Raw genomic sequence first — 57,671 nt, forward strand, 5'->3', positions numbered from 1 at the left:
GAACTACTACTATTGGAAAACAACCCACCAAATGAACTTATTCTAACAAACCGCCGTATGCGGAACCGCATGTACGGTGGTGTGAGAGGACAGTGAGGGAAATAATCCCTCACTTCCTACTCGATTTCTGCTTATTAGACATTGAGGTTAACCTATTAAATACACTACACGATTAATGATTTTCCACGACATCCTGCCAGGGCAGCATGCATGCATTTTCTAACGTGAATTATTTAATTGGCGAAAGGAGATCCGACTATGACCCCAGGTGGATATAAGAATTTAAACAGATAAAATAGTTCGTTGGGATAATTGGTCACCTTGTGTAACCAATGTTAATATTTTTCGCGATCAGAATAGTGGTTCTTATTGATTTATAACTGCAATATCCACCAACTAATCGAGTGTAACAATACCCCGGCGGGGTGATTTTAGCACCTTTACACCTGTACAAAAATGGAGTATTGCAATAGTTCCTGCACATTGCGGCAGCGTAGTTTCTGCATAATATTTTTGCGGTGAGTTTTTACGGTATCTATGGAGATGTAAAGGGCTTTTGCGATAGCGGGATTCGTGCATCCGCGTACTATCTGCTGAAAGACTTCCTTTTCCCGTGCCGAGAGGCGGATGAACTGCTCTGCATGACCCATTTTAAAGATAGAGCTTTTGAGGAGCCGGTTGAGCAGGAAGATGTATTCATTCAATGCCTCGCTGTTAATTTCCAGGCTGATTTCCGACTTGCCGTCCATCAGGCTTTTGACTTTGATGGTAGGCGGCAGCACCGGCTGCAACTGTGTTTTCTTCTCCAGCCATGGCAGCGCCTCTTCCCTGTGCCTGAAAAAACGGGGTGCGAGATTGGTGGTGCTTTCTTCAAACAAACTGGCCAGCGACAGCAGGTGCAACATGTTGTCGCCGATGACAATGGCCACTTTCCCGTCGAACCCGGCATTTACCGCTGTGGCGTTGAGGAAGGAGTCCGTCCAGGCTTGCAGGTCCGCAGGAATATCGAAACTACAATTCTCATTATACCAGAGGGTATGTTTGGGCTTAATTTTCCAGTAGAGTGCATGAAAATCTTTGATACCGGTGATATATTCTTCTGCGGTTTCACAGGTATTCCAGGAGGTACAAATGACCTTGCTTTTTTCGTATAGGTTGACCGAGATAATCCCAGTGGTAGCAATATGCTCCATAGACAGTTGCTGTAGGTTGAAAATAGATAGTTCGATAGTCAGTAAATAGAATAGTTCAGGGACAGTAACTCACTCAATTTAACTTTTTTATATCATATTTCATTTATCTTGTCAAAAAACCACGATAAGATGACATACACCCCTCATCCGGCGAGATACCAGGAGATGACCTACCAGCGCTGCGGGAATAGCGGACTACTTTTACCGGCGATATCCCTGGGGCTTTGGCACAACTTCGGCTCTGTTGACAATTTTGATAACGGGCGTGCAATCATCCGACATGCGTTTGACAGTGGCATTACGCATTTCGACCTGGCCAACAACTACGGACCTGTTCCCGGCAGTGCTGAGGAAAACTTCGGACGTATCCTCAAAAAGGATTTTGGGGGCCATTTAAGGGATGAAATTGTGATTTCCACCAAGGCAGGCTATACGATGTGGCCCGGGCCATATGGGGACCATGGCAGCCGTAAATACCTTATTTCTAGTCTGGACCAGAGCTTACAGCGTATGCAGCTGGACTATGTTGATATTTTTTACTCTCACCGGCCTGATCCGGAAACACCCATTGCCGAAACAATGGGGGCACTCCATAGCATGGTGCAGCAGGGTAAGGCGTTGTATGTAGGACTTTCCAACTACACTGCTGCCCAAACGGCTGTGGCTGTAAAAGTGCTCCGGGAGCTCGGTACACCGTGTTTAATTCACCAGCCTAAGTACAGCATGTTTGTTCGTTGGGTGGAAGAAGGCCTGCTGGATGTGCTGCAAGCTAATGGGGTGGGCTGTATTCCATTCTCTCCCCTCGCACAGGGGGTATTGACCAACAAGTACCTGCAGGGCATTCCTGACGGCAGCAGGGCCAGCAAAGGGGGCTTTTTGAAAGCGCAGGATATTACGCCGGAGAAGCTGGAGAAAATTACCCGGTTAAATGACCTCGCCGTGAAGCGTGGACAAACACTGGCGCAGATGGCGCTTGCCTGGGTGCTGAAAGATCCAAGGGTTACAACCGTGTTGATCGGCGCCAGTTCTACAGCGCAGCTGGATGATAATCTGGTGGCGTTGCGGAACAGGGAGTTTTCGCATGAAGAGTTGGAAGGTATTGAAGCTATTTTAAAATGACGCTTATAGGCGAACTATGCCCTCTTAGCTAACTTAACAGAAAAGGCTGAACCAAAGCACGGTACAGCCTTTTCTGTTGGGCGACCTTCGATCAGCCAATTGAAAAGAGATTAACGCGGTGTGCGTTTAGCCCGTACATACTGAATAGGCCATGGCATATCGTGGTAACCTAAAGCCGCAGCTGCGTGCATAGGAAAATATGGATCGCGGAGCAGTTCCCTCGCCATCAGCACCAGGTCCGCCTTCCCATCGGCGATAATGGCATTGGCTTCTTCCGGGGTGGTGATGAGTCCTACTGCCCCTGTAGCAATACCTGCTTCCTTGCGGATTTTATCCGCGAAAGGTACCTGGTAAAGTGGCCCAACCGGAATTTTCTGGTGGTGTGCGAGTCCGCCGGTGCTGGTGTCTATGAGATCTACTCCTTTGTCTTTCAGGATGCGTGCCAGTGCCACAGACTCCTCTTCATTCCAGCCACCTTCGGCCCAGTCAGTAGCAGAGATACGTACCAATAGCGGGAACTGTGCCGGCAACACTGCTCTGATAGCGTCAGTCACTTCCAGGAGCAGGCGTATCCTGTTTTCGAATGCGCCGCCATATTCATCTGTGCGGTCGTTGCTGAGTGGGGAGAGGAAATTATGCAGCAGGTAACCGTGGGCGCCATGAATTTCGATGACCTCAAAACCTGCGCGGATGGCTCTTTCCGTAGCAGTGGCAAAATCTGCGATTACTTTTTTAATCCCCTCTTTGGTGAGTGCTTCCGGTAACGGATATACGTCGTTGAAAGGAATGGCGCTTGGTGCTACCGGCGTCCATCCGCCTTTATCCAGCGGCACTTCCTTATGTCCTTCCCAGGGGCGGTAGGTGCTGGCTTTACGGCCGGCGTGGCCCAGCTGTATGCCGGCCACCGCTCCCTGCGATTTTATAAACTGCGTGATACGCAGCAGCATGGGCAGGTGCTCTTCCTTCCAGATGCCGAGGTCCTGTGGGGAAATGCGGCCTTCCGCTGATACGGCGACCGCCTCCGTGAGTACAAGTCCTGCCCCTCCTACGGCCCTGCTGCCGAGGTGTACTAAATGCCAGTCGTTTGCGAAGCCATCTTCAGCGGAGTACTCGCACATGGGAGAAACGGCAATGCGGTTTTTCAGTGTAACAGCGCGCAACTGAAGCGGTTGAAAAAGATGAATCATGGATGTAAGGATTTGTCTGATTGTGTTAAATAAAAGTACATGATGGTAAGTTAAGACCCAAAGCAACAAAACGTTAACACCCAACACCTTAAATTGGTTGGATGACCTTTGTAACGGCAAAACGTGTAATTTTTCTTACAGGCGACCCCAATACTGTGGAATTCTGTTATCAGTTGACCAGTAAGCGGCATTAATCAGTCCATGCTTATAAACGACCGGGATACAGCGGGGTTACAGGCGGAAGCGCTTGATTTATCAGGCTTTTTACTGCCGAAGCAGCGCTTCAGCCGGCACCATAAGTACCCGATAAACCGGCAGACGGCACAGAAAATGCATTATGGTTATCAGAACCAAACATATCACTATGAAAAGTATAGTTTATTCGGTAGCCGTGGCCTCCATTTTATTACTAAGCAGCTGTGAGCTGATAGGGGGTATTTTCAAAGCCGGGGTATGGACGGGCATCATTGCAGTGGCAGTAGTATTAGGCCTCATTATATGGCTGATTTCCAAAGGGATGAACCGGGATTAGCTGTATTTACAAAATAATGATAGAAGCCGGAGCTTTTTAAATGCTCCGGCTTCTGTTTTATACCACGGTAACACTGAAACTCCATTTCAGGTTAACGACGGCTGTATAATAAAACCAGGATTGGGTATAACTATCATCGCATGCGGTGGTTTGGGGGGCCTGGGTGGGGTTGGCGGTCGCCTGGGTGGTACACAAGCCGCTACGATAGACAAAACAGCCATGGTCATGATAAAGACTAACTTTTTCATATAAAGCCAATTTGATTCCCTAATGGTTATGCAAAAGTGATTCCACCTTATCTTCCAAAGCTGTTTTTAGCTTAAAAAAACGGAAAAAACATATACATTTCTCCTGCTGTAGTTGCCGAACTTTACGGCAAAGTGATGCCACACAAACATTCTCTATATGGACAGTTGCCGGACGCCGGCCCCAATATCTATGATCATGACAAGATTACTATTTCTATTGCTATTTTCCTTCGTGTATACGGTGGCGTTAGGCCAAAATACTTTTTATGTAAATGGGAATGTCCCTAAAAGCGGCGATGGAAAATCCTGGGCCGGCGCTTATAAAACCTTAAAGGAAGCGATGGTGCAGGCCAATAAGGGGACACAAACCAGTGTTTATCTGGCACAGGGCACCTACCGGTCCGACACAAACATTCAGGGCAATACTGATCCTCATTATTACATATTTACGTTTAATAAATCCGTGAGTTTATACGGAGGCTTTCCTCCTACGGGAAATCCGGGAATGGCCGATCGAAATCCATCCTTATACCCAACTATATTATCGGCGGATGTCAACAATACTCCTGCCGAGCTTACGGACAATGCATTGGGCCTGTTGGTTTTCCTTGGCAATAACAAGGATACCATCGATGGACTAACGATCTCAGATGTAATGCCATTTAATAATTCATTTTATTTACCGGTTTCTGTGAATGCTGGAGGGGATTTAACGATGAACAATGTGATAATTCGTAACAACCGGACAGGCGCACTTTCTGTTAATGAGGGTAAACTCAAAGCCACCAATCTGACTGTGATTGACAATACCGGATTTATTGGCCTGCTCGATTTCAACAGAAGTGAGATCACCGTTTCCAATTCATTAATAGCACGAAACAATACTAATGTACTGCTAAGTTGCAGCAACAATGGTTTTAACACTATCGGAACGTACAGCTATAGTAATATCACGATGGCAGATAATATTGCATCGGTAGGCGTTTATAGTTTAAACCTGATTAACAGAACGGTGAATTGTATTTTTTATAACAACACGACTTCCAACTCCCGCCCGATGAGCGAATGGATGGGCACAAACAGTAATTCTGTGTTCAGCAATTGTATTACTCAGTATACTGCGAGCGATCCCGCGAAAAAAATTCTTAAGGCAGATCCACATTTCAGGAATGCTGCCGCTGGCGATTATTCTTTATTGGGCGGGTCGCCTGCCATAGATCAGGGAAGCAGTGCCGAGTATGCTCCGGGACTGGTGTCGCCCTCCATCACTACTATTCGGAAGGACCTGGCAGGAAATGAACGGTTTATCGGTAATGCGGTGGACATAGGTGCCTATGAAGTTCAGGGTGCGCCTGTTACCGGCACCTGGGTATTAAAAGATCCGGTGCTTACCCGGAACCAGGTGGTTACCTATCAGCTCCTTTTCGACAATGATGTGCTGATGTTGGTGCCATCCAATTTTAAGGTGCAGAACGGAGGTATTGCAGGTATTACGAAAATTAACAGCCGGCAGTTTGAAGTAGCCATAACAGCGGCTACCGTGGATAGTGTGCGTATTACGATGGAAAATAACGACAGTACCTTCAGTAGTTTCGGCGGGCTGCCTAATGTCAGTATGGCTTGTTTGCCAGATTATATTGCACCCGTGGTTAACACCAACGACACTACGTTATTTGCCGACATTCATAATGCGCCGGTGGCTATTACTCCGGCATTTTACACCATAAGCGATAATCATACGGCAACGGCTGCACTGGAAATACAGATGACCCCTGCTACTGTTTCCTGGCCGGGGCAGGATATTACAGTGTCGGCGAAAGATGAGGCCGGGAACCTTACCGAAAAACAGTTCCGGGTTACTTTGAAAGCGCTCGAAGCGGACGCCGTTCAAACGGTACTGCCGACCCTGCATGTTGCATATGGGACAGGTATTCCTGCCGGTGCGCTGCCATCTTCCTTAACTATTCAGACAACAGACGGGCAGGTAGCTGATTTTCCGGTGACCTGGGATGTGAGTAGTTTTAATAGCAGTCAGGCAGGCGCCTATCAGTTGCCGGGCAAGTTTACGTTACCGGCCTGGGTGAATGTACCAGCAGGTTTGTTGCCGGTTATAACTTGTATTGTAGAGAAGAGAAGGGATAGCAGCATAACCGCGCCAGCGTCACTGCATGTTCCTTTCGGCACTAAGTTCGCAGGATTGGCATTGCCGCCGGTGGCTGTGTTGTATACAGACGGTGCTGTGATAAATGTACCCGTACAATGGAGTTCCGGCAGCTATGATGGCAATATGCCCGGAACCTATACCCTATCCGGTGTATTGCAACCGGATGTAAACAGTATCCTGAGCGATTCGTCAATACGTATAACCGTTACCGTTAATAAGGGACAGCAGGTATTGACCGTTACCCCGGTGGCGGATAAACTGATTGGCGACGCAGTATTTAGCTTACAAGGCAGTTCCTCGGCGGGGCTTCCTGTTAGCTGGGCTTCCGACAATCCACAAGTGATCGCACTTTCCGGCAATACGGCCACCGTTGGCCAGCCGGGCACGGCGGTGATCACCGTTACGCAAACGGGCAATCCCCAATATGAAGCAGCCATGCCGGTAACAATGCGTATAACGGTACTGGATATACCAACCCCGGTGATTACTGCCAGGGGCAATACGAGCTTTTGCGCAGGAGATAAAGCGACGCTGGCCACCACATCTCCCGGAAAATATCAATGGTACCTGGATGGCCAAACTATTAAAGAAGCCACCGGCAATACGCTGGAAGTTAGTAAGAGCGGGCAGTACAGCTTACAAACAACGCACCCGAACGGCTATACGAACAGCAGTAATACCATTAGTATTACCGTATATGCCTTACCGGTGATTGCGATACAGCCTGTTGAAGCGCCAGTCAGCAAAGGCTTTACGGTGCAACTACAAGCCAATGGCGGCGTAAGCTATCAATGGACGCCGGCGGACGGGTTAAACAGCACTACAGTTTCAGATCCGATAGCGCGTCCTGCTGTTACCACCACGTACACGGTAACCGGTTACAGTACTTATGGCTGTGCAGCACAAGCCCAGGTGACCATCACGGTGAAGGAAGACGACCTCGTACAACCTGCGAATATCCTCACCCCTAACGGCGACGGCATCAACGACCGCTGGGTGGTCCGCAACCTCGACATGTACCCGGATAATGAACTGAAAATCTTTGACCGCAGCGGGCGTATGGTGTACCAGCAGTCGCACTACGCCAACACCTGGACGGGGGCCTCACTGGCGGAAGGCACCTACTATTACGTGCTGACATTTGGTCCACGACATAAGGTGGTAAAGGGTTTCATTACGATTCTCCGATAGCGTATAAAAAATATGGTATATAATTTTGTAAGATTCAAAAAATTGCTACTTTTGCATCCCTTGACACCGGAGTTCGGGACGTAGCGCAGCCCGGTAGCGCACTAGCATGGGGTGCTAGGGGTCGCAAGTTCGAATCTTGTCGTCCCGACCATTTTCAACTTCATCTTTCAAGACTCGCTCCGGTAGCAGGTCTTGAAAGTTCGAAGATTTCTCTTCCTATGTGTACTTTCTTATCATTCAAAGTTCAGCAAAGTATATATAGTTCGAATTCTGTCGTTATCCAAAGCTTTTGCTACCTCTTAAGATACTCTCCTAAAATGAACCCTTCAGATCGTTGAATTTGAAGGGTTGCTTGAAGAATCAGTTTTTCCCGTCCAAATAGCTGCTACCTTGATTACTTGGGAATCAGTCATTGCGTTAACTTGAATCCTCGTCTTTACTCCATGAATCATTACCATAGAAGCTCTACCAGTCTCAATAAAATATTTAAACTCATTGCCGTCTGCCAAATGTATGATGCCAAAAGTGAAAGAATCTTTTTTGTAGCCTTTAAAATCCCCATACGCTTTAACTGAAGCACCATTTAAATTACTCGATAGTAATATTCCTTTTTCCTTCGTTATCAACTTTTGAGTAGTCAAAACACTGAAATTATTTTTATCTATCACAGTAGAGCAAATCACTAGTTCCGTGGACGAAAAGCCGATTTCTATTTCTGGGTATGCATTTTTGAAAGCAGTGTGTTCTTCATAAAACCTTGTGCAGTTGAAGTCGTATGGTTTTATTGTACTTCTTTTGATTGACGCAATACTAATGTTGTGGATAGATTTGTCCGATTTTTTCATATTAAAATGAGCTAAAATACTGTAATACTTGCAAATACTATCCTAGAGTAAGGAGATAAAATTTCGAAATTGTGGTTTTTCACATAAAAAGATTCGGGGCTTTGTGCGCTAAAACGAATAACTTCTATAGTGTTCGTTTTCAAAAAGTAAATTTCGCAAATCTCCTTAAATCATGGATGAATAAGTTCGAAAATTGTACAGGCAGGGCGACTAAAAAGCTATGTATTGATCTGTATTTCAAATTATTAAAAGGATATCATCTTATTTCAACTGATATCAACGGCTTTGCTTCTACTTATTTTTTGGCTTCTATTCCCGGAACTCCATACTCTTCATCCGTGACAGCATTGAGCCAGGTAGTCGGCCCATTCTGTCTACTAGTAATAGCAATCTGGGATTCTCAGTTAAGCACTATTCAGCAACGTTTAAAGCAGGCTACAGATGCCCGTGCGCAGGAAGCATTAAGATAGGTTACTGGTTTTAGTACCAATATTTCTGTTTAGAAGATGGGACCGCCAGCAGCAGTTGGTGATTCACTAAATTTGTACCGTGAATAATAAAAAGTGAGCCCAATAGATGATATAATAAATTTCAATACTATAAAAAATACAACACTTTTAATAATCAGGAAACGCTTCGTCGGTGAACGAGGGAGTTCAGCCGCGCATGATACCCGCAGTTTTCCTGGCAATGGGGGAATAGCTTACAAAATTAGCCAATAATGGACTGTACCTTTTTTTCTAAGTAAACACATCTACCTCAATTGCTTCGATAAATACTACCTGCTAAATCGGTGGATATTAGAATTTATAGGTTGATTCTTTTGATACAAAATCATATATTCACATAGGCTCATTATCATTTGAATTGTTAGCTACGCCCTCTGAACCTATAATCTAATCGCCAGCTGTTTATAAAATTCAAGATTATTCAAGTCAACACTTATCATTTCATACCCAACCCTCATTTTTCCATTCAACCATGATTTTTTATGAAACAAAACTACCCTAACAAGCTTGCTGCCGCAGTCATAGCGGCAGTCTTTGGCATGCTTCTGTTCGACGCATCACTTGCCAAAGCACAGACCTACGCCAATTCACAAAGTACTGCCGTCACTGGTATTTGCCTGTTATGTGGCGTCACCAACCCTGGTAATGCCGTCGATAGCAATCTGACCAATTACTCCGAGTTCCAGATTACTGCTGCCCTGTTGGGAGTGACTGTTTCTCAGGACCTTATTTTTTCCGATCTCAGCAACGCCGGGTGCGATTCACTTATCATTCGTATCGGCAGCGGTAATGCCACTCTTTCAGTAGCACTTTTCGGTGCCGTCACCGTTCAAACTTACAACGGCACTACAGGCAACAACGACGCTCAGACTGTAAGTTCTCCTATCCTAAGGCTTCTTCAAAACAATACCATCGCCGAAATCACGCTCAAACCTTCCCAGGCATTTGACAGGGTGCGATTAACCGTTAACAGCAGTCTGTTGGGATTGCTGAACAATTTCCGCATATATTACGCCCTGAAAAAATCCGTAGCACCAACAGCACCCACCGTTTCCCCTTCGGCAGCAACCATCTGTGCGGGCAGCAGCATCACTTATACGGCTTCTTCCAGCACAGGCAGTAACTTTAGCTGGTATGATGCATCCGTCGGCGGAAACCTGCTGTCGGCCAACAGCACCTATTCGATCAGCCCCTTAGCAACAGATACAGTTTTTGTACAGGTGCAATCTGGCGGCTGCGCCAGCCTTAGAACTCCAGTAGTTACCTCCGTGACTCCGCTTCCTGATAGCTTTACCCTAAGTTCTCCTGCAACTGTCTGCAAGGACAGCTCAGCCATAATTACGGTGAACAACCCACAGGCTGGTGTCAATTATAACTGGTACACAGTCCCTGCAGGTGGCAGCTCGATTTATACCGGGAACGCCTATACTCCCCCCCCGGTAGACAGTATCCAGACTTTCTATGTGGAAGCTGTCAATAGCTCCACCGGTTGCATCCAAGGTAGGGTTGCTGTAACGGTCAGGGATACACTCTGCAAAATTTCGCATTGCGGAACCTTCCCTTCTGACTATTTTAACTGGTATCCTTTCAATGGCAATGGTAATGATAGTTCAGCTAACCATATAAATGGTACACAACTAGGCAATGTTTCTTTTGCTCTTGATTCCATTTGTGATCAGGCTGCTACTTTCAACAATGGTGGATTCCTGATGCTTCAGGGAACTTCAGCCATTGCCGCCCTTCCAACGTCCAAAATGTCTGTTGCTTTCTGGATTCATATTGATCCCACTGCAGAACCCTTTACAATACTGAACGGGGGATATGTAACTCCAGTTGGGGTGCCATATGGCTGGCAAATAGAGTATGACGGCTATGGTATTACGCTAGGTGGAACAATTGACAGCACTAATGCTATAGCCGGAACACCGGTATCTACCGGTAGATGGCACCATCTCGTTCTAACTTACGATAGTACTAATATCTCCGCCTATTTAGATGGTAATCTCCAGCATAGTGTCGCTGCTTCTGGTACCTGGACTTATTTCGATTATCGCGCAGCACTATATGCTATTGGGCTTGAAGACAGTCTTGGTCGCGGTTCTTTTACAGCTAACGGTGTAAAACTGGAAGATCTGCTGGTCTATAAACGGGCGCTTTCAGCTTCGGAGGTCACCGGTATCTACGACTCTTACTCCTTTGAACATAATCCGGCGGCTCCATTTGCAGCTACTTCTATCATGAACAAGGGCACCGACCTTAGTCTCCCTACCACCAACCTCAAGCTATTCCCCAATCCTACCACCGGTCGGATATCCCTACCGGCTAACTTCGGATGGCAAAACGCCCGGGTACTTGTCAGGGATTTCCAGGGCAGGGTCGTTAAAAATGAAAAATTAGAACGTGATAATTTTACCATAAATGCCCCTAACGGCCTTTACCTGGTAACAATCTATACTGGTAAAAATCAGGTCTACCAGAGCAAGGTAATCCTGGCAAAATAGTTGGTAAACAACGTAACTATCAGAAGGGTGTCTCAATTTTTGAGCACCCTTCTTTTCTAATGGGATATTAGCAGTTTATTTTTGACGGAGGTAAAATAGAGCGGGTAGCTTCCTCCTAAGCGCTGGTTTCAAGCTTATACCCCTTGCCACGTACAACAACGATTTTGATCCCAGGCTCAGGTTCCAGTTTTTTTCTAAGCTTTGAGATGAACATATCCAGGCTACGACCTACAATAACACCTTCATCTTCCCATATCTCCTTCTGCAACCGGCTCCGTGCTATGGTCTCGTTTGGCGACAAGGCGAAAACATGCAGTACACGCGTTTCAGTAGCCGTTAAATCTATCGTCAGTTCATTTATCATCAGCTTTCGGCCCTCCACATCGAAGGATATCGCTCCTAAAGCGTACACCCCGGTTTGCTGACTGTCAGGTGGAACCTTTCGCGATCTAACAGACCTCAAAAAAATAAATCCAACGAATGCCAAAACGGACAGGCTACCCAGCAGAGATACCTTCTTAATTACATTAAAATCCGCCGGCTTGAACTTGATATCGACCATATAACATGCTGTAGGTTGCCTTCTCCCCCCACATGTCAGAATATCATCCTTTTTACTTGCAGAAATAGCAAATTCATAGGCCACAGTGGCGTTGCCACAGTTTAGCACGTTCACAACATAATCACCTGTGAGGGGATCTTTTGCTAGCAAACGCTGTGTAATGCTAACCAATGAGTCGGGTCGAAAGTGAAAAGCATTCTCAAAACTGATCCGGTATTCATTCTCTCCGATTAATTTTACAGGAAGCACTCTTGAGGTACTGTCACCCGACTGCAAAAGCAGTTCATGACCAATCTTGCGCAGTAAAACTTCTCTTCTCGCGATGTCAAAGTCATCGCTTCCTATCATATTGAACGCCAGACATATTATGGATATAAAGGACAATAATATCAATCCGAACTGGTACTTGTGTTTCCCGGAAAGGAGATTTCGGCTATCCATTTACAATTTATTTACAAAGGTTACATTATTATTTACAGTCCAGATTTCCGGGCTGAAAAACAGGATTTTAACTTCGTTGAAATCAATTTTCTAAGCTATGAAAGATAAAAAAAACGCCTTAAACGGATCTGAATTATCAGGAGATAAATCTAAGCTAATTAAACCGACCAGCAACAGGACAAAATTTATCTATGCCCTGATCTTACCGTTGGTGATCGCAAGCGGACTAGTATTTGCCAACCGCGATACATCCAAAAAACCAACTCCCAAACGCCCTACAGCTGCTGAAATGAAAGCCGAACGGGAAAAATGGGAGGCTACCCCTGCAGGAGTAAAGTACAAAAAATGGGAAGCTTCTCCCGAAGGTATAAAAGTGCTTGCCGGGGCCACTAAAATAATGAGATCCGTCAACACTTTTACTGACATGGAGGCTGTTGTCACCTCACTTTCTCTCCCACCAGGCTCACGACTAGGTTTCGGGATTATGGTCAGGATTAACGGTGACGACTATATTCTTAGTTTCGGCCAGGAAAAGGCTGACAAGAATTTTTTGAGCTTTAGGAGTGAATTTGACGCTTTGCACAGCCTGCAAGTTAATGACAGGATAACCATAAGAAGCCGTAGCGTATCACATGCGCCTAAATATGCCTATCCAATTGTTTCGGGCGACTATGTAAGCCGCGATGGTAAGATAATTTATGAACGTGCATTTAATAAAGATGGATGCTGAATGGAGGATCGAAACCTGAAGGAAAATCAGGCGCTTGCCATCATGGTATACCATAGCGTCGCCGCAGCTTTCAAGCAATGATTTGTTATAAAGCCCGCAGATAAATCTCTGCGGGCTTTATTAATTTTAACTAACATCGGTTTTGAAGAGAGATATAAATGGCAAAGTGGGAGCCCATCCGAAATTTTGGTAGTAAATTCAGTAATATATATACAAAACACCCTTAGAATAATATTAAGTTGTAGTCGCAAGTTCGCACTGTAGCTAATCATTTCTAAAATAAACTGCTGATAATGAACCAATCCAAATCAACCACAAGCAGACGTTCATTCTTAAAGTCCACCTTATTAGCCGGAGGTGGTCTGATGATCAGTTTCAGCTGGCTTTCCAAGGCAGGGTTGGCCGGAGCGCTTTCGGAGCATACACTGCCAGCCGAATGGCATGGGTTGACAGGCTATATAAAGATCACTCCTGATAACATAATAAAGATCCTGAATCCCAATCCGGAATTTGGCCAGAATGTGATGACATCCCTTCCCATGATCGTGGCGGAAGAGCTGGAAGCCGACTGGAAAAAGATCATAGTAGAAATGGGACCGCATGATAATATAAAGCTGGGGCCTCAGTTTACGGGGGGGAGTAATTCAGTACGAATGTACTGGAAGCCACTGCGTGAGGCTGGCGCCGCAGCCCGGCAGATGTTGTTACAGGCGGCAGCCCAAACCTGGGGAGTACCCATCACTGAACTCTCGGCTAAAGACGGCCTGATTACCCATACTACAAGCGGCCGAAGTGCTACATACGGCAGCCTCGCATCAAAAGCAGCCACATTGCCTGTACCCACGGAGGTAAAACTTAAAGAAGCGAAGGATTTTCAGATTGTCCGCCATTCTCAGAAAAATGTGGAAGGGGAAAAGGTAGTTTCCGGCAAACCACTCTTTGGCCTGGATTACAGGCAGGAAGGAATGTTGTATGCAATGATCCAACATCCGCCGGCATTTGGCATGAAGCTGCAATCCTTTGACGCTGCTGCTGCTTTACAAATGCCCGGGATCACTGATGTATTTAAACTGCAGCTATACGCTGAAGATTTTGAGCAGGGAGGCTTTGATACCCGCACGTTTAACGATTTGTTGGTAGTGGTGGGCAAAACCACCTGGGAAGTGATGAATGCCCGCAAGAAGCTGGTGGTGCAATGGGCGGCAGCCGGCGATAGTAAAGACTTCATCGCCGGAAGGAATGGTAAACGGGAAGTGATCGTTCCTGGTGCGCTGGAAAGTACAACCACGCAGTTAGCTGACATGAGGGAATATGCCAGGAAGCCTTCTCAGGAACTAAGAAAAGATGGTGATCCCGAAACTGCTTTCAAAAATGCGGCACAAGTCATTGAACGTACCTATACAGCACCATTCCTGGCTCATAACTGTATGGAGCCAATGAATTTCTTTGCACATGTAACCAGTGAAAAAGCCTTACTCGCTGGCCCTTTACAAGCACCGGGCTGGATTGAACCTACCCTCTCTAAATTATTGAATTTACCTCCGGAGAAGATTGAGATCCAGATGACACGCATGGGAGGAGGGTTTGGCCGGAGAGCTTACGGGCATTACCTTTCAGAAGCAGCGCTGATTTCAAAAAGAATAAATGCCCCTGTTCACCTGGTCTATTCCCGCGAAGATGATATGACCTATGGCATTTACCGGCCTATGTATACTGCTACCTACCGCGCTGCACTTGATGCTAACAAAAACCTGATAGGATTTCATGTTAAGGGAGGCGGAATTCCCGAACATGCGGTTCACGCCAACAGGTTCCCGGCAGGAGCTATAGATAACTACCTGGCAGAAGGCTGGTCCATCCCATCCAATATAACAATTGGGGCATTCCGGGCTCCAAGATCAAATTTCATTGCGGCAGCAGAACAGTCATTTTTAGATGAACTGGCAGCAGCTATGGGAAAAGATCCAATCGATCTGAGACTGGAATTACTGAAAAAGGCCAAAGACAACCCTGTAGGCAAAAACAACGAATATGACGCTGACAGATATGCCGGCATTCTTAAACTGGTGAAAGATAAATCAGGATGGGGTAAGCCGGAAAATAAGAAATACAGCAGGGGTGTTGCTGCTTACTTCTGTCATAATTCCTATGCAGCGCATGTGGTGGATATTGTAATGAAAAATGGTTTCCCTTATGTAGAGAGGGTATTCAGCGCCATAGATTGTGGGATTGTTATTAATCCTGATGCCGCTACCAACATGGTAGAAGGCGCTGTTATAGATGGAATTGGAAACGCATTTTTTGGCAGACTAAGTCATAAAGGAGGCGCACCAGTCCAAAATAATTTCAACAACTACCGGATCATCAGGCATAGCGAAGCCCCACAGAAGATCGAAGTGCATTTTATTCAAAATGACATCGACCCTACCGGATTAGGAGAACCTCCCTTCCCTCCTGTTTTTGGGGCGGTTGCCAATGCACTGTTCAAAGCTACCAACAAGAGGTATTATGACCAGCCATTTTATGAGCAAATACCTAAGCCTGGCAATACGCTGAATATCAAACAAAAATTAGGCTAACCCTTCATTAATTATCTTTCTGCCATGATCAAATTAAACATAAATAATAAAGACTATGAGCTGGACATTGATCCAAACATGCCACTGCTATGGGCATTGAGGGATGTCATCGGGCTGGTGGGAACAAAATACGGCTGTGGTGTAGCACAGTGCGGAGCCTGTGTAGTTCATCTTAATGGCGAGGCGGTAAGATCCTGTGTTACAAAAGTAAGCAGGGCTGCCGGACAGTCAGTTGTAACCATTGAAGGGCTATCACCCAACCACGATCATCCTTTACAGCAGGCATGGCTGGAACTGGATGTTTCACAATGCGGATATTGTCAGGCTGGTCAGATTATGTCAGCCGCAGTTTTGCTAAAGGAGAATAAAAATCCCACCGACAGGGATATAGAACTTGCTATGGAAGGAAATATTTGTCGCTGTGGCACCTACCTTCGCATACGTAAGGCCATACACCTGGCAGCTGCCATTCAAAATAAGGACTAACCGTGAAACCAAAACTGATGGGAAAAGCACCTGTAAGAAAGTTGGCCTTCCAACATCCAAAGTTCCTTATCATTGCCGCGCTGGCTGGCTTGGTGATAGGGTTGACAGCTAATGGTCTAAATTATGACAAACAAATAAGAAAGACAGCAACAAATCGCCCTGACAGCATCGCATCCGTAGCTGCATTTGGCAAGGTGTACAAGGTATTGAAGAGTCCAAGGTGTATGAATTGTCACCCTGCCGGAAACATCCCATTACAGGGCGATGATAGTCACCTCCATACGATGTCACCTATTCGGGGAAAAGACGGCAAAGGTGTATATGCTATGAAGTGTGCCAACTGTCACCAGGCTACTAATTCGCCAGGTGTAGGTACGCCACCAGGCAATCCTAATTGGGCGTTACCTCCTGAAGACATGAAAATGGTTTTCCAGGGAAAATCGGCCAGGGAACTTGCTTTACAAATAATGGACTATAAGAGGAACGGGCATAAAAACAAAGCACAATTGATCGCACATGCCCGCGACACCCTGGTTAAAGCTGGTTGGAATATGGGAGATGGCCGTAAACCACCCCCAATAGCATATAAGGAGTTTGTAGCTGCGTGGGATGAATGGATTAACAAAGGTGGATATGCTCCTGGCAAATAATAACAGACCGGGTAAAAAATAATTTAGGGAGAGCAATTAACTAAAAAGAGTACAATATGGGAAAGGAACATGTTTTCAGAACAATTGACGATTACAATTCGTTCAATAATCATGAAACAATGCATCCGCTGGTGAGTGTAATAGACTTTTCCAAAGCGAATGAAAGGACGGGATCAAAAATGTATTTCGAGCTGTATTGCATTTTCCTAAAAGAGGTAAAATGTGGAGATCTTAAATATGGCCGGGAATATTATGACTACCAGGCAGGCACCTTGGTGTTTATTTCACCAGGGCAGATTATCGATGTTGAAAATAAGGTTGATTATTATCAACCCGCTGGTCATGGCCTGGCATTCCATCCTGATATGTTATTAGGTACCAATCTTGGCAAACAAATAGCCGAACATAACTATTTTAGTTATCAAACCAATGAAGCCCTGCACCTATCTCCCAACGAGCGTGAAATGGTATTGGATCTTTTCTCAAAAATAGCAACAGAAATACGACAACCTGTAGATAAGCATAGCAAGAAAGTAATAGCCGCAAGCATCGAACTATTGCTGAATTATTGCGACAGGTTCTATGACCGCCAATTTATCACCAGGGAAGACGTCAATAAAGGTATCCTGGGAAAATTTGAAACATTGCTTAATGCTTATTTTTCTTCCGACAATCCTGCTTCCTTAGGCCTGCCAACTGTTGCCTACTTTGCCAGCGAGCTGCATTTATCCTCAAAATACTTTGGGGATCTTATTAAAAAAGAAACAGGTACAACTGCGCAGGAATATATTCAGAACAAAATTATTTCCATTGCCAAGCAGTCCATTTACCAAAGTGAAAAAACAATCAATGAAATAGCTTTTGAGCTTGGTTTTAAGTATCCCCAACACTTTATACGTTTATTCAAAAGCCGTGTAGGCGTGACACCTAACCAATATAAACAAATGAACTAAAATGATTTTTGGGTTATCAGGACTCATAAAATATCTATAAACTCCCTGAGTCTGGCAAGTATCTCGTCAAAATTAGGTTGCCCTTTATAATACAGTCGCATCGTTCCGATATACCGTTGCTCGAAACGATTACGTATATCGGCATCATCGAGTAAAAATGCCTGATTTACTTTTACCGGGATACTAAAATCTAAAGGCGGAAAACGGTCTTTCTTATGTGCCAGGTAGGCTTCTGTGGTAATAAATGCTGTGACTTCAGCATCCTCTAAAAGACAATACAGATCATAATACTGACGCATATAATTAGGCCGCTCCTTACCGCTAGTCATTTCCTGTCTAAATTTAGTAGCCACAGTCTGAAGTTTTTCTACGAAGGTATAACCCGGATGATAGCATTTAATTCCATATGCGCAATTATCAATCACTGCAACATTCGTGTTATCCCTGACGTAATCCAGTGCCCAGGAACTAATAGTCAGTTCACGGTTGGGAGTAACCACATCGAAACCTGCTTCCAGTAAAATCCCTTGTTTTAAACCAACCACCTGATCAAACAAACTATCATAGAAAAGGCGAATACCACCGCTTCTATATTTAGAATCATCAAAAAATTCATCTCGCTCAACTTTAACAATCCCATCGATCTTAATCTCATTTGCCAGCCAATCATAGAACATTTTCCGTGAACGGATATGCTCCTCCTTCACTTTACTGGGATCTTCCTGTACTCGCTGGTCGGCGGGAGGTTTGATATGTATATCGATATCTTCTGAAAACCTATGAATAATTTTATATCCTTTTGAAAGACTTGTCCCTCCTTTGAGTTCAAAATCAAAACCAAGTTGCTTTAAACCGTGAAGTACATGCATAATCCAGTAATCCTTTTCAACAAGAGCTGGTTCGACTTTCTCACTTTCAGAAACAATAAGGAGCAGGTCTTTAAAATCTTTGTGTTTATGCAGATAGTTTGGAGCCATGAGATAATCCAAGAACTGATTTAAGTAACTTTTGTGTTTTTACATTACCATAAAGAGAAAGTTCTCTTCTCATTTTTGCGGCATCTTTAGTTGCTACTTTTTCAAAAACATTTTCCAAAACGACTTCTTTATCCTCAGCTAAAGTATCAAGATTATTAACCAGATCAATGAGTAAAAACTCTTCGGTTAATTTCTTTGGAAAATGATGCTTTACTTTAAATATAAATAGCTTGCCACCGAGTTCAATGTCACCATGTTGCTTATGATTATATACAACTCGGGAATTATACATTTGGGTAGTGCCCACGCCCAGCATATTGTAGTTGTTTGGAGTCGTCAGCAAAAATCTTGTATCATCCAGAAATCTTTGCACCAAAAGTGCTTCATCTGGTGGGGTTTTTCCAAACGCAGAAATCTTAGGATAGTAATATAAACCTCTGTATAATTTTTCAAGAACCCCGTCATCCACAAGCTGTTTTAGTTCACGATCAATTGAGCTCGAGAACTTCTCAAGGTCTTGACGGCGGTAAACCTCACCACGTTTTAAATGCTTTGCAAGGGATCTCTTTGACATAAGAATTCAAAGATACGAAATTAAAGGATTCTGAAGGAAATTCAATTTCTATTTCATGCAGAATAAGTAAACAAACGATTGATTTTCAATAAATAATTACAATAAGAAATATAATAAAAAACTCCTCTCAACAAATCATCAACAACCTCTTCTCCCCACTTTTCTCCTTCGGCGCACGATGCACACACGGCAAAACCTGACTTCCAGGATGATCCACCCCAAGCCTCCACAAATTACCAAGCCCTAAATTTACAGTGCTTGCATCAGGGGCAGCCTGATAATGCAGGTCATAAAAATTGTCGCTCAAAAATAACTCAAAGCCATCCGCTGGCCCACCATACAGTTTAAACAACTCCTCGCGTATTTCAGGAATTAATATTTTTTGTTGGGCTTGTGAGTTGGGCAAGATATCACTGGCCTCACCATAGTAAGTGCACAAAAAAGTGGCTGTTGGTATCGGCGAACGATCTACGTGAAAAGAATAAACATCGGTAGGGAAAAACGGATGGGTATCATCCTGCTCATAGTATTTAATCACATTCAGACTGGGCAATGCACCGTAGGCTTCCAAGGCCTTCCAGTCACTCAGCAACGCTTCACGCGCCAGCTGCCCTTGCGCCGTCAACTGCAAGGCAAGCAATTCTTCCTCATCAATTTCTGTGATATTTCCATCAAGCGGTATCTTTTCTATAATCTCTGCAAAATCACCAGTCAGATTTCGTTTCCAGCAAATAGCATTTACCGCTCCATGGAATGGCGTAGCCACCAGGTCATGAAAATTATTAACGTATTGAATCTGGTGCTCAGCATGTGATAGCTCTTTCATCATAGCTGCAAGTTATGGCAGAAATTTAAAAAGCCATCATAAGTATACACCCACAACCCCCATAAATGAAATGAGGAAGCGCATATGCGCTTCCTTATCTTCGAAATATACTAAAATTCCCCCTTTTCAAAAAGGGTGTTTTCACTGATTGTTGAATATGCTGATCCGCTACCTTTGCATCTACAAATGGGCCCCTCTGATATATACCCTCAAACTATCCGAATGCCCTCACTACTCCTCAAATACTCGCACAATTTTAAATAACCATGTAAAACCAAATCCAAATGGAAAGCGTAGAAAAAGTAGCCTCAGACAAGAAAGCCGCTGCCACCAAGTCGGGATTTCAGTTCCGTACACCGGCAGACATTCAGGATTTCGCTGGCGATCCTGCAAAACAAACTATGATGAACAGTCGATGGAGTAACCACCTCAATGGATTCACCCAGCAAGGTATGTTGAACAATCCATGGAATACCATCAACACCCCGGCACCCACCAACTATTACAACCCTATCGACAACAACCCGGCCAGCAGTGCGGCCAACATTCAATGGTTTGCCTTTCCCGGCAGAATCCAGTACAATTTCCCCGCCACCACCCCTCAACAACTGCAACAGCAGTATCAAATGGCGGATACTGGTGTAATGCCCGGACAAATCAACAACGATCCATGCGGCACCGGTCAAAATGTGGCCTACTTCCCTTATGGCCCCAGAGGCTGGCAGGATGAGTACTGCGAATGGGCCGTTACCAGGAACGCCGCCGGAAAAATTACCCGCATCGACTTTACCTGCGAAAACCCGGAATACTGGAACACCCTGTGGTCCGTTGATCCCAACCAGGTGCTTGCATTGTATCAATCTATATTGGACAAACCACAGATTACCTTACAGGATTTGTCTATCCCCGGCATCGTTGATCCGATTACCAACCTGCCAGTATATAATCCATTGAATAAATGGAACAGCGGGCCGGTATCCAGTCCTACCACCGGTGGTGCTATTCACCTGACCAGCACGCCTAACACCATTCAAACAGAAATTGGCCTGGCCACTACCTCCACCGTGCAACGCTTCAATCCACCCCCTCCACCGGCTACCACCAATACCATGTGGCCATCGGCGGATTTCAATAACCTGATTTGTGTAGGTCAGTTCGGGCAACGTTATCGCAACAGCGACCCTAACATTGGCGGCACCGTGAATAATTTCGTTACCGCAGGCAACGTAGTTACGCTGGCAGATCCTCCGGGCCTCTATATTCAAATGCCCGATTTCACCAATTACAAAACCCCTGATGGTACCGATGCGTCTACGTTCTGGACCATCAAGCGCGGCAGCAAAACCCTGAAAGATCAGTCAGGAAAACAATTGCCAGGTAATTTCATTCTGCATGCAGTGTATGAAGTACCAGCCAGTAAAAATTACACCGTTAGCGATATTACGATTTCAGGCACACCTATCGACTGGGGATCTCAGATGGCCCTCACCTTCAAAATGCAGATTGTGGCCAGTGCCTACGCAGGTACCACTCCACAGGGATATGCACCGGTGGGCAATACCGCTCCTGGCAATACCTTCGCTCAACCAGTTCAATTATTCTACCAGGACTATTTTGATACATTATACGGTATCAAAGTTCCCAATCCGTCAAATAATCCGATTCCATTACTAAGTAACAGTACCTATATCCCTGCTATCGCTAACCTGGGTACTACCGGCGCTAAGATGGTAGTAGTGACCGATACCTGCACGGCTAAGGCCAATCAGCCGGCCACATATCCGGCGGTTACGTTTGACGATCCTAACATCACCGCCACGGTTACTGCGGTAAAAGAGAACATCGCCTATGCAGTACCCGGTAATAGCCAGCCAAGCACCTATACAGCCTTATACGTCACTGTTGCGGTCAACAACAAAGCCAAACCAGGCGAACATGGTGTGTATGTTACCAATACAGGCCAGGCTCAGTCAGTAGCCATGCCTGCACTGCTGACAGTAACACCGGTTACTTGTCAGGCCACTATTGCCTGGCAGAACACCGGCATTATTGTCAATTCCAACAGTAAAACTACCGTTAATTACACCGGTGGCTTATGGACCGCTAACCCGGCTGATAATGGCGGCCAGTTGTATAATGCGGCAGGTAACCCTACCTTCTTCCCGGCACCTCCGGGCTATCCAATGGCCGGACAAAATATCGGCGCACTCGTAGGCAGAGTAGGCAACAGCATTTTCATGATTGGACTGGGAGCTATCGTTCCTGCGAATCTCAACGGGGAGCTGCAACTCTGTATCAACGATGACCTGAACAAACAATACGGCGCCGGACTTTCAGATAACATAGGCGCTGTTACCGTTACAGTGGAGGTGAGCTAATCAACAGCATCATACCAACATCAGATCTATAAACCGGAGAGGCACATGTTTCCTATATGTGCCTCTCTATATATGAGCCCTGTTTCATTCAAATCTTGAAAAAATGAAAAGATCCTTATCTATCCTACTCATCACTTGTGCAGTCTTATTCAGCAGCCAGTTTATCATTACGGCATTCAAGCCGGATAACGGCAGCAGCAAGCAGCCACCTGCCACAAACAGCTGCAACTGCTACGCCAGCACCCCACTGTATAATGTGGTGATTAACTTCAATAACAAAGTACCCGGCGACCTGCCGGCATTCAATAATCAATCCCAGGCGGACTGCTTTGCCTGGCAGGAATTTATCACCCTGAACTGGCCCATTGATGAATCAAAATCTTTTGGTGCACCCGGTGATTTTTCGCCGGTAGGCTGGGAGAAGTACATGCCGCTGGAAGTACTGTTTCAGCCAGGAGGTGCACGTCCTTCTTCCTGGGGCACCCTGGTATCCCCTCAGTACGCCGCCAGGTTTAAAACACAAAACCTGGTGATGAATATGACTAACACCAAGTTGTTAACATTCACCACCAAATTTGCAGTGGACTCCAACTTCCGCTTAAACCCTGATCAGGCAGCCCCCTCCAATAAACCTAACTGGCTCGGCGCGCAGAATAATACCAACCTATGGTATGAAATCAAACTGAATAAGGACTATTATGATTTCGTCATCAAAAACGGCTATTACAGCGCGGTTACCCAGCATGATTCCGTGAAAAACGGCGTTCCTATTAACTTCCCGCAAGGGCAGTACAACGGTCCGGTAGGTGCCATAGAAATAAAAGCCGCCTGGATGGAAGTGGACAACCTCAGCTCCCCTAAATGGCAGCGTTATAAATTGTCCAAAGCCACAGTATATGACTCTGCCACCGGGCGTTTAAGAGAAACAAATGTGGCGCTGGTAGGCCTGCACATCCTGCACAAAACACAGAATCAACCTACCTGGGTATGGGCTACCTTTGAACAGATCGATAATGTGCCCGATAAAAGCAGACCCGCACCTCCATATGGATATAATTTTTACAACGCAAGCTGTACCAGCCGGCAGGTGAACTTAAATGGTGGCGGCACTGCTACGGTGGGTTGTACTCCTAACACCTCCCCTCCCTACTATCTATCGCAGGCAGCTCCTGTACCCATTCAGATCACCCGCACAAATGCCATTGACCAGGCGGATGCCTCTCCTATCAATGACAGTATGCAGAACAATATCAGGCGGTTCTATCCCCAGTCGGTATTCCAGTATTATGAACTGGTAGATGTGATCTGGTCACAGACATTACAACCAGATAAAACCACTCCTATCCAGGCGCCATTTCCACTTAATGTCTCCGCTATGCTGAGTGGTGCGCATATAGTGGCTAATACCACCATGGAGAGTTATGTGCAAAATACGCTGACCTGCTATAATTGCCACACGTACAGCACCATTGCCCCATTCCCGGCGGATTCTGTCAACGACAACGTTTTCGGGGATTTCAGTTTTGCCATATCTGCTGCGCAATATCCCACAGCAAAGGCCAAAATGAAGGTGAAGAAAAAGCCTTGATCATCCACTGAATATATTACAGCGCTTTACAGTTTGTAACTGTAAGGCGCTGCTGTTTCCCGCAGGACGTCACTCGTTTTTTGTCGTTGGTCAAAATTCTCCCCGTGGCCCCTGATTTCTTGCTACCTTTTTACCATGAAACCTATCCATCTCCTTTATATACTTGCACTGACAAAAGTGCTATTACCCTTTTTACTGCAGGACCCGCAGTGGGAACCCCATCGGGACGAATTGCTGTACCTGGCAGAAGCCAGGCACATAGCCTGGGGTTACATGGAAGCACCACCCCTGCTGTCCCTTTTCGCCTGGCTTACCAACGGGATGGGCGGCGCCATGTGGGCTATAAAAATATGGCCATCCCTGTTTGGCGGACTGACCTATCTCCTTGCAGGCCGGCTGGCACTCCACCTCGGTGGCCGCTGGTTCGCCATGATTCTGGTATGGCTGCCTTTTGTGGCAGGAGCCTGGCTGAGGATGCACTTTCTTTTCCAACCTAACTTCCTGGATATCTTCTGGTGGACCGCCATGGCCTATGGCCTCATCAGATTCCAGCAAACGGAAAAAACTTCCTACCTCTATATGTCAGGCCTCAGCTTTGGTTTGGGCATGCTTAGCAAATACAATATTATTTTTTATGCGGTTAGCCTGGTGGCAGGACTGCTGCTTACCTGGGACAAAAAAGTACTCACCAACCGGCATTTCTACTTCGCAGCAGGCCTGGGACTCCTGATTTTCCTGCCTAACCTGATCTGGCAGGTCACCAACGGCTTTCCCATAGTTTACCACATGAAAGAACTTCATGACAGCCAGTTGCAATACCTGAGTCAATGGAGTTTCCTGAAAGATCAGTTGCTAATGAATATCGCCACTGTATTTATCTGGATCACCGGTCTGGTATGGGCAACGCTTAATAAACAATACCGTTTCATCGCCTGGGCTTTTTTGATTACGATTGTTCTCCTGATGATAGGGCATGGTAAAAATTATTACGCCCAGGGAGCCTATCCGGTATTGTTTGCCTTAGGGGCTCCCCAGCTGGAGGCCTGGGCCAATAAATGGTGGAAGATAGGGATGGTAGCTTTCAGTTTGTTCATAGGTTTTAAGCTGCTGCCCCTGCTGCTACCAATTAAAGCGCCAGCAGCGCTGGCAGCCTACTATCAGCATCACCCCCTGGCCAGCAAGGTAGGAGTGCTGCAATGGGAGGACCAGCAAGATCACCCTTTACCACAGGACTTTGCAGACATGCTCTCCTGGGAACAAATGACGCAAAAGGTGGCCAAAGCTTATCATGCACTTGACAGTAACGAGAAAGCACATACGCTGCTGTTCTGCGATAACTACGGAGAGGCTGGCGCCGTGAATTATTACGGTGCCAGGTACCACCTGCCACCTGCCTACAGCGACAATGCCAGCTTCCTCTACTGGATGCCCCCACACTACGATCAATACACTACTATACTACTGGTGACGGATGACCACGAGGAAATGCAGCATGCTTTTATGAAAGAGTTTAAAGCAGTACACCTGGCAGACTCCGTCAACAGCCCTTATTCAAGGGAGCATGGCACACTGATTATTCTGATGAAAGGTCCCAGCGAAGCGTTTCGGGAAGCATTCAGGGATAAAATTAACCGGGGAAAACTGAAGACTACCGCAGCAGGAGCCACACAGGAATTAAAACCGAATGCATTAGAAGATGGTGGATCGATGCATTAATTAATCACTGGTTTTGCGTCTCTCAAATAAAACCTCCGGCAGGATGATTTTTATCTCCTGCTCAGCACCTTCCTTGAGCCAGTAAATAATGAAGTTCACCTTCACCTGTTTGAGTGAGTAGTTTTTGCTATTCATCTCCTCAATTTTTTCACGGAAGGGCCTGGAAAATTTTAAAATTGATTGTCCGCCGGCATCAAAACACTCTGCACCGCTGAATCTCAGGGTGTCGCCGCCGGACAGTTGACCGATAGCGGCTTGCTTATTAATGAAATAATCCAGCCAAACATCCTTATGCGTCAAATGCATGGCAATATCATTTGGCTGCTCGTAACTGGCCGTATCCAGCTTATGCTCCAGGTTTTCAGCGGTAACCCCATCGAATGCAATGCCATTGGAATGTATGACCAGCTGCTGTTTGGCTCTTGTCATGCCAACATATAACAGGCGTTTCCGCTCCTCTGTATCGGCTGGGAAACTATCCAGCATTAAAAACACATTATCAAATTCTTTGCCCTTGGACTTATGGATGGTGGATACAAAAACGACTGAGCCGTTTTCGCTGAAAAAATCTTCCAGCTTTGATTCACGAACAAAAACTTCTAAATCGGATTTATACTTTTTCCTGGAATTGGTGGCTTCAAAATCCTTGATCAGGTTCAGGCAAAGGTCCAGGTTAGTGCTGGTACGGAACCTTTTCACCAAGGCCCGTTTGGCATCTTCCCAAACCTCTTCATTTATAACAAACACCCCTTCCGTACTATCCAGCAGGTCCAGGAAATAACGTGTTTCCAGGAGGTTATAGAGACTAAAACCATCATTGGTTTGAATTAGTTTTGCCTGCATCTTGTTTTTCAACAACAGGCCGGTAATACGCAGTGCTTCTGTATTGGTATTGGTCAGCACACAGGTAGTGCCTGTGAGGTCCCTGGTGAGCATGTCGTTCACCAGCGGGGTAATCAGATTTTTACTTTGATAATGGATCAACCGGATGGCTCCCAGCGTTTTTTTATACGGAATAATCGGGGTTACTTTCAGCCGGTTCCTGATCTGCACTACAAATTGATTGGTGAAATGAACCAGGTTATTGCTGCTGCGGTAGTTCTCCGTTAACTCATATTTAGTAGCATTATTCTGCTGATAGAAAGCTTCCAGATATTTCGAGTTGGCCCCTCTGAACTCGTAGATATTCTGGTCATCATCCCCTACCGCAATCACTCTCATCTCCTCATTTTGCTCCATCAGGGCATTGATCAGGTTATATTCATCTTCATCCATATCCTGCGCTTCATCTATCACCAGCACCGTTTTCGTAATCCGGCTTGCCTCTACTTCTTTGTTCTTAATACGTGCTATGGTATCTTTCAATACCTGATCAGATTTTTGCAGATTGCCGATTTTTCCTAATAGATCAAAGCAAAAAGAGTGAAACGTTTTTATTTCAATATAATTTGCAGCATTGCCTATCAGCTGCAACAACCGTTTTTTGAATTCGGTGGCCGCAGCTCTTGAAAAGGTCACCATCAGCAGTTGCTCATGCTTTACGTCTTCCATGAGGAGCAACGAAGCCAGTTTATGCACCAACACTTTGGTTTTGCCACTGCCAGGGCCGGCTGCTACCAGGATATGCTTTGATTCACTATCCTTGATAATTTTCAGCTGCACGGGTGATAATTCTCCGAAAAGCTGCCTGAATTTGGCAGGCGTAAGGTTTTGTTTGATTTCATTTTGCCGGGCTCCCTTGAAATATTTATTGAGAAAAGCAGCGTAATTGAGCTGAAAGTAATCCTCCGCAAACTGCAGCGCTTCCTGGTAGTCGCTGATCATTTTTTTAGCATATTCCCCCACAATATGAATCTGCTGAATTTTATTCTCATAAAACTGGTTCAGCTTTTGGTAATCCTCCACTTTGTATCGTTTCTTGTTATCCTGCTCCAGCCGCTCAATCGTCAATCGGTTATAGGAAACCAGGAAGCCTCCTTCGATTTTTATGGCTTCTAAGCGTGACAGGTAAAACAGGGCATCTTCAATATCATCAATACTTATTTTTTTCTGAAACAGGTGCGGACGTTTTTCATATTCCTCCTTCAGTTCATGTACCGAAAACTCCACCAGTACTTCCTCTCTGGAAACATCCTGACCGGCAGCCATGGCATTGCTTTTCCCATAAAGCAGTTCCACAATAAACCTGGCCAGTTCGTGTCGTATTTCCAGCTTCTCCCTTAGCGTTTCCCTGGGATGCAGGCAAATTACCGCGAAGTGATTTTTTGAATGCTCCAGGTTCTTGCGCCTGATCCAGTTTTTGATCGCCCAGAAGTTGACCAGCGTTTTAATCTTTTTCACATCCACATCAGCACACCCTTTAGCTTCCGCACCTTCGTTCAGTTCCTTCATATGAAATGCCTGCTCCTGCTCTTCAAATACCCCCAGCAGGTAGTTTTCAATTTTACTGAAAACCTCCACCATCGCAAGCGAGCGGTTTTTATTTTCAGACCTTTTAATAAAGGCTGTCAGGTCTTTGGCATCTGCCAGTATCTTTTCTTCCCGGAGTAGGTTCACAATCTTTATCACTTCCTCCTTCCCCATTCCCAGATGGTCACTGATATAGTCAATTCTGGATTCAGCCGCATCATCATTTGTTTGCGACCTGCTCTTACTGGATATTAGCTTCTTAATAATCCTGATGGCCTTTTCCTTTTGTTGCTCCTCAAACCTGGACGAGGCATTGATTTTATCAATAGCTTCCTGTGCATTCCTGGCGAGAATACTATTGGCAAATACCCTTGGCATATTTTGCCCACGTTTCAAATATCCGGACTCCTCTAAAGCTGCAATGGCGGTGACCACCCGGGTTTCAATCTCCACCACGTTGTCATCCCAACCTGCCTTCCGGGCTATTTCCAGCGCTGAATTTGAAACAGTAGATCTAAACCTGGTAATCTCTTTTATGGCCTTCCATACCTGCTGGATTTCCTTGATCGACAGCTTGGTTTGGTTCAGTAAAATAAAATGTTTGCTGAGGTCTTCCTCATTAAATAATACAAAACAGTCGGCCTCCATTGCTTCATCCCTTCCGGCCCTGCCGGCCTCCTGGATATAATTCTCCAGGGAATCGGATATTTCATAGTGGATCACCATGGCAATATCCTTTTTATCGACTCCCATCCCAAAGGCGGAAGTAGCCACCATGATCGGCACCTCCCCTGCGATAAAGGCATTTTGATTGGCTGTTTTCTCTTTTACATCCATCTTTCCGTGGTATGGCTTTGCATTAAAACCGTCCCCGGAGAGCCTTTCAGCCAGTGCATACGCTTTTTTCGTTCTTGAAACGTAGATGATTGTCGGACAATTTTTTTCTTCAATCAAATCCCGTACTGCCTGGTACTTTTCTTCTTCATTATCTTTTTCATAAACTTTGTAGTGAAGGTTTGTTCTGGATGCCTTGGTGGCAAACAGCTCCAGGTCAAGCGATAATTTTTCCTTAAAATAATCCCTGATGTCTTCTATTACCTTTTGCTTTGCCGTGGCGGTAAAGCAGGACACCGGAATAGCTTCCGGCATATTTTTCTTCTCTTGTATAGCCTTGATAAAATCGCCGATGTAGAGGTAATCCACTCTAAAGTCCTGTCCCCAGGAGGAAAAGCAGTGTGCCTCATCAATTACAAACCTGGTAATTTTTCTGCCCAGCAGCAAACGTTCGATGGTTCTGGAACGCAGGGCTTCCGGGGATAGGTAGAGAATGGAGGCGGAGCCATCTTCCACCCTTTCGAAGGACTTGGCTCTTTCTATTGGATCAAGCAATCCGTTGATGGTTACCGCTTCTGTGATGCCGTTTTTCTCCAGGTTGTCTACCTGATCTTTCATCAGGGATTGTAGGGGGGAGATGACCACCGTCAAGCCTTTGGCGCTTTCGCCACTGATGAGTGCAGGCACCTGGAAGGTAATGGACTTACCGCCGCCGGTAGGAAATACTGCCAGTAGCGATTTATTATTAACAGCAGCTTTTACTGCCATTTCCTGTAAGGGTGCTGACCCATAAGTTCTGAAAGAAGTAAACCCAAAAAAGCGTTTCAAACCCTTGTATATATCCAGTGCAGCATGGCAGTAGTTGCAACCGCTGAGGCAGGGTTTATTTCTCAGCTGAAACATGATCCGTTCTACATCCGGATAATTTTTCAGCACCCAGGGGGGTATGATGGACTGTATTTTTTTATGTTGAATGAAAGCGTTTACGAGGGATAAACAATAGGCCAGTTCCACGGGTTGGTCTGCGATTAGTTTCCCCAGATCGGCCTCTTCACAAATCTCATCCTTGTACTTAGCACGAATCAGGCTTTCCACCGGCACTTGCGGAACCGCATAACCAATAAAGTGAAAGAAAGCTGCAAACTTTTTCCTGGGGTGCAACAGCAGGTAATAAATTTGTTTAAGGGTCTCTTCTTCCTTATTGAAAGCTGCTACTTCATCATAAAATAAATCTTTTGCCTTGATGGAATCGTTCAAAGGGTTGTTGGTATCCTCTGTTTGGAGTTTATCATCTTTCAATAAAGCATGATAAGGTTTAGTAGCAAATAGTAATGGGGAGAGAAATAAGGTATCGATGACATTGGCTTCGTGAATACCGGCATCCTGTAGTGCAGCACCGATATACCGGAGGTCGTGCTGGAAGATGTTATGGCCGCATACGAATACCGTTCCCTGTAGGAATTGAATGAAAGCCGCAACAGCAGTACCATGATAGGAGCTCCCGTCATCCTTCACCGCTCCGATATCAAGAATTTTCCGGCTCTTCGGCTCAATTTCGGCATCAACAAATGCAATAGAATTCATTCGTATAATTACTTGTGACCCAGATTACTAATATACACAATATCTTACAAGTCCGGAAAAATACACGACGCATGATAATTTGGTAAAAAACGAAGGGCCGACGTGCAAATGCACATCAGCCCCATTTTTTTGGGAGATGTCAAAACCTTTATTTCTTTATTTTCTGCATTTCCTTCTCATAATCTCTGATATGAGAATATGGTTCGTTAATGCGACTGTTAGGTTTTAAATAGATCAAATGCGCCTGGTTATCCAGGATCACATTAAAATGATTCAGGAGTACATTCCCAAATAAAGTGGTGGTTTTGCGGGGCGCCTGTTTGGTGGGATCGGCAGCATTGGTGAGAATATCTTTGAACACCACCCCTGCTATAGTAGCATCCAGCTGAATAATTTTACGGCCATTCAGGATCGTCAATTCTTTAAGGTTATTCCAGGTATCCCCTTGTCCGGTGAAGTCCTCGCCCAGCAGCATCGTTCCATCGCGGCCGGTATCAAAAAGAAACCATGAAGTATACGTTTTACCATCCTGGATAATAGTGACTTCGAATTTAGGCCGGTCCTGCTCAAAGACCACTGGTTGCTTTTGATAGGAGGCTGCGTAATCCGGCAGGGCATCGCGAATAAGCAGTATTTGCTTATCGTAGTCAATTTCAACAATCTTATTTCGGAAGAGGTAGTTGCCGATAATTAAATCTTCCCCAGGCTTCATATTGCCGCTTTCCACCAATGGCAGGTGACTGAATGTAAGGTTGCCAAAAGTCAGCTGGTTATTGGTACTTTTCCTTACCTCATTGATACCTTGCGTATTGCTAAGCATCGCCTTATCTTCAAAATTCAGGTTTAACCTTTCCGATGAAGCCTTGTTGACTGCGGAGCCACCTGCTCCCAGATCGAATTGCATGCTTACCTGCATTGCTCCGTTTAAGGTTCCCTGGATATAAATCCTTGACCCTTTCAGGGTAAAAGGAACGGTATCTGTCTGCTGCCTGGATGCTGGCGCTTGTGCTATGGATTGCGCCTGCATGAACACTAAAAACAATAAGCTAAAGAGCAGACTCAATTTATTGGGTGTGAAAATGGGCATATGTAACTGGGTTTATGACGGATAAATCGTAAATGAACACAAGTATAACCGTTGATAAAAGATCCGCCAAAGAGTTCGTAACATATTCGTCACATTTATATAACTAATTGATAATTAACATATTAAAAACAGCAATTTCAAACCGAATCATACATTACAAATATCGCCCATATCGTCTATCTATCAACAGCACAATGCGTTACTATCTTTTGCAATTAGTTTTATACCTTTGCAAGCCAATTGAAGATTATGCTTGAAAGTTTGAAAATAGGAATATTAGGCGGCGGTCAGCTGGGGGCAATGCTGATCAGGCATGCGATCGACCTCGGTGTCAACGTAAAAGTGATTGACAAAGACCCGCAAGCGCCCTGCGCCCGCTATACTTCCAATTTTATTTGTGCCGACCCAACCTCCTACGAAGCGGTACTGGAATTCGGTAAAGGCCTGGATATTATTACCATAGAAAGAGAGGCAGTGAACATCGCAGCCTTGCGTGAACTTGCCAAACAAGGTGTAAAGGTTTTCCCTTCACCTGACACGATTGAAACCATTCAGGACAAGTATACACAGAAGCAATTTCTCCAGTCACATCATATACCGGTAGTACCCGGCATTGCTATCCAGGGCAAAGAAGAACTCTTCGGCTACGAAAATAAACTGCCAGGCTGTTTGAAAAAACGCCGTGATGGTTACGATGGCTATGGTGTAATGGTACTGAAAACTAAGGAAGACATTAACGCCGCTTTTGATGCACCATGCGTACTGGAAGAGCTGGTGGATATCAAACATGAAATTGCGGTAATTGTAGCCAGAAACGAACAAGGTGAGGTTACCTGCTACGATGCAGTGATGATGGCGTTTTCAGAAGATAAATTCATCCTGGATTCTCAGATCGCCCCTGCTCAGCTGGATGCATCCCTACTGAAAGAAGCTACTGCCCTCGCAGAAAAAATTGCGGACGCCTTTAAGCTGGTGGGTATCATCGCCGTGGAAATGTTTGTCACCAAAGACAATAAATTAGTGGTGAATGAACTGGCGCCAAGGCCGCACAACAGTGGTCACCACACTATTGAAGCCAGCATCACCTCTCAATACGAGCAGTTGCTCCGCGCTATCATCGGCCTGCCTTTGGGTGCTACGGACCTGCGTTTCCCTTCCCTGATGATGAACATTCTGGATAGCACTTATCTGAATGCCAACAAAAAGGAAGTATTGACGCAACTGTTAGCCATTAAGGGCGCACACCTGCACTGGTACGGTAAAATCGACCACCGCCCGGGCAGAAAAATCGGTCATATCACCATTGGCGGCGATACCATGGAAAGCATTACCGCCAAGGCAGACACTATTCGCAAAGTTTTAAATTAATATATATGGCACAGGTAGAAGTAGGCATTATCATGGGCAGCAGTTCCGATGCACCTATTATGCGTCAGGCAATTGAAGTCCTGAAAAAATTCGACATACCCTACGAATTTACTGTTGTATCCGCACACCGCACACCACAGAAAATGTTTGAATATGCGACCGCTGCTGAAGAGCGCGGCCTGAAAATCATCATCGCCGGAGCTGGCGGTGCAGCACACCTTCCAGGTATGGTTGCCGCCATTACTACCTTACCTGTAATCGGTGTACCTATCAAATCCTCCAACTCCCTGGATGGCTGGGATTCCCTGTTATCCATCGTACAAATGCCAGGCGGCGTTCCTGTGGCTACTGTAGGTGTTAACGGCGCTCAAAATGCCGGCTTACTGGCCGTACAGATACTGGGCACCAGCAACCCTGAACTCCGTAAAAAAATGGCTGCATTCAAACAGGAGAATTTCGAAAAAGTCAACAAGCAAAATGAAACATTAGACCAGTTCTAATCGGCTCACTGCACTTAAATATAGAAAACCTGCGCGTGGCGCAGGTTTTTTTATGCCTGGCTGGTAATCTTGCGATGGACATCAGGCGGAGTAGGGCTGTATTATAGCGGGTTAAATGCGTATCAGGCGTAGTATAGCTCTGCTATAGCGGGCTTACTGCGTATCAGGTATAATATAGTTCTGTGATAGCGGGTTTACTGCGTATCAGGTAAATATAGCTCTGTGATAGCTGGTTTACCGCGTATCACTCGTAGTTTGCCTGCGCCCTACGGCCGGTAAATATGCGCTACAATGCCTCCCGGAAACGACTTCACCTCCGCCAGCTTCAGGTCCGTTGGCTGTGCCACTTCCTGGAAAATAGGCAGGCCTTTACCTAATACCACCGGATGGGTAATCAAATGATACTCATCAATCAGGCCCTTGGCTATCAGGTGGCTCATGAATCCTGCCCCGCCTGCAGCCATGATCGGCTTGCCCGGTTGGGATTTCAGCTTGTTTATTTCTTCGGTCAGGTCGCCGCTATGAATGCTTGCCTGCGCCCAGGTAGCCGCAGCAGGGTTACTTTCCGCCGCTTTTATCAGCTCGGATGGCATGGTGAACCCGTTCATTGTAAAGACCCCTTTGGGCAACTCATTCATGGGGCCGGTAAAAGGACCGGTAGCACCAGGCCAATATTTGGACATCGACTCAAATGATTTCCTGCCCATAATGATCAGTCCCGCATCCTTATACTGCTCCAGTGCCCAGGCACGGGATGTTTCATCGGAAGAGCGGAAGATCCAATCGGCCTCTCCATTAGGACCGCTTACAAACCCATCAATCGAGAGCGACATTTTCATCATTAACTTGCGCATAATTATAGCTTTTATAGGTTCAAAAGTACAGCGCCATTTTGGGAATACCGGAGGGGTAAACTGACAATCCAAGGGGGTAATTGCGACTATGTGTCCATATCCAATCATATGTTAATACGGTAACTCATTTTCCATTTACCACTTTATTAACATATAATAGATTACTTTTAAAATAATTAAACCCACTCTAAAACAGATAGCGCTTTATATTTTCATCTATTCTAACAGCATATTTGAGATTTATTCCTCGCTTCTACTAAATTTCAAATATGGTTATTTTCATTTTTTTTGCCGCCATCTGGTATTTGTCGTTGTTTTCACAGACTTTCTTCCAGCATAGATATGCAGCGCATGGCGCCTTCACTATGGGAAAGGGATGGGAAAAATTTTTCTTCATCTTCACCTATATTACCCAGGGATCATCCTATATGAGTCCAAGAGCTTATGCAGTCATGCACAGGTTGCACCACGCCCACACAGATACGGAACTGGACCCTCATTCACCTGCTAACTCTTCCAATATATTCTCCATGATGTGGGGTACCAGAACTGCCTATCAAAAAATTCTGCATAACAAAGTGGAGGTAGAAAGTAAATACACGAGAAATCTGCCGGAGTGGACCCGCTTCGATAAATTTGCCAACAGCACTTTTTCACGGTTGATGTGGGTGGCCGGTTATGTCCTGTTCTTTGTATTTTTTGCCACCAGTCCCTGGCAATTCCTGTTGCTGCCTATCGTAGTATCAATGGGTGCGTTTCACGGAGCCATCGTAAACTGGTTTGCACATAAATATGGCTATATCAATTTCAGACTCAGAAACACCGCTATGAACCTGCTTTTCGTAGATGTGTTAATGTTAGGAGAATCTTATCATAATAATCACCACAAACACCCATCTTCTATCAATTTTGGCAGGCGCTGGTTTGAAATCGATCCATCCTATTATATTATAAAGCTGCTGGCATTTATAAAAATCATTAAAATTGTAAATACGCCGAAACTAAAGCTGGCAGCGGTTTAGGAATATAAATAAATATGCCTTTTTGCTGCAGCATTTTTTGTAAAATTACTACAGCAAAAAGGCCTCTACTATTATGCTTAGGTGTATTACCTTACATCTTTCAGATTCACATCCACTTTATCTCCATCTTTCTTAATGGTCACTTTCATTTCAATTTGCGCAGTGGCTCCACTTGCTGCATTGGCAGTATTATACACGTTGTTGGACGACAACACCGTACCACTCGGATGCATCAGGTAATTGGTACCCGCATAATATGAATAGGAATACTGGTGCGTATACCCAAAGGAAGTCATGAGTATATATTCTCCGGGCATCAGGTTAGTGAATTCAAAATGTCCTTTATCGTCATACACTTTGGTAGTTTTAAAACAGGCAACCACGTTACGATCAATAGGTACCTCAGGCAGCTTTTTACCTTTCCTGATTTTTTTATTCACTGCCTTCCATTCCTCCAGGTAGGCGGAGTTAGGGAGTATAGATACTACTGTACCTTTAGGCGCGTACTGAGCTCTCTGGATGTTCACCAGCTGCACCTTGCTATTACCGTGATCCCTGGCGAAGGCGGTACCGGTAATTACACTGTTACCTTTTTCTGTCATCCGCAGATTCAGTTCCTTATCGAAATTGCTTTCAATTGGGCGGTAATCCAATTCCTCATTCACACAAATTTCTACAGTGCCGCCACCTACCGGCATCTCTCTTTGCCAGATGCGATGGTCTTTTTTGTCGACGATGTAGGTGTATATAGCGCCAGATTCTTCTTCCAGCAAACTCAACAGCCAGCTTTCATGCTTGCCGGTTTTAGGTGATTGATAGATAAAGCTTTTAACATCTTTGATGGTGTAATTAGACACTACGCTATCCGGACTGCTGCCCAGGTAAAACTGTGGCATAGTGGCCTTGTAACCGGTTGTCAGTGGCAGTGTGGTAAGCATGATCTCCGCCACATTGAAATCTACAAACTTTTCGGAGGTTTTAATGTTTACCGGTTTATCCTTATCTCCATTTACATATTGATACTTACCGGTGATAGGATTTCCAAATTTCAGTTCCAGGGAGTTTTTCAGGCTCTTCGTAGCGTAACTGACAGGGCTAAACGTTTTTGCATCTGCAATGGAAACTCTGCTTCTATACCACTTATCCTTATCATCAATATACTCTACTGTAAACTTGAGTTCATTACCGGAAATTGTAAGGTCGTTGGTATACGTACCCTTAACATCCCACTTATTATCTTTCAAATAATAAATGGTAAACTTCGACTTTCCGGTTTGTAAACGGGAGATATTAATGTCTGGGCTACCGGGTACAATCATTTTCTGGGCGAAGCTGGCTAAAGGCATTAACAGCAGCAACATAGGTTTCAATGAAATTCGCATTAGGTCCGTGTTTTCTTAACAAATAATAGGTATACCACTGTCCCAATTCTTACAAAGGTTTGAGATATGGCTGGTTAATAAATGTATTTTAAAGAGATATAATACCCGCTAAAGTGGGGCAAAAGTAAAAACTTTTACCCTACTTTAAAAATCGCCGGGCGTTAATAAACCCCATAGTTTTTCAGGGTTTCACCTCATTTGTTCTTTATGCATATCTTTTAAAACTGACCTGGCCACAAAGGCCAGCAGCAACACAATCCCGATAATGCCTGCCCATATCCATCCTTCACTGTTGAAAAAAGAGGATGGCGGTGCAACTGTATCCGTCGCCAGAGCATGGATGGCGCCATGGTCAATCACCTGTAAATGTGCCGGAACATCCTTGCTAAAATATTCCAGGTCAAATTTTCCTGCAGGCATATCCGCACCTCCGCCCTTAATAGCATAAGCCTGGTCTTTCTCCAGGTATGCCGTTAGCCAGATGCTGGGCTGCCAGGCATGTACGGCCGTAATTTCCAGCGGAGGATTATCTTCATTAATTACTTCCAGGTAAATGCCAGCGGCCTGTATTGGTTCATCCAGCACTACGGATGGCGGCTGATCGGAGGACAGGTAGAAAGACGCCAGCGTTCGCGTGGTGGCGGGTATCTTTTTTTTCCTCATCGCCGGAATTCTTTCCTGCAACAATACCTGCCGGTGGTATAACGCGGGCGACTTAATATCAAACGTCAGTTTACCTACCAGGTAGGGCTCCTTTAAACTGAGGGTAAGTCCGGTGATATGGGTATTATTGTCTGTATACTGCTCCAGCACAGGATCTGGCAAATCAGTAAAAGCCGCTGGCAGCGCAATGTTTTTATCATTTCCTCTGCTTTTTATCGTATCCATCCTCTCCACCAGGCAGGGTTGCGCCTGCCCTCCCTTCACCACCCTGAAATTAGCCAGCTCCGGATAGCTCAGTTTCGCCACCATGGCCGGCTGCAAGGCTATATTGTAAAACCCGGTGGTGGCCACTTTAGGTAGTGGCGCCTCCCAGGAAAAATGTAATGGTTGCTCCTGTGCATGGGCGGAACCAGCCACCAATACTAACAGGATGTTGCGCAGGTATTTAATCATGGGTAACTTCATTAACTGCGGCATTTTCATCTGCCAATAATAATTTTTTTAAACGCTGGTACATAAAGGAGATGATCAGCAGTATCACCCCGAGGGAAATAAATGCGGCAATCTTCCCTCCTTCCCCGAGGCCCCTGAAGTCGAAAAAGAACAGCTTCAGCAGCGTGAGTCCGAATACTGAAATGGAGATAATCCTCACCATACGCGATTTCCATTTCAGGCCAAGGTAGATCAGCACAAAGGCATAGATGCCCCAAAGAATAGCATAACCTACCCGCTGCGTGCGATAAAGTATACCGTCTTCGCTGGTGATATCCGCATGGCTGCTGTACAATACCAGGTGATCCAGTTCAGCACTGATCAGGTAAAGTATTACCACTGCAAATCCCCAGTATATCACGTTGTGCAAGCGTTGGTCGTTTTCCCTGCGGATCGCTTTCAAGAGCTGGAATAACATCCCTCCAAATAATCCCAGCAAAATATAATGCACAAAGAAGCTGATAGCCGGCAGGTGGCCTTCCGCTACTTCCAACCGCACATCAATCACAGCAGGGTTATAATACACGGGATAAAGCAAAATATTTATTGCAGCCAGTACCAGCGCTGCTTTGCGGAAAATGGAATTTTTGTCGTGCACAAATAATAACAGCAACGTAACTGCCAATGAGTTGTAGGCGCCAAATATCACAGGCGTCAGCATTGGGCAGTACTTATTGCTCTGGTAATTGATTTCCAGCAGCAGCACCACATAAGACACCAGGCAGGTGATCACGGTAATGAACACACGATACTCCGTCACCGATAGTAGTCCAACAAATGGCTGGGATGGGTCTTCTTTCCGGGAGAGTTTCACCAGCATTACATGTGCGGCTACTGCCACTGCACCGGTTATAAAGGCATGATTGAGGAAAGGCATCATGCGGGCCTGTCCTGGTCCGTAAAGCTGCATCCAGTCCATCAGCAGGCTAATGAGCATGAGCCCATGTACCAGCAAGGCGGCGTACTTCATCAGCACGATGCCTGATTTTTGCCAGAGCCATACCAGCAGCACCGCTTCAGCGGCCCAGAAGAGCGTGATATAATTGCCCTGCAGCTGTACAGGTGCGGCCAGGCTCGCAAAGGAAAGCACCAGACCTATCAGCAGGTATATCAGCACCTTATCCACCCGTGTATTACGGTAAAGGGTATACGCAAATATGCAGTTGAATATAGCCACCAGCGTGGTAAACAGGCCACTCCATTTATCCAGGTACATATTGTTGAGCAGTAGCATGCCAGCGGCATAATACAGGAAGGTATTACTGAGGAGGATAGCAATATTGAGCCACGTGAATTTCTGCTGGTTGCGTACATTATTGATAATGTTCATCACAAAAAACACCACATAAAAACAGGTAGCGAAAAGCAGTCCGGCGCCATATCTGGCGGGCTTACCCGGGTTGCCCCCGCTCATCTGCCAGGTAAGCCACCCGCCGAAAAGGAGTACAGTCGCTACATAACTTATGATGTTTACCAGGTTCCATTTTTTATAATAGGCGGTAACGATCATGCCTATATTTAAAATAAGAATGTAGGTAAACAAGGCGATGATATTACCATTACCAGTGCTCACAAAAAAAGGTGCGCCAAAGCCACCCAGCACGGCAATCACGGCCAGCTCCTGCCGGTCGTAGGCTATTGCCAGCAGCACGGTGAAGGCCGTTACTACTACGGTGAGCGCAAAGGCCACTCCCTGGCTAAACAGATGATATTGATGAAATGCAATGGCGATAGTGAAATACAGTACAGCCACCCCACCACCTACCAGCACAGAACTGAAGGCCGCAAAGGTTTTGCGGAGGCGATAGGATAAGCCGAGCAGCAAACCTGCGGTGATAAAACCGATGAAAGTGCGGCCAATTTCATTGATCCAGTCCTTATCAATGGCATATTTCAGGAAGAAGCCAATGCCGAGTACCAGTATGGCAATCCCGATTTTATTAAAGAGATTTTCTCCGATAAACTTCTCCAGATCAGGGTTTCGCTCCCAGAATCCAGGGGACGGCACCGGGGATTCTACAGGCTCCGGCTCGGGGATACTAACAGGCGGTATCACCTCCATTTGCGGAAGTGGGGCTATCACCTCTTCTATCACTGGCCTTAACTTATCTTGTATTGGTTTTGGCGGTTCAGGTATCACAGGCGGCACCGGCAGAGGTTCCGGCTCAGGCGCCGGTGCCTTCGGAAGTACTGGTGCAATACGGTCGAGCAGCATTTCCAGGCCGTGCAGCCGGGAATGAAGCTCCTGGATACTTTTGCTGGTTGCACCCTTGAAGGATACTACCAAAAGCAGGATGGCTACCAGCAACAGAAAAATTAAAGTTTCAAACATGGTTATAAGAATGGCATTAGGCCACGCTTAAAAATAAGGATAGTTTGGAATCCCGGAGCAGCGAAAAGTATTTTTTGACTAAAATCAAAAAATGAAAACTAGCAAAAAAAGAAAGCCTTACAGTATAAACTGCAAGGCTTTTTGGGGACAAACTGGGTTTATTTGGAGAATAAATTGGCTTTGATATTCACCGAAAGCATAGGACTCGTATATGCTTTTATTTCCGAAGGCTGCGAAGTATAGAACAGTTGCAGCTCGTACTGCGACATAATCTTAAATCCCGCGCCTACGGTAAAATTTTTGGTTGAATGATACAGGGCCTGCACGTTGGCCATGTCCTGTAAAAACTGTACAGAGGCGCCCAGATCCAGCACATTTTCATAACCTTTTATTTCCGAGAAAGCTACCTTAGGAATGATGCTGTTCACGGTTTCCGTTAGTTCAAATTTATAGGCGGCACTGGCAAAGAAGGTAGTCTTGCTGATAAACTCTTTTTGGTCCTTATCCACCCGCTCCCGGAGGGAAGGCACGGCCACCTGGAAGTTGAAGTGATCATCTGTATACGCAATACCCACATCGCCATCCATTTTCAGACCGGTATCGTTGTAGCCCTGTAAGGTAGGATCACCGGCGCTCCCCACCAGTTTTTCCTGATCGATCCGCTGGTGTATAAAGCCACCTGAAATACCAAAACTAACGCGTTGATGGTTGGTACCAACCGGCAGATGGTAGGCATAGGTTAAAAGGGCTTTGGTATGTTGCAATACCCCGGCTTTGATGTTGGTCACATTAAGCCCCAGTCCTACCCTTTTGCCGGCGTTGTAATCAGCGGTAAACAGAATGTTAGTGGGCGCACCTGCTATATTATCCATCTGCCGGTGATAGCCTGCAAATACATGCAGCCCATCCTCCGCACCAGCCATGGCGGCATTGCCCAGGTATTGATTAAAAAAGTACTGTGCCGGCTGGGTACTTGTTTGAGCGGCAGCGCGTTGGAGGAAGGCCGGCAACAACAATAACATTGTTGCCAGCTTGAATATATTTTTATTGGTCATGTTCCTTTTGTTTATCTGACGATAGTGAGGTATCCTTTAATAACCGGTTTGTCTTTTATGGTAATTGTATAGAGATAAACTCCTGTTGCAAGCGTGTTCCCGTTCCTGGTACCATCCCATTCATTTCGGTACCCCTTCCGCTGATACACTAACCGACCGGCCTTATCAAATAATTTCACTTCGTTATCCGGGTATTGGTCGATGTGTTCAATCACCCATTTGTCGTTATAGCCATCATTGTTAGGTGTGATCACATTATTGACTTTCACCGGCGGTACTTCCTGCACGCCTTGCACTTCCAGCATAAAGGTTTGCATACTGGCACATTCACCGGATTTGCCCGTTACCTCGTAGGTGGTAGTGATAGTTGGCGCCACTGTAATTGATGCAGCCTGACTTTCGACGGTATTGTTATACATGCGCCATTCATACGTAGTGGCGTTACCGTTAGCAGTGAGTACCACCGGCGTTTGTGCTTTTACAGGCATGGCCGGGTTGCTGCTGATGGTGAATACCGGCATGGCATTCACGGTAAGGTTAAAGGTGGCCGACACCTGATCCACGCCGCCGTTAGCTATACCTCCGTTATCTTTCACTATTACGGTAATCTTCGCCATGGCTGCAACATTTTCTTTCAGTGTGTAGCGGATAGTGGCTGCATTAGCGCCATTGCCTACGATTTCAAGCAACGAGAAAATGTTTTTATCAACAGATACTGTAAGCGTGGTGGTTTGACTGGCTTCCGGCCCTGCACTGATGTCAGTTACAGCGATCGTTTGAACAGCGGCATCAAAGCATAGGGCTTTATCAGCGATGGCCCCGATAGCAGGCACTTCATTTACATCCAGGAGTTGTAAGGTAAATGCAGTTTCTACAGCAAGTCCTGACTGAGCAATAGCTTTTACGCGGATACGGTAAGTGGACTGACTTTCGTAGTCCAGTGCCGCAGCAGTGTACAACTGGCCGTTGGCGATAGTGAAGCGATTATTATCATTATCCCCTTCCCCGCTTACTAGCGTATAGTCATAAACGTTAGTGGATGGTTCGGCCTGAAAACTACCGGCAGCCGTTTGTGCCGGCATATTTTCGTACAGGGGTACAGGTGAGAAATTGATTTTAGTCACCGGTGCAGCTGTAACCGTCAGGGTAGCATTTTGGTACTGGAAAACGTAGTTATCAGCAGCAGCACCGTTTACAACAATCGCATAAGTACCTTCCGGGCTTGCGCTGGTAGCAGTAGTGCTGGTTTGTGGGGCTGATTTCAATACCGCAGCTGTTTCGTTATTTACAAAACCACTAAAGGTGTAAGTGAGGGCGGGCAAAGTGGCACCACGGGCCATTGTTTTATCTTCCGCTGTTACCAGGAGCGCAGCGGGGGTAATATCAAATGTGGCGGGATTAAACGTGAGGGTATAGTTAGCAGCCGCCAGGGTTCCACTGGTAATCTGGTAAGACTTCACCCCTTCTCCCTCTTCGCGGGCTGCTTTCCCTGTAAACATATCACCGGGCAATAAGGCTCCTTGTGTAATGGTGTAGGCAAAAGTGGACGGATCATTTTGACCGTATACCTTCCGCGCGGGTGTAGCCGTTACAGTGAGGGGCCGGGGCAAAATTTCACCAGTGGTGGCGATGGATGGCAGTAACAGGTCGTAGTATGCCGAGCTGGCACCTTTTAATGCAAGCTGCTCCCAGGTGATTCCCACTGCTGTGCCTTGATTTTTGGAGGCATAAACTGCGGTACCTGTTATATCAATATCAGCGCCAGGCAGCACACCAGTAAGGGAGTAATTTGCCGGTTGAATGGTAGCTGTTGTTGTGCCATCGTATACCTTAGAGATAACGGGTGTACTGTTCATGGTTAACAGCAACGCTTTACGCAGAACGGTGATATCAGTTTGCACCATCGTTTTCCCATAAGTAGCATCTTCCTGCTGTGTGACGGTGATAGTGGCAGTACCAGGTTTCAGGACTTTAACTTTTCCATCTTCCATAACGGCTACGGCTGTATTATTGCTGCTAAAGCTAACGGCGCCGCTACTGTTGGAAGTATACGGCCAAACAGCAGGCGCATCCCCGTAGGTGAAGGTATTATTAGCTGGAATATTTATTGTAGCTGCGCTTTTGAGAGTAATGGAGGTAGAAACAGTACAGCTGTTAGCATCTGTTACCATACACGAAAAAGTGTTTGCTCCCAGGTTGTTGACCGTTTGGGTAGTAGCGGCAGATACCGGCCATAAGTAGGTATACGCGCCGGTGCCACCGGTAGCGCTAACGGTGGCCGTACCATCAGTGAGCCCCGGTGCGGTTGGGTTGGTCGCAGTAATCTTTGCTTCCAGGATGGCAGGCTCTTTTACGGTTACCTCCGCTTTGGTTTCACACTCATTTTCATCTTTGATAGTAACGGTATATAAACCTGCTGCAAGCCCGGTAGCAGTTGCATTGGTACCACCTATAGGGCTCCAGGCGTAGGAATATCCACCCTCTCCGCCGGTAACGTCTACAGTGGCGGTGCCGTTGGCTTGTCCGTTACAAAGTGTAGGTGTAGATGAGGCGGTAACAGTCATGGCAACACCATCCAGAATGGTGAAGGCCTGGGTAGCCTGACATCCTTTTGAATCCGTGATGGTAACGGTATAATCTCCGGCTGCCAGGTTATATGCAGTTGATCCGGTACCTACACCTCCACTCCAGGAATAGGTATATGTACCCGAACCGCCAGTCACTACCACTGCGGCTTCACCGGTTTTACCTCCTTTACAGCTCACATCGGATTTATAGGGTTTCACCACGAGCGGGGCCGGACTTACCAGCTCTACAAATCGCTCCGCCACACAACCTTCCGGGCTGGTGACGCGCACTGTATACTGCCCCGCCCCCAGGCCCGGCATTGAGCTGGTGGTATTCCCTGAAGGCGTCCATAAATAAGTATATTGCGGGGTGGCTCCTTTTACATTTACCGAAACCAAACCATTCATTGAATTACTACAGGTAGGGTCAATTTTGTTAACCATGGCGTCCATCGGCGCAGGTTCAGTAATCGTAAAGCTGCGTGTAACCGAACAATTACCATCATTGATGGTAACTACATACATGCCAGGGGCCAGGTTGGAGGCTTTCGCCGCCGTACCTCCGGAAGGCGCCCAGGAATAAGTATAGATTCCACTTCCACCGCTCACTGTTACTTCAGCGGTGCCATCGGATTTGCCATTACAGGTAACATTTTTGGAATCTGTGATTACGGACAAGGCAGCAGGCTGCGTGATTGTGAAATCCTGCTTTTTCACACAACCATAAGCATCCGTAATTTGCAGGGAGTACCTGCCGGCGGCCAAGGTAAACGCATTTGGAGTAGTAGTCCCGGTGCCAGGCCATGCCGGATAGGTGGGTGATGACCAACTGTAGCTGTACCCAGGAGCTCCCCCTGAAGCTATAGCGATGATAAAGCCGTCGTTCCCCCCGTTACATAAAACATTGCCAGTAGGCCCTGCTACGGTAATTGCACTTGGTTGAGTAAGTGTAAAGTCTTTTTCAATGCTGCAACCTTTGTCATCGGTAATGACCACCTTGTAGGCCCCTGCGGCCAGACCCGTTGCCGAATTAGTTAAGCTGACGGCCGGCGTCCATACATAGGTGTAACGGCCAGATCCTCCTGATGGACTCAGATTTATCGCACCGGTATTACCACCATTACAAGCTAGGGTAGTCATGCCGGAAATGCTGGTCACCGGTTTCACGTTGAGCCGGACAATTTGTGAAATGGTAGTTTCTCCGTTTGATACAACACATCGGAACTGGTACCCATCCATGGACTCCGGTATACCCGTCAAACTAAGCATGGGAGTTTGAGCATTGGAGTAAATTCCCCCATCCACTATATCCTTATAGCTACCACTCTCTAATACCTGCCATTGATAACTGGTAGCACCGGTGGCAGCAATAGTAAAGCTTACATTTCCTTCCGGACATACTGCTTGAGTCAATGGCTGCAAGGTAATGACCGGAGCAGCATATGGCATCATTACTGCCGGATTTACATCAGGTTTATCATCCGGAAATAAAGCCCTGGCGCTGCCAGGTAAAGCATTCATTAGTAGCATTCCCACTAAGGGGATCACACCTAATCTGGAGTAAAAGTATTTCATAGTAATCATTGACGTATAAGGATGGTTAGATTCATATAATTGCACCCAACAGCAGGTTCCCTGTTTAGATAAATAGGTTAATGCATTCAAAAGTCAGGAAAAAGGGAAGTTCGAAATCAGCCAATAGGTAAGTGCAGGTGAATAATCTGGCAAATGCTGTTCTCTGTCTGGAAAATCATGGCTATTTCAATAATTATCTTAATTTGAACCCGATGAAGTACAATTGCCTGGTAATAGAAGATAATCTGATTGAGCGGGATCTTTTAGAAATGTATCTTGATAAGATTAACATCCTGAAAATCGAAACCATTTGTGAAAATGCGGCGGAAGCATTGAAGGTATTGTCCACCCAACCAATCGACATCGTTTTTTCAGACATCGACATGCCGGATATTTCCGGTATTGAATTACTGAAAGGTCTGAAGCACCCGCCAGTATTCATTTTCATCACCTCCCACCTGGAACATGCAGCCGAAAGCTATGATCTCGATGTGTTGGATTTCATCGTAAAACCGGTGAGCATAGAACGGTTAATGAAGTCGGTCAACAAAGCAGTGGAATACCTGGATCTCAAAAAAAAGGTAACGCCAACGGCAATACCCAAAAAAGAAGAAGATTTTTATTTTCTGAAAGACAGTAAAGGCTACTCCAGGCTGAATCCGGAGGACATAGTTTATATTGAAGGCCTCGGTGATTTCTCCAAACTGCATACCAGCGATGGGCAGGCGCATACCGCGCTGATTAACCTGAAAAACCTAGCGCTGCAATTGCCCGGGATCTTAGTGCGGGTGCATAAACAATACCTGATCAACTTCAGCAAAATACTAAGTGTAAGTACCCATGACATATTACTGGAGGGTGGATGCAATATTCCACTCAGTCCGTCCTACCGCGACGAATTGTTACAGCTGATCCAGCACCGGACCCTCACCAGAACTGTAAAAAATTGGGATTAAACCTGGCTATATGGCATTGAAAGCTCGAAGGTAGTGCCGCCCTGTACATTGCGTGCCGCGCTAATATTGGCATGCATCATGGCAGCAAAGGTTTTACATAAAGTGAGCCCGAGCCCGAAACCTTTTTCACTATTGGTACCCCTGGTACTGCGACTAACAGCAACACTATCGCTATTAAACCATTCCTGCTGAGCGGCACTCAAACCCACGCCTGTATCGGATATACGGAGTTGCAGGCAAGATGTGGCCTGCACAATACTGATAGCAATCTGCCCACCTTCCGGTGTAAATTTAATAGCGTTATTCAACAGGTTCCGGACAATCAGCGCCACCATATTAACATCTCCAAAGGCGGTAGCTGCGCCGTCCTGCGTATAATTTAGCTGCAGTTTTTTGCGGGCGGCATCACTTGCTGCTGCATCCACCAGTTCTTTCACTACCGTACTGATATCGAGCATTTGTAACTCCGGCTTGAAACCCTGCATCTGGCTATAGGCCCAGTTAAGCACATTATCCATCATGTTGGATGCATGGCCGAGGGTGGTTGTCAGGCTAAGCGTGTAGGCTTTGAGTTTATCCTCGCTGAGGTTACCATGTTCCAGCAGCCGGGTAAAGGATATGAGGGAGTTAACTGGTGCACGCATATCATGACTCACCATTCCAAGTATACGATCTTTCACTTTCCCCAGTTCTTCCAGTTCCGCTTTTTGTGAGGATATCACCCGGTTCAGCTGTGCTGTTTTGCGGTTAGCACGGTAGATCAGCAGTGCTGCCCCGGATAATCCCAGCAGTATCACTCCCAGGAAGATGGCCAGGTTACGGTTGAGCTTAGTTTTATTTTCCTGGATGAGTATTTTTTCGTCGCGGGATTTTCTGTCGAGATTAGCGTTTAGGCGTTGCCGTTCGAGCTCATTTTCTTTCTGCAATTTCTCGCGTTCCAGTGTTGCCTGCCGCTGCAGGAAGGCCAGTTTTTGAATCCTGCTTTCCCGTTCTTTTAGCTCCAGTGCCTGTTTTCGCTGGGTGGCTTCCAGCGTTCTTTTTTGTAAGGCCAGGCTCATCGTGTGCTGCTGGTGCTTGTAATCATTCTCTTTTATCAGGAAATCCAGTTGCATTCGTTTACGGGTGATCTCCCGTTCGTTCTGTTCGTTAAACAGCTGGTCGCGATACCGGATATAAGCTTTATAGTGGTCCAGCGCCACAGTGTATTGCTGTTGCTTTTCTGCCAGAGTACTCAATGCCAGTTGCGCATCCCGTTGCACCTGCGGCCACTTTCCCTCCTCTCCTATCTTTAACGCTTCTGACACCAGTGGGGCAGCGTCTGCGTATCGCTGTTGACTCATCAGAAATTCGGAGAATGATAAGAGGCTGTTGGCGTATAGCGATATATCCGTCATTCCCTTATTATACTCCAAAGCCTTCCGGAAGGCGTGTTCAGCCGCTTCCACATCTCCATTCATGCTATATATTCTGCCACGGGTAACATTAATATCTCCCAAAAGATCATATACCTGCACCTGATTTGCAGGGCCCTCGGCAAGCGCCAGGTATTGCAAGGCTGCCTGCATTTTTTGTGTTTTACTCATGCCCAGTTTCTGCTCATCAGCCTGGAAGTAAATGCTTGCGAGTTCGGAGCAACTCAGGGCAATGCCATATTCGTTTCCTTTTGTATTTTTAAATACCTCCAGCGCTTTATGCAGATAGGCAATCGCTTGTTGATATTGCGCCAGCCCCTTGTAGGCACTGGCGATATTCACCTGGCATCCAGCGGCACTTTCCTTATCACCCAGTTCATTGAATACGGCAACGGCTTCCAGATTGGCATGCAGGGCTTTATCATAATCCGGCCAGGATGCGTACATAGCGCCCAGGTTATAGTAAATATCTCCATATAATTGCCGGTAACCAATTTCAGTTGCTTTCTTTATCCCTGTTTTATAGGCTTCTTCAGCAGGTATATACTTTCCGCGACTGTGATAATAATATCCGAGATGATACCAGGCATCGCCGGCAGATCGGGGTAGTTTTAGTTTATCGGCCAGCCGCATGGCCTTGCCGGTATATGCCACCACCTGCGCTTCCTGATTCAATTTAGCGTAGCACTTATAGAGCTTTTCATAGCGCTCTAAGCGGGCTTTGTCCTCCGTTGGGAAGTGCCGGTCGGCCAGCAACAGGCTGTCGATAGTTTGCTCCAACTGCTGGCGTTGGGCAGTGGCGGTTTGACATAGGAATAATAGTAATAGCAGGTAGTAATAACACAGTTTCATGGTACCAGGGCGATTCGGAATATCGGCGCAAGGTACGAAACCGGTTGATAATCTGCTAGTTTTAGCTACATCTGAAACACATTAAAGCGGTGCCCATCGGGATCTGCGAAAACAAAACCATAATAACCTTCTCCAAATGCCGCTGGTTGGGACACAATAGTACCACCGGCCTTTCGGATTTCTTGCTCCCATTGATCCACCTCCTCCCTGGTGCCGGCGCTTAGGGTGAATATGATTTCATTACCGGCTGTAGCATCCACGATGGGTCCCATCATTGCGGGCGTTAGTATCTCCCTTAAAAAAAAGTGTATGATAAAATTTTGCTCCCCAAAGAAAAAGCTGGTGAGCTGATCCGATGCGCCATTGTGTTTAAAGCCAAGCGCTGTATAGAAGGCAGTAGTACGGCTTAAATCCTGTACGCTGTAATTAGCCCAGATTTTTTTCACTTTCATATGCAATTAGTTTTATCCAAAAATAGGGCAATGAACAATAAAGCAGGGTGGTGAAATGCGAAATTATCCGGGGGTATTCCGTCATTTTTTTAGGGAGATGGAGGTGCTTATACATCTATATCCAGCCCATTCACCATCCTGATATACTCATACTGCAAATCCTCATGTAGCGTATCTATCGCCTTTACTGACTTCTTCAGCAACTGCATATAGATGTTATGGATCTGCACATTGCGGCTGCTCACCATAGCCGCATCTTTCATATGCTGACATATATACAGCAGCAAGTCCGCTTCCGTTTCCTTTTCCCCAACATAGCGTATATACTTGTTCGTTATACGTATAATCTTTCTCAATTTTTTCTTGGCGAGATAAGATTTCTCGCTGTTGATTTCTACAAATGCCTCATCAATTTCTGCTTTGATAGCCGCTACGTATGCAGGCAGGTCCTCTGCCTCAAACAGCAGGTAGGTCAGCAGCTCCTTGTTTTCTGCCTTGAATTTTGCCAGGCGCAAACATACCGTCACCAGGCTCTCGTGCGGTAAGGTTTTTAATTCTTTTTTTATATCGTTAACCGATGCAGACTTCATAATTCCTAAGTTATTCCACCGGCTGCGGTTCAGCTTTGTCCGCCAGCCAGGAATTAAAGATAGTATAGAATACAGCCATAATGATAGCGCCTTTGAAAATTCCTGTAAATCCCCATGCTGCGGCACCTCCTATGACGCCCAGGAATAGAATTAAAAATGGCAGCTTTCCGCTTTTAGCCATCAGCACGGGCTTTAAAATCGCCTCTCCTATCTGCAGGCCGGCACCATAAATCACCAGGAACAGCGTAACACCCGGATGCCCCTGTGTAGCCATCCAGATGATCACCGGAATCCAGATCAGCAGCGGGCCTATTTGTACCAGCACTACTAAAAACACCAGGGCAGAAAGCAGCAAAGCAAACGGCACACCGCCAATCGCAAAGCCGATCCAGGATACTACGCCGGAAATAAATGCCGTTCCCATCACCCCAATCGACACGCCCCGTACCGCCATGATCGTGGCTTCCAGCAGTTCCTCCCCATCCTTTTTACCCAGCAGGTGCTGTATGGCCAGTTTAAATGGCCGCACCGCCGCTTGCCCGCCTACCAGGAAAAAGGCAGACACAATAATACCGATGATCAGCTGCAGCGCCGCCCCAATAATTTCCGCGCCACTGCTCACCACATGCTTAACGACTACGCCTACTTGTTTTTCATGGCCTGTCAGCGTGGCATGTGGACTTGCCCGCAATCCCTGCCAGTACGCATTAATATCCGGGCCTATGTACGGCAGGTTCACCATCCAGGCGGGCAAGGGGGGCAACCCGTTTTGCCGCGTATCGTTTACCCACTCCACAATTTCACGCATGTGCGAGCTGAGGGCGCTGATGATATAGGTTACCGGCAGTGCTATCACCGCAACCAGCAACACCGCATATATAACGGCTACCAATGTACGCCTGCCGCCCATCTTCCCTACCATCTTTTCAAACAATCCATGAAAAGAAACGGAGAAAATAAGCGCAAAAGTGAGTACGCCGAAGAAGATATGCAGTACCTGGTAAAGAGCCAGCAGTAAGCCTAGCAGCAAGAGCAGCACCAGTATGGTTTCAATCAGGTTCCTGGAGCCGGGGCGATAGCGGTAATTCATAAGCATCAGTTTCGGTACTATGAATTTACGAAAAAGCCCAATGACACCGAAGTATCATTGGGCTGCATATCACAAGATGTAATTATTTATCAATCATCATCCTCTTTTTTCTTCTTCTCCAATATCACAAACCCACTTCGTTTAGGCGCCGGCATTACTGCCTCCTCTCCTCTGAAGAACTTCCAGATCACCTCATTTAACTCCAGGTCAGGAGCAGCATCTTCTTTAGTGAGATCATACTTCTCTGACTTTTTGCTGCTTTCGTTCACCGCTACATTGCGCTCCTCAAGATCCACCAGGGCAGGTTTCACGGTGTAAGGAGTAAAATCAGGGGTATCGGTAAAACATTCGTATAATGGCAATGCTGCCGCATCATACTGACTCATAGGTGGCAAACCCAGTATCAGCTCCATGGTACGCAGGAAACCAGAGGTGGAGTACATGTTATGCACTACCACTTTCCTTTTTACATAAGGGCCGATCACGAATGCCGGCGAGCGATGCGCATCCACATGGTCCGGGCCGTTTTGGGCATCATCTTCGAGGATGAAGACCACGGATTCCTTCCACACCGGACTATGCGACAAATGATCGAGCAACCGGCCTATGGCCAGGTCGTTGTCCGCCACGGCGGCCCTGGGCGAAGGCTTGCCTTTGCGCTGTCCGCTGGTATGGTCGTTAGAAATCCGGATGGTGCTAAACTGCGGCACCTGGTTAATAGCCAGCAGCGAATCGAAGTCGTGCTGCCACGCATCCACGCGTACCTGGTCTTTTATGTCCATGTCAAAGCCGGGGGAATAGGGCGACATATGCCCCTGCAAGCTTTTGAGATTCGCTTTATTATAGGAGCCAAACTCACCGTAGCTGCGATAGCTCAGGCCTGCGCGCTGGCAGTAATCCCATATAAACCCATCTTTAGGATAGGTTACGGGGCGCCCTCCTTCATAATTAGTGGTACCACCGCGGTTACCATAAGTGGTAGGCCAGGTTTTTTCTACTACATCGGTGGCATAGGCCGCCATGCTCCAGTTATGCCCGTCCGCACTTACTTCTGCATCTACATAAAAATTATCCAGCAGCACAAAGTGCTCCGCAAAAGCGTGATGGTTAGGTGTAATATTTCGGCCAAATAAGGTCAGTGAAGAATCGCCGTTGCCCTGCGGCAAATCGCCCAATACCTGGTCGTAGGTGCGGTTTTCCTTGATGATGTAAAATACGTGCTTAATGGGCGACTGCTCCCCTTGCTTCCTGGGAACAGGATTACCGGCTTCTCCATCAGCTAGCAAGGTTTTGGTATCAGAAAACGGGGTATTGGCATATACCTGACGGGTATACGATTTCAACTGTTCGGCTTTAGGCGCATCTATAAACGACAATGTCCCTTTAAAAAGTCCGGCAATATACTGCAGGCGACTGTTTGCAGTGCTGCCTGTATGAATACCACTATTATCCAGTTTACTCACCGGCTGTGGCCCTTGCGGATTCGGCAACGACGTGTTGCCCTTTCCGTTAGCCACTATTATTTTAGAACGCAGCACCTTCACACTGGTAGGATACCAGCCCACAGGGATAAAACCCATACTTTCGCTATGCCCCGGAACGGAGGTATTAAACACGCTCAGGCAGTTATTATCTGCATTAGCGATGTATAACGTTTTTTCATCCCTGCTAAGCGCAAGGCCATTGGTAGTGGAGCCGCTGAGCTGAGTAGGATACAGGGTGGTCGAAATGGTTTCTATCACCTTACTGTCGGCAGTACTGATAACGGACACCGTGTTGTCGTTAGCGTTAGCCACGTACAATATCGATCCTTTCTTATTGAGCAGCAGCTCATTCGGGTGATTACCTACAGCTATTAACTCGTTGATGGTGGCAGTAGCGGTGTTCACAACGGCTACGCTTGCTGTACCCCAGATGCTTACATAAAGTTTACTTTCGTCGGGCGACAACACACAGCTGTATGCAATATTTGGCAGTTGAATACGATGCAGTATTTGTTTGGAGGAAGGGTCTATGATGTATACTGCACTATCTTCTTTAGTGACGGTATACAGGCGCGTATTTTTGCTGTTCACCGTAATACCTGCAGGACTGATTTTTTGCGCCGGCCATGCTTTGCCGAGCCGGATGGTATCGGCTTTGCCCAGCTTACCTTTGCTGACCGGAAAGTTTAATATCCAGTTATCATTGGCACCGGAGGCGTACAGCTGCTTTTCATCTTTGGTGAAAGCGAGGCCATACCAGGCTTTACCCACCATACAGCTATCGAGCACCGTGGCGGTGGAAGGATCAATTAACTGAATGGATTGTGTACTTTGACCGTTGTTGGTGACAGCCAAGTATTTCCCGGAGCTGCTTAGCTGCAGGTTCAGCGGGAGATCGCCCAGCGGAATGGAATGTCCGGCGGGACTGAGCTTCCAGCCGTTCGGCAGGATGATCTGTCTGGTGTCCTGTTGCAATCCAGGTGTTTGTGCAAAGGTGCTGAAGCCCGTAAAGGCTAAAATGGACAGCAAAAATAATGATGATTTCATACTATGTAATAAGCTGTTGGCGCAATAGAAATGCGAAATTAATCAAAGAGCTAAAGGATTTTCCCGCGCTATATTATCTTATTATTAAACCCTGCCTGTTTAAAAATACAATATTTATCGCAGCACCTATTCACCAGCAATAGGATGCGTTTTACCGGAGACTGTCCGTCTGCATACCAAAAATGCCAGATTTTACGCCTACATTTGACCCCGAAAACTTATGAGAAAAAAGGTATTGTTTGATGCAGCTCCCCCGAGTAGACCAATAATCTGAGGATACAACCTGATATGTCAACCCGGTTACGGAAAGTAAATTAAGCACCTCCTTGATGCGCGATTCAGCAACTTTTTATTGAACACAAACAAGCACTATGCAAAACACAGACAAATCGCTCAAACGTAAAGTCAACTTTTTAATGTATTACGCTGTCATCAGCACCTCCATCTTTTTAGTATTTATCCTTTCTTCTTTTGTTGGAAGAGATAAAAATCTTACCGCGGACGAGCTGACCGTAAAGCGCATCACTGTCGTGGGAGAAGATAACATTCCAAGAATGGTGCTAAGTAACGAAACCAGGCAGCACTCCGGCAGAATGGAAGGCAAGGACATCCCGAAACGTGACAGACCTGCCGGCATTATCTTCTTCACCAACAGGGGTGATGAGTGCGGCGGCATTGTGGCGGCTACCACTACTAAAGATGGTTCAGTGAATCATGGCATGTCTTTCACCATGGACAACTATCACGACGACCAGGTAATTCAGCTCTTAAATGATGAAACCTACGAAAACGGAAAGGCGGAGGTTTCACGCGGATTGATGTTTAATGAATATCCTGTGGGCAGCAATCTCATGGACCGCATGGCGAAAACGAAAGAACTGGAAAAAATCGCAGATCCTAAAGAACGTGATGCTAAAATCGGTGAACTGTGGAACAAGGAAGGTGCTAAGAGAAGGATGTTTATCGGCAGAAACGTAAATGCCGATGCGGGCGTATTTTTATATGATGCCAAAGGAAAGCCTAAAATGAAGATCTACGTGGATAAAGCGGGCAATCCTAAGATTGAGGTACGTGACAGTAGCGGACAGTATAAAAACATTATTCCGCAATAATCGGGCATTAAAAAAGGATGCTTTCTTTGCGAAAGCATCCTTTTTTAATTTTATGATTCAGGAAGATGTTAACCTCTCCCGTCAATTCTCTTGATTTCTTTTGCATAGTATCCTTTGGCATTTCTGTCGCGCAAAAATGATACCTTATCTTTTTCCTTTACAGGCACTAGTAAATCGTTCATATGAAAGAATATGTCTTCCCTGGATTGATCATCAGAAATAAACCCAAAACCTTTAGTGGAGTTGTAGAAGGTTACCATGCCCGTTCTCAGAGGATCCTCCGCTGGACGTGGAGTGGCACCAATCCTTATATCTTTTGAATCAATTTCCACTTTGTTGGAATGATCCGGTGGGGTAGAACTCAGGTTCCCGTATTCGTCCACATAAGCTAACATATCTTCCAGGCTTTTGCCCTTGTTATTGTTCTCTTTACGGTCCTGTTTCTTTTGAGCCTTGTTCTCTTTGGCTTTGGCCTTTTTATTTCTGTTTTCTTTTTTTGAGAAGGATTCTCCCATAGTTACTTGTTTTAGTTATATCGCAATATTGCACCAATACGATTTTTGTGTAATATGTTGAGTGAGATAATACGGCAGCTGGAAAAGCGTAAACTGAGGAAGAAAAGAAGAATTCCAGACTAGATCAGAAGAAGCCGAGGCAGGAGCCTGATATATTTGAATAAAGATACGATTAAAAACCGAATAAAGCGGGATTAATTTGAAAGTCAGGCTTATACAACATTTTTCTGCGATGGGTTATTCTGCTGGTAAAGGAATTAATTATCTTACGGTATAGTTGCGATACAACCATGCAAAACCCATAATTTTCGAGAGATGATACCTCAGTTTTCATTTTATCTTACCCTTATTGTAATTATCATCGCGATCATCATGCTGGCCAACAGGCTGAAGATTGCCTATCCGGTGTTGCTGGTAGTGGCAGGCCTGATCCTGAGTTTTATTCCGGGCGTTCCGTTGTTGCGGATGGACCCGGAACTGATATTTGTAATTTTCCTGCCTCCCCTGCTATACGAGGCCGCCTGGGCTATTTCCTGGAAAGAGCTGTGGCGCTGGCGCCGCATTATTGGCAGCTTTGCTTTTGTAGTAGTGTTCTTAACTGCCATGAGCGTGGCCTTTGTAGCCAATCACTTTATTCCCGGCTTTACGCTGGCATTGGGCTTTTTGCTGGGTGGCATCGTATCCCCGCCGGATGCAGTAAGTGCCAGTGCCATCCTCAAATTCGTGAACGTGCCTAAGCGGATGTCGGCCATACTGGAAGGAGAAAGTCTGCTAAACGACGCTTCCTCCCTCATTATTTTCCGCTTTGCCCTCATCGCCCTCAGCACGGGCCAGTTCATCTGGTACCAGGCCGTAGGTGGCTTTGCCTGGATGATCATAGGCGGCATAGGCATCGGACTCCTCCTCGCCTGGGTCATCATACAGGCGCAGAAGCGCCTGCCCACGGACGCTAATATGGACACCATCCTCACCATCATCACTCCTTATGTCATATACATGGTGGCAGAGGAAGCCCATAGCTCCGGCGTGCTCGCTGTAGTATGCGGCGGCCTGCTCATGTCCAACAAACGCCATACCTTCCTGAGCAATACCTCCCGCCTGCGCGGCGTGAACGTATGGCAAAACATCGTGTTTGTATTGAACGGATTAGTGTTTCTCCTGATCGGGCTGGACCTCCCCGAAATTACCGGCGGCCTGGAAGGCGTAAGCATGATGACTGCCATCGGTTACGGTGTATTGGTGACCGTAGTGCTCATCATAGGTCGCATACTGGCAGCCTATGGTGCCGTTATCGTGACCCTCATTGCCCGTAACTTCATAACGGTAGCGGATGCACGTAGTCCTGGATTCAAAGCTCCCCTGGTAATGGGCTGGACGGGCATGAGAGGTGTGGTATCCCTGGCGGCAGCGCTGAGTATCCCCGTAACCCTGCACGGAGCCCCGTTTCCACAGCGAAACCTGATTCTCTTTATTACCTTCATCGTTATTCTCATTACCCTGCTCCTGCAAGGACTCACCCTCCCCTACCTCATCCGGAAACTTGACCTGCCGCAATATGATGACTTCGTACCGGAGGAAGAAGCAGAAGCACTCATCAGGAAAGGGCTGGCTGATCATACGGTGCATTTTATCGAATCCCGCTTCGGGGACCGGGTCACCTCGGACCAACACCTGCGGCAACTGCAGGAAAAATGGAACAGCCTGTTGCAGGCAAGCAATGAAGAACTGCAAACGTTGTCCAAATCCGAAAGCTATGAGATCATCAACAGCCAGCGCGCATGGCTGCTGTCCCAAAATGCGGCCGACAAACATTTCGATGAGGAACTTATAAGGAAATATTTAACGAAGCTGGACCTGGAAGAAGAAAAATTGAAATACAGTTAATCACTGGTGGCGGCAGGACTAATTATAATCTTAACTGCAAACACACCTCACTAAGCTAAATTTTTGTTCAGGAAAGAGAGGTGTAACGGTGATCAGACATTTACCTATAACATAAACTGAAATTCTTGCGTTATTATAGCATGGCCCATTCAACTAATCAAGTAAAAAAACGCTGCCAAAAATTTGATCAATCAAATAATAATTAATATTTTCCAATTCGCAAATTATCTTTAACCCAAAGACCATTATATTCTTAGCTAATTCGGAAAAATAGATAGTTCGCTAATCTCAACAGTTTGTATACCTGAACCTATAAGTCATCATCCAAAATCTGTATTTAAGACTATGAAAACAAAACTCATCTATGGCATCCTATCGTTCCTATTTCTATTAGTAAATTCGTGCACTGATTACGATTCTTCTACTCCAACAGAAAAAGAAAAGGTTGCTCCACAAGCTCTGATTGATGCAGCAAAAACATGGTATGCCACGCAAATAAAATTGAAAGATACCGCTGATGAAAAACAATCGAATTATAAGCTAAAAATAAGATGGGAGAGTTCTATAATGTATCCGCAAAATAATGGCACTCACTTGTTAATTG

At 46.0% G+C, this 57,671-nt stretch carries 41 protein-coding genes and 1 tRNA gene (1 of these 42 running past the window's edge); 21 read left to right on the plus strand and 21 right to left on the minus strand.

Annotation, left to right across the window (positions count from 1 at the left end; all coding sequences use genetic code 11):
- Window positions 1-440: 440 nt before the first annotated feature.
- Window positions 441-1,193, minus strand: coding sequence for a response regulator transcription factor (locus tag KW844_RS20225; protein WP_218378607.1), 753 nt, complete (start codon window positions 1,191-1,193; stop codon window positions 441-443).
- Window positions 1,194-1,322: 129 nt separating this feature from the next.
- Here KW844_RS20225 and mgrA point away from each other — a divergent pair, with 129 nt between their 5' ends.
- Window positions 1,323-2,312, plus strand: coding sequence for an L-glyceraldehyde 3-phosphate reductase (mgrA, locus tag KW844_RS20230; RefSeq protein ID WP_218378608.1), 990 nt, complete (start codon window positions 1,323-1,325; stop codon window positions 2,310-2,312).
- Between the two features lie 110 nt (window positions 2,313-2,422).
- Here the strand turns inward: mgrA and KW844_RS20235 are convergent, their stop codons facing one another.
- Complete coding sequence (locus KW844_RS20235; protein ID WP_218378609.1) at window positions 2,423-3,499, minus strand: NADH:flavin oxidoreductase/NADH oxidase; 1,077 nt, start codon at window positions 3,497-3,499, stop codon at window positions 2,423-2,425.
- A 364-nt stretch (window positions 3,500-3,863) separates the two neighbouring features.
- Here KW844_RS20235 and KW844_RS20240 point away from each other — a divergent pair, with 364 nt between their 5' ends.
- From KW844_RS20240 to KW844_RS20250, 3 genes are all read left to right on the plus strand, one after another.
- Window positions 3,864-4,031 (plus strand): phosphatidate cytidylyltransferase, encoded by a 168-nt coding sequence (locus tag KW844_RS20240; protein WP_218378610.1) that lies wholly within the window; start codon window positions 3,864-3,866, stop codon window positions 4,029-4,031.
- Window positions 4,032-4,475: 444 nt separating this feature from the next.
- Window positions 4,476-7,634, plus strand: coding sequence for a gliding motility-associated C-terminal domain-containing protein (locus tag KW844_RS20245; protein ID WP_218378611.1), 3,159 nt, complete (start codon window positions 4,476-4,478; stop codon window positions 7,632-7,634).
- 74 nt (window positions 7,635-7,708) lie between these two features.
- Window positions 7,709-7,785, plus strand: a tRNA-Pro gene (locus tag KW844_RS20250).
- A 175-nt stretch (window positions 7,786-7,960) separates the two neighbouring features.
- Here KW844_RS20250 and KW844_RS20255 read toward each other — a convergent pair.
- Window positions 7,961-8,479 (minus strand): hypothetical protein, encoded by a 519-nt coding sequence (locus KW844_RS20255; RefSeq protein ID WP_218378612.1) that lies wholly within the window; start codon window positions 8,477-8,479, stop codon window positions 7,961-7,963.
- Window positions 8,480-8,655: 176 nt separating this feature from the next.
- Here KW844_RS20255 and KW844_RS20260 point away from each other — a divergent pair, with 176 nt between their 5' ends.
- Together KW844_RS20260 and KW844_RS20265 are read left to right on the plus strand one after the other, a co-directional pair.
- Complete coding sequence (locus tag KW844_RS20260) at window positions 8,656-8,949, plus strand: hypothetical protein (protein ID WP_218378613.1); 294 nt, start codon at window positions 8,656-8,658, stop codon at window positions 8,947-8,949.
- Between the two features lie 521 nt (window positions 8,950-9,470).
- On the plus strand, window positions 9,471-11,489 hold the full coding sequence (locus tag KW844_RS20265; protein ID WP_218378614.1) for a LamG-like jellyroll fold domain-containing protein: 2,019 nt from the start codon (window positions 9,471-9,473) through the stop codon (window positions 11,487-11,489).
- A 115-nt stretch (window positions 11,490-11,604) separates the two neighbouring features.
- Here the strand turns inward: KW844_RS20265 and KW844_RS20270 are convergent, their stop codons facing one another.
- Window positions 11,605-12,399 (minus strand): winged helix family transcriptional regulator, encoded by a 795-nt coding sequence (locus KW844_RS20270; protein WP_255578549.1) that lies wholly within the window; start codon window positions 12,397-12,399, stop codon window positions 11,605-11,607.
- A 190-nt stretch (window positions 12,400-12,589) separates the two neighbouring features.
- Between KW844_RS20270 and KW844_RS20275 the strand changes: the two genes are divergently transcribed.
- The 5 genes from KW844_RS20275 to KW844_RS20295 all read left to right on the plus strand — a co-directional run bounded on the left by KW844_RS20275 (window position 12,590) and on the right by KW844_RS20295 (window position 17,890).
- Entirely contained in the window at window positions 12,590-13,222 is a 633-nt protein-coding gene (locus tag KW844_RS20275; protein ID WP_255578550.1) for a hypothetical protein, read from the plus strand.
- A gap of 293 nt (window positions 13,223-13,515) precedes the next feature.
- Complete coding sequence (locus KW844_RS20280) at window positions 13,516-15,801, plus strand: xanthine dehydrogenase family protein molybdopterin-binding subunit (protein ID WP_218378616.1); 2,286 nt, start codon at window positions 13,516-13,518, stop codon at window positions 15,799-15,801.
- Window positions 15,802-15,825: 24 nt separating this feature from the next.
- Window positions 15,826-16,287 carry a (2Fe-2S)-binding protein gene (locus KW844_RS20285; RefSeq protein ID WP_218378617.1) on the plus strand — a complete coding sequence of 154 codons (462 nt, stop codon included), beginning with the start codon at window positions 15,826-15,828 and terminating at the stop codon, window positions 16,285-16,287.
- 2 nt (window positions 16,288-16,289) lie between these two features.
- Window positions 16,290-16,937, plus strand: a complete 648-nt coding sequence (locus KW844_RS20290; RefSeq protein ID WP_370626507.1) for a cytochrome c — start codon at window positions 16,290-16,292, stop codon at window positions 16,935-16,937.
- Between the two features lie 119 nt (window positions 16,938-17,056).
- Window positions 17,057-17,890: an AraC family transcriptional regulator gene (locus KW844_RS20295; protein ID WP_255578551.1), complete on the plus strand. Its 834-nt coding sequence runs from the start codon at window positions 17,057-17,059 to the stop codon at window positions 17,888-17,890.
- Window positions 17,891-17,913: 23 nt separating this feature from the next.
- Here the strand turns inward: KW844_RS20295 and KW844_RS20300 are convergent, their stop codons facing one another.
- The 3 genes from KW844_RS20300 to KW844_RS20310 form a co-directional block, all read right to left on the minus strand.
- Window positions 17,914-18,867: a nucleotidyl transferase AbiEii/AbiGii toxin family protein gene (locus tag KW844_RS20300; RefSeq protein WP_218378619.1), complete on the minus strand. Its 954-nt coding sequence runs from the start codon at window positions 18,865-18,867 to the stop codon at window positions 17,914-17,916.
- Window positions 18,845-19,441: a DUF6088 family protein gene (locus tag KW844_RS20305; protein WP_255578552.1), complete on the minus strand. Its 597-nt coding sequence runs from the start codon at window positions 19,439-19,441 to the stop codon at window positions 18,845-18,847. Before KW844_RS20305 ends, KW844_RS20300 begins: the two co-directional genes overlap by 23 nt.
- 127 nt (window positions 19,442-19,568) lie before the next feature.
- Complete coding sequence (locus KW844_RS20310; protein ID WP_255578553.1) at window positions 19,569-20,270, minus strand: DUF1826 domain-containing protein; 702 nt, start codon at window positions 20,268-20,270, stop codon at window positions 19,569-19,571.
- Between the two features lie 281 nt (window positions 20,271-20,551).
- On the opposite strand from KW844_RS20310, the gene KW844_RS20315 reads away from it, so the two are divergent.
- The 3 genes from KW844_RS20315 to KW844_RS20325 all read left to right on the plus strand — a co-directional run bounded on the left by KW844_RS20315 (window position 20,552) and on the right by KW844_RS20325 (window position 25,949).
- On the plus strand, window positions 20,552-22,645 hold the full coding sequence (locus tag KW844_RS20315; protein ID WP_218378620.1) for a hypothetical protein: 2,094 nt from the start codon (window positions 20,552-20,554) through the stop codon (window positions 22,643-22,645).
- 103 nt (window positions 22,646-22,748) lie between these two features.
- Window positions 22,749-24,233, plus strand: coding sequence for a hypothetical protein (locus KW844_RS20320; RefSeq protein ID WP_218378621.1), 1,485 nt, complete (start codon window positions 22,749-22,751; stop codon window positions 24,231-24,233).
- A 135-nt stretch (window positions 24,234-24,368) separates the two neighbouring features.
- Window positions 24,369-25,949 carry a glycosyltransferase family 39 protein gene (locus KW844_RS20325; RefSeq protein ID WP_218378622.1) on the plus strand — a complete coding sequence of 527 codons (1,581 nt, stop codon included), beginning with the start codon at window positions 24,369-24,371 and terminating at the stop codon, window positions 25,947-25,949.
- On the opposite strand, the gene KW844_RS20330 is transcribed toward KW844_RS20325, so the two are convergent.
- Window positions 25,950-30,776 (minus strand): RecQ family ATP-dependent DNA helicase, encoded by a 4,827-nt coding sequence (locus KW844_RS20330; RefSeq protein ID WP_218378623.1) that lies wholly within the window; start codon window positions 30,774-30,776, stop codon window positions 25,950-25,952. It lies immediately after the preceding gene.
- 148 nt (window positions 30,777-30,924) lie between these two features.
- Entirely contained in the window at window positions 30,925-31,863 is a 939-nt protein-coding gene (locus KW844_RS20335; RefSeq protein WP_218378624.1) for a retropepsin-like aspartic protease, read from the minus strand.
- 249 nt (window positions 31,864-32,112) lie between these two features.
- Between KW844_RS20335 and KW844_RS20340 the strand changes: the two genes are divergently transcribed.
- On the plus strand, window positions 32,113-33,231 hold the full coding sequence (locus KW844_RS20340; protein WP_218378625.1) for a 5-(carboxyamino)imidazole ribonucleotide synthase: 1,119 nt from the start codon (window positions 32,113-32,115) through the stop codon (window positions 33,229-33,231).
- Between the two features lie 5 nt (window positions 33,232-33,236).
- The gene (gene purE, locus KW844_RS20345) at window positions 33,237-33,731 is read left to right on the plus strand and encodes a 5-(carboxyamino)imidazole ribonucleotide mutase (protein ID WP_073085935.1); all 495 of its coding nucleotides are present in this window, start codon (window positions 33,237-33,239) and stop codon (window positions 33,729-33,731) included.
- Between the two features lie 266 nt (window positions 33,732-33,997).
- Here purE and KW844_RS20350 read toward each other — a convergent pair whose 3' ends face one another.
- Window positions 33,998-34,585: a dihydrofolate reductase family protein gene (locus KW844_RS20350; RefSeq protein WP_218378626.1), complete on the minus strand. Its 588-nt coding sequence runs from the start codon at window positions 34,583-34,585 to the stop codon at window positions 33,998-34,000.
- 269 nt (window positions 34,586-34,854) lie between these two features.
- On the opposite strand from KW844_RS20350, the gene KW844_RS20355 reads away from it, so the two are divergent.
- On the plus strand, window positions 34,855-35,607 hold the full coding sequence (locus tag KW844_RS20355; protein WP_218378627.1) for an acyl-CoA desaturase: 753 nt from the start codon (window positions 34,855-34,857) through the stop codon (window positions 35,605-35,607).
- 86 nt (window positions 35,608-35,693) lie between these two features.
- Here the strand turns inward: KW844_RS20355 and KW844_RS20360 are convergent, their stop codons facing one another.
- The 5 genes from KW844_RS20360 to KW844_RS20380 form a co-directional block, all read right to left on the minus strand.
- Entirely contained in the window at window positions 35,694-36,989 is a 1,296-nt protein-coding gene (locus tag KW844_RS20360; RefSeq protein WP_218378628.1) for a hypothetical protein, read from the minus strand.
- A 189-nt stretch (window positions 36,990-37,178) separates the two neighbouring features.
- Complete coding sequence (locus KW844_RS20365) at window positions 37,179-38,117, minus strand: hypothetical protein (protein WP_218378629.1); 939 nt, start codon at window positions 38,115-38,117, stop codon at window positions 37,179-37,181.
- Window positions 38,098-40,476 carry a DUF2339 domain-containing protein gene (locus KW844_RS20370; RefSeq protein ID WP_218378630.1) on the minus strand — a complete coding sequence of 793 codons (2,379 nt, stop codon included), beginning with the start codon at window positions 40,474-40,476 and terminating at the stop codon, window positions 38,098-38,100. The genes KW844_RS20365 and KW844_RS20370 overlap by 20 nt, the downstream gene beginning before the upstream one ends.
- Before the next feature lie 158 nt (window positions 40,477-40,634).
- Complete coding sequence (locus KW844_RS20375; RefSeq protein WP_218378631.1) at window positions 40,635-41,531, minus strand: PorP/SprF family type IX secretion system membrane protein; 897 nt, start codon at window positions 41,529-41,531, stop codon at window positions 40,635-40,637.
- A gap of 11 nt (window positions 41,532-41,542) precedes the next feature.
- The gene (locus tag KW844_RS20380; RefSeq protein WP_218378632.1) at window positions 41,543-45,673 is read right to left on the minus strand and encodes an MBG domain-containing protein; all 4,131 of its coding nucleotides are present in this window, start codon (window positions 45,671-45,673) and stop codon (window positions 41,543-41,545) included.
- Window positions 45,674-45,885: 212 nt separating this feature from the next.
- Here KW844_RS20380 and KW844_RS20385 point away from each other — a divergent pair, with 212 nt between their 5' ends.
- Complete coding sequence (locus KW844_RS20385) at window positions 45,886-46,629, plus strand: LytTR family DNA-binding domain-containing protein (protein ID WP_218378633.1); 744 nt, start codon at window positions 45,886-45,888, stop codon at window positions 46,627-46,629.
- Here KW844_RS20385 and KW844_RS20390 read toward each other — a convergent pair.
- From KW844_RS20390 to KW844_RS20410, 5 genes are all read right to left on the minus strand, one after another.
- Entirely contained in the window at window positions 46,626-48,893 is a 2,268-nt protein-coding gene (locus KW844_RS20390; protein WP_218378634.1) for a tetratricopeptide repeat-containing sensor histidine kinase, read from the minus strand. The two genes, KW844_RS20385 and KW844_RS20390, sit on opposite strands and share 4 nt — an antisense overlap.
- A gap of 65 nt (window positions 48,894-48,958) precedes the next feature.
- A complete protein-coding gene (locus tag KW844_RS20395; protein WP_218378635.1) occupies window positions 48,959-49,345 on the minus strand; it encodes a VOC family protein in 387 nt (128 codons plus the stop codon).
- 107 nt (window positions 49,346-49,452) lie between these two features.
- Window positions 49,453-49,935, minus strand: coding sequence for a hypothetical protein (locus KW844_RS20400; protein WP_218378636.1), 483 nt, complete (start codon window positions 49,933-49,935; stop codon window positions 49,453-49,455).
- Between the two features lie 10 nt (window positions 49,936-49,945).
- Entirely contained in the window at window positions 49,946-51,025 is a 1,080-nt protein-coding gene (locus KW844_RS20405) for an AI-2E family transporter (RefSeq protein ID WP_218378637.1), read from the minus strand.
- A gap of 89 nt (window positions 51,026-51,114) precedes the next feature.
- On the minus strand, window positions 51,115-53,556 hold the full coding sequence (locus tag KW844_RS20410) for a bifunctional YncE family protein/alkaline phosphatase family protein (protein WP_218378638.1): 2,442 nt from the start codon (window positions 53,554-53,556) through the stop codon (window positions 51,115-51,117).
- Window positions 53,557-53,927: 371 nt separating this feature from the next.
- On the opposite strand from KW844_RS20410, the gene KW844_RS20415 reads away from it, so the two are divergent.
- Window positions 53,928-54,668 (plus strand): hypothetical protein, encoded by a 741-nt coding sequence (locus KW844_RS20415; protein ID WP_218378639.1) that lies wholly within the window; start codon window positions 53,928-53,930, stop codon window positions 54,666-54,668.
- 68 nt (window positions 54,669-54,736) lie between these two features.
- Here the strand turns inward: KW844_RS20415 and KW844_RS20420 are convergent, their stop codons facing one another.
- On the minus strand, window positions 54,737-55,183 hold the full coding sequence (locus KW844_RS20420; protein WP_218378640.1) for a cold-shock protein: 447 nt from the start codon (window positions 55,181-55,183) through the stop codon (window positions 54,737-54,739).
- A 315-nt stretch (window positions 55,184-55,498) separates the two neighbouring features.
- Here KW844_RS20420 and KW844_RS20425 point away from each other — a divergent pair, with 315 nt between their 5' ends.
- Both KW844_RS20425 and KW844_RS20430 read left to right on the plus strand, forming a co-directional pair.
- Entirely contained in the window at window positions 55,499-57,067 is a 1,569-nt protein-coding gene (locus KW844_RS20425) for a Na+/H+ antiporter (RefSeq protein ID WP_218378641.1), read from the plus strand.
- Window positions 57,068-57,412: 345 nt separating this feature from the next.
- On the plus strand, window positions 57,413-57,671 hold the beginning of the coding sequence (locus KW844_RS20430; protein WP_218378642.1) for a hypothetical protein. Its footprint extends 1,016 nt past the window's final position; only the first 259 of its 1,275 coding nucleotides appear in the window; the start codon lies at window positions 57,413-57,415; its stop codon lies beyond the right edge, outside the window.

The organism is Chitinophaga sp. sic0106, assembly GCF_019219075.1.
In the GTDB taxonomy this organism is placed as follows: domain Bacteria; phylum Bacteroidota; class Bacteroidia; order Chitinophagales; family Chitinophagaceae; genus Chitinophaga.

Excerpts from the sequence above, each read along its gene's own strand:
- KW844_RS20225 (WP_218378607.1), bottom strand. The coding sequence starts at position 1,193 with ATGGAGCATATTGCTACCACTGGGATTATCTCGGTCAACCTATACGAA.
- mgrA (WP_218378608.1), top strand. The coding sequence starts at position 1,323 with ATGACATACACCCCTCATCCGGCGAGATACCAGGAGATGACCTACCAG.
- KW844_RS20235 (WP_218378609.1), bottom strand. The coding sequence starts at position 3,499 with ATGATTCATCTTTTTCAACCGCTTCAGTTGCGCGCTGTTACACTGAAA.
- KW844_RS20240 (WP_218378610.1), top strand. The coding sequence starts at position 3,864 with ATGAAAAGTATAGTTTATTCGGTAGCCGTGGCCTCCATTTTATTACTA.
- KW844_RS20245 (WP_218378611.1), top strand. The coding sequence starts at position 4,476 with ATGACAAGATTACTATTTCTATTGCTATTTTCCTTCGTGTATACGGTG.
- KW844_RS20255 (WP_218378612.1), bottom strand. The coding sequence starts at position 8,479 with ATGAAAAAATCGGACAAATCTATCCACAACATTAGTATTGCGTCAATC.
- KW844_RS20260 (WP_218378613.1), top strand. The coding sequence starts at position 8,656 with ATGAATAAGTTCGAAAATTGTACAGGCAGGGCGACTAAAAAGCTATGT.
- KW844_RS20265 (WP_218378614.1), top strand. The coding sequence starts at position 9,471 with ATGAAACAAAACTACCCTAACAAGCTTGCTGCCGCAGTCATAGCGGCA.
- KW844_RS20270 (WP_255578549.1), bottom strand. The coding sequence starts at position 12,399 with ATGATAGGAAGCGATGACTTTGACATCGCGAGAAGAGAAGTTTTACTG.
- KW844_RS20275 (WP_255578550.1), top strand. The coding sequence starts at position 12,590 with ATGAAAGATAAAAAAAACGCCTTAAACGGATCTGAATTATCAGGAGAT.
- KW844_RS20280 (WP_218378616.1), top strand. The coding sequence starts at position 13,516 with ATGAACCAATCCAAATCAACCACAAGCAGACGTTCATTCTTAAAGTCC.
- KW844_RS20285 (WP_218378617.1), top strand. The coding sequence starts at position 15,826 with ATGATCAAATTAAACATAAATAATAAAGACTATGAGCTGGACATTGAT.
- KW844_RS20295 (WP_255578551.1), top strand. The coding sequence starts at position 17,057 with ATGCATCCGCTGGTGAGTGTAATAGACTTTTCCAAAGCGAATGAAAGG.
- KW844_RS20300 (WP_218378619.1), bottom strand. The coding sequence starts at position 18,867 with ATGGCTCCAAACTATCTGCATAAACACAAAGATTTTAAAGACCTGCTC.
- KW844_RS20305 (WP_255578552.1), bottom strand. The coding sequence starts at position 19,441 with ATGTCAAAGAGATCCCTTGCAAAGCATTTAAAACGTGGTGAGGTTTAC.
- KW844_RS20310 (WP_255578553.1), bottom strand. The coding sequence starts at position 20,270 with ATGATGAAAGAGCTATCACATGCTGAGCACCAGATTCAATACGTTAAT.
- KW844_RS20315 (WP_218378620.1), top strand. The coding sequence starts at position 20,552 with ATGGAAAGCGTAGAAAAAGTAGCCTCAGACAAGAAAGCCGCTGCCACC.
- KW844_RS20320 (WP_218378621.1), top strand. The coding sequence starts at position 22,749 with ATGAAAAGATCCTTATCTATCCTACTCATCACTTGTGCAGTCTTATTC.
- KW844_RS20325 (WP_218378622.1), top strand. The coding sequence starts at position 24,369 with ATGAAACCTATCCATCTCCTTTATATACTTGCACTGACAAAAGTGCTA.
- KW844_RS20330 (WP_218378623.1), bottom strand. The coding sequence starts at position 30,776 with ATGAATTCTATTGCATTTGTTGATGCCGAAATTGAGCCGAAGAGCCGG.
- KW844_RS20335 (WP_218378624.1), bottom strand. The coding sequence starts at position 31,863 with ATGCCCATTTTCACACCCAATAAATTGAGTCTGCTCTTTAGCTTATTG.
- KW844_RS20340 (WP_218378625.1), top strand. The coding sequence starts at position 32,113 with ATGCTTGAAAGTTTGAAAATAGGAATATTAGGCGGCGGTCAGCTGGGG.
- purE (WP_073085935.1), top strand. The coding sequence starts at position 33,237 with ATGGCACAGGTAGAAGTAGGCATTATCATGGGCAGCAGTTCCGATGCA.
- KW844_RS20350 (WP_218378626.1), bottom strand. The coding sequence starts at position 34,585 with ATGCGCAAGTTAATGATGAAAATGTCGCTCTCGATTGATGGGTTTGTA.
- KW844_RS20355 (WP_218378627.1), top strand. The coding sequence starts at position 34,855 with ATGGTTATTTTCATTTTTTTTGCCGCCATCTGGTATTTGTCGTTGTTT.
- KW844_RS20360 (WP_218378628.1), bottom strand. The coding sequence starts at position 36,989 with ATGCGAATTTCATTGAAACCTATGTTGCTGCTGTTAATGCCTTTAGCC.
- KW844_RS20365 (WP_218378629.1), bottom strand. The coding sequence starts at position 38,117 with ATGAAGTTACCCATGATTAAATACCTGCGCAACATCCTGTTAGTATTG.
- KW844_RS20370 (WP_218378630.1), bottom strand. The coding sequence starts at position 40,476 with ATGTTTGAAACTTTAATTTTTCTGTTGCTGGTAGCCATCCTGCTTTTG.
- KW844_RS20375 (WP_218378631.1), bottom strand. The coding sequence starts at position 41,531 with ATGACCAATAAAAATATATTCAAGCTGGCAACAATGTTATTGTTGTTG.
- KW844_RS20380 (WP_218378632.1), bottom strand. The coding sequence starts at position 45,673 with ATGAAATACTTTTACTCCAGATTAGGTGTGATCCCCTTAGTGGGAATG.
- KW844_RS20385 (WP_218378633.1), top strand. The coding sequence starts at position 45,886 with ATGAAGTACAATTGCCTGGTAATAGAAGATAATCTGATTGAGCGGGAT.
- KW844_RS20390 (WP_218378634.1), bottom strand. The coding sequence starts at position 48,893 with ATGAAACTGTGTTATTACTACCTGCTATTACTATTATTCCTATGTCAA.
- KW844_RS20395 (WP_218378635.1), bottom strand. The coding sequence starts at position 49,345 with ATGAAAGTGAAAAAAATCTGGGCTAATTACAGCGTACAGGATTTAAGC.
- KW844_RS20400 (WP_218378636.1), bottom strand. The coding sequence starts at position 49,935 with ATGAAGTCTGCATCGGTTAACGATATAAAAAAAGAATTAAAAACCTTA.
- KW844_RS20405 (WP_218378637.1), bottom strand. The coding sequence starts at position 51,025 with ATGAATTACCGCTATCGCCCCGGCTCCAGGAACCTGATTGAAACCATA.
- KW844_RS20410 (WP_218378638.1), bottom strand. The coding sequence starts at position 53,556 with ATGAAATCATCATTATTTTTGCTGTCCATTTTAGCCTTTACGGGCTTC.
- KW844_RS20415 (WP_218378639.1), top strand. The coding sequence starts at position 53,928 with ATGCAAAACACAGACAAATCGCTCAAACGTAAAGTCAACTTTTTAATG.
- KW844_RS20420 (WP_218378640.1), bottom strand. The coding sequence starts at position 55,183 with ATGGGAGAATCCTTCTCAAAAAAAGAAAACAGAAATAAAAAGGCCAAA.
- KW844_RS20425 (WP_218378641.1), top strand. The coding sequence starts at position 55,499 with ATGATACCTCAGTTTTCATTTTATCTTACCCTTATTGTAATTATCATC.